This window comes from Ruegeria sp. THAF57 (genome assembly GCF_903914075.1).
In the GTDB taxonomy this organism is placed as follows: Bacteria; Pseudomonadota; Alphaproteobacteria; order Rhodobacterales; family Rhodobacteraceae; genus Ruegeria.
Window position 1 is genome coordinate 339,469 of the sequence record NZ_CAIWNQ010000001.1, and the last position, 56,599, is coordinate 396,067.

The 56,599-nt window shown below is 56.9% G+C and carries 54 protein-coding genes and 1 tRNA gene (1 of these 55 cut by a window edge); 24 read left to right on the plus strand and 31 right to left on the minus strand.

Annotated features, from left to right (window positions below):
- Nucleotides 1-673, plus strand: the 3' portion of a protein-coding gene (locus RUESEDTHA_RS01635; RefSeq protein ID WP_180883779.1) for a cytochrome P450. Its footprint begins 674 nt before the window's first position; 673 of the gene's 1,347 nt are visible here — the last part of the coding sequence; the start codon falls outside the window, past its left edge; its stop codon occupies nt 671-673.
- Between the two features lie 20 nt (nt 674-693).
- Here the strand turns inward: RUESEDTHA_RS01635 and RUESEDTHA_RS01640 are convergent, their stop codons facing one another.
- Nucleotides 694-1,827 carry a PleD family two-component system response regulator gene (locus RUESEDTHA_RS01640; protein ID WP_171120914.1) on the minus strand — a complete coding sequence of 378 codons (1,134 nt, stop codon included), beginning with the start codon at nt 1,825-1,827 and terminating at the stop codon, nt 694-696.
- A 316-nt stretch (nt 1,828-2,143) separates the two neighbouring features.
- Nucleotides 2,144-2,893 carry an acyl-homoserine-lactone synthase gene (locus RUESEDTHA_RS01645; RefSeq protein ID WP_255431586.1) on the minus strand — a complete coding sequence of 250 codons (750 nt, stop codon included), beginning with the start codon at nt 2,891-2,893 and terminating at the stop codon, nt 2,144-2,146.
- A 562-nt stretch (nt 2,894-3,455) separates the two neighbouring features.
- On the opposite strand from RUESEDTHA_RS01645, the gene RUESEDTHA_RS01650 reads away from it, so the two are divergent.
- The 5 genes from RUESEDTHA_RS01650 (at nt 3,456) to RUESEDTHA_RS01670 (ending at nt 11,216) form a co-directional block, all read left to right on the plus strand.
- Nucleotides 3,456-4,397: a PleD family two-component system response regulator gene (locus tag RUESEDTHA_RS01650; RefSeq protein ID WP_180883781.1), complete on the plus strand. Its 942-nt coding sequence runs from the start codon at nt 3,456-3,458 to the stop codon at nt 4,395-4,397.
- A 210-nt stretch (nt 4,398-4,607) separates the two neighbouring features.
- Nucleotides 4,608-6,530 carry a DUF3604 domain-containing protein gene (locus RUESEDTHA_RS01655; protein WP_180883782.1) on the plus strand — a complete coding sequence of 641 codons (1,923 nt, stop codon included), beginning with the start codon at nt 4,608-4,610 and terminating at the stop codon, nt 6,528-6,530.
- Between the two features lie 101 nt (nt 6,531-6,631).
- Entirely contained in the window at nt 6,632-7,462 is an 831-nt protein-coding gene (locus RUESEDTHA_RS01660) for a peptidylprolyl isomerase (RefSeq protein ID WP_180883783.1), read from the plus strand.
- A complete protein-coding gene (locus tag RUESEDTHA_RS01665) occupies nt 7,459-8,460 on the plus strand; it encodes a HupE/UreJ family protein (protein WP_180883784.1) in 1,002 nt (333 codons plus the stop codon). Before RUESEDTHA_RS01660 ends, RUESEDTHA_RS01665 begins: the two co-directional genes overlap by 4 nt.
- Nucleotides 8,461-8,684: 224 nt before the next feature.
- A complete protein-coding gene (locus RUESEDTHA_RS01670; RefSeq protein WP_370456759.1) occupies nt 8,685-11,216 on the plus strand; it encodes an AsmA family protein in 2,532 nt (843 codons plus the stop codon).
- Nucleotides 11,217-11,250: 34 nt separating this feature from the next.
- On the opposite strand, the gene RUESEDTHA_RS01675 is transcribed toward RUESEDTHA_RS01670, so the two are convergent.
- From RUESEDTHA_RS01675 to RUESEDTHA_RS01700, 6 genes are all read right to left on the minus strand, one after another.
- Complete coding sequence (locus RUESEDTHA_RS01675) at nt 11,251-12,171, minus strand: hypothetical protein (RefSeq protein WP_180883786.1); 921 nt, start codon at nt 12,169-12,171, stop codon at nt 11,251-11,253.
- A gap of 6 nt (nt 12,172-12,177) precedes the next feature.
- Nucleotides 12,178-13,491, minus strand: a complete 1,314-nt coding sequence (locus RUESEDTHA_RS01680; RefSeq protein ID WP_180883787.1) for a TRAP transporter large permease — start codon at nt 13,489-13,491, stop codon at nt 12,178-12,180.
- Nucleotides 13,492-13,495: 4 nt separating this feature from the next.
- On the minus strand, nt 13,496-14,029 hold the full coding sequence (locus RUESEDTHA_RS01685) for a TRAP transporter small permease (protein WP_180883788.1): 534 nt from the start codon (nt 14,027-14,029) through the stop codon (nt 13,496-13,498).
- A 69-nt stretch (nt 14,030-14,098) separates the two neighbouring features.
- A complete protein-coding gene (locus RUESEDTHA_RS01690) occupies nt 14,099-15,073 on the minus strand; it encodes a TRAP transporter substrate-binding protein (protein WP_180883791.1) in 975 nt (324 codons plus the stop codon).
- 47 nt (nt 15,074-15,120) lie between these two features.
- A complete protein-coding gene (locus RUESEDTHA_RS01695) occupies nt 15,121-16,374 on the minus strand; it encodes an FAD-binding oxidoreductase (RefSeq protein WP_180883792.1) in 1,254 nt (417 codons plus the stop codon).
- The gene (locus RUESEDTHA_RS01700; protein WP_180883794.1) at nt 16,371-17,504 is read right to left on the minus strand and encodes an enolase C-terminal domain-like protein; all 1,134 of its coding nucleotides are present in this window, start codon (nt 17,502-17,504) and stop codon (nt 16,371-16,373) included. Before RUESEDTHA_RS01700 ends, RUESEDTHA_RS01695 begins: the two co-directional genes overlap by 4 nt.
- 98 nt (nt 17,505-17,602) lie before the next feature.
- Here RUESEDTHA_RS01700 and RUESEDTHA_RS01705 point away from each other — a divergent pair, with 98 nt between their 5' ends.
- Complete coding sequence (locus RUESEDTHA_RS01705) at nt 17,603-18,523, plus strand: LysR family transcriptional regulator (protein WP_180883796.1); 921 nt, start codon at nt 17,603-17,605, stop codon at nt 18,521-18,523.
- Here the strand turns inward: RUESEDTHA_RS01705 and RUESEDTHA_RS01710 are convergent.
- Nucleotides 18,484-20,178, minus strand: a complete 1,695-nt coding sequence (locus RUESEDTHA_RS01710; protein WP_180883798.1) for a thiamine pyrophosphate-binding protein — start codon at nt 20,176-20,178, stop codon at nt 18,484-18,486. The two genes, RUESEDTHA_RS01705 and RUESEDTHA_RS01710, sit on opposite strands and share 40 nt — an antisense overlap.
- A 107-nt stretch (nt 20,179-20,285) precedes the next feature.
- Here RUESEDTHA_RS01710 and RUESEDTHA_RS01715 point away from each other — a divergent pair, with 107 nt between their 5' ends.
- The 6 genes from RUESEDTHA_RS01715 (at nt 20,286) to RUESEDTHA_RS01740 (ending at nt 27,457) form a co-directional block, all read left to right on the plus strand.
- Entirely contained in the window at nt 20,286-20,984 is a 699-nt protein-coding gene (locus RUESEDTHA_RS01715; protein WP_180883800.1) for a GntR family transcriptional regulator, read from the plus strand.
- A 3-nt stretch (nt 20,985-20,987) separates the two neighbouring features.
- On the plus strand, nt 20,988-21,698 hold the full coding sequence (locus RUESEDTHA_RS01720; protein ID WP_180883802.1) for an aspartate/glutamate racemase family protein: 711 nt from the start codon (nt 20,988-20,990) through the stop codon (nt 21,696-21,698).
- A gap of 224 nt (nt 21,699-21,922) precedes the next feature.
- On the plus strand, nt 21,923-24,013 hold the full coding sequence (locus RUESEDTHA_RS01725) for a hydantoinase/oxoprolinase family protein (protein ID WP_180883804.1): 2,091 nt from the start codon (nt 21,923-21,925) through the stop codon (nt 24,011-24,013).
- Nucleotides 24,010-25,659: a hydantoinase B/oxoprolinase family protein gene (locus tag RUESEDTHA_RS01730; protein ID WP_255431588.1), complete on the plus strand. Its 1,650-nt coding sequence runs from the start codon at nt 24,010-24,012 to the stop codon at nt 25,657-25,659. Before RUESEDTHA_RS01725 ends, RUESEDTHA_RS01730 begins: the two co-directional genes overlap by 4 nt.
- Nucleotides 25,656-26,723 carry a histidinol-phosphate transaminase gene (locus RUESEDTHA_RS01735; RefSeq protein WP_180883806.1) on the plus strand — a complete coding sequence of 356 codons (1,068 nt, stop codon included), beginning with the start codon at nt 25,656-25,658 and terminating at the stop codon, nt 26,721-26,723. Before RUESEDTHA_RS01730 ends, RUESEDTHA_RS01735 begins: the two co-directional genes overlap by 4 nt.
- Nucleotides 26,720-27,457, plus strand: coding sequence for an Asp/Glu racemase (locus tag RUESEDTHA_RS01740; protein WP_180883808.1), 738 nt, complete (start codon nt 26,720-26,722; stop codon nt 27,455-27,457). Before RUESEDTHA_RS01735 ends, RUESEDTHA_RS01740 begins: the two co-directional genes overlap by 4 nt.
- Nucleotides 27,458-27,486: 29 nt before the next feature.
- Here RUESEDTHA_RS01740 and RUESEDTHA_RS01745 read toward each other — a convergent pair whose 3' ends face one another.
- Entirely contained in the window at nt 27,487-28,206 is a 720-nt protein-coding gene (locus RUESEDTHA_RS01745) for a hypothetical protein (protein WP_180883810.1), read from the minus strand.
- A gap of 228 nt (nt 28,207-28,434) precedes the next feature.
- A tRNA-Ser gene (locus tag RUESEDTHA_RS01750) sits at nt 28,435-28,524 on the minus strand.
- Nucleotides 28,525-28,723: 199 nt separating this feature from the next.
- Here RUESEDTHA_RS01750 and RUESEDTHA_RS01755 point away from each other — a divergent pair.
- The 8 genes from RUESEDTHA_RS01755 to RUESEDTHA_RS01790 all read left to right on the plus strand — a co-directional run bounded on the left by RUESEDTHA_RS01755 (nt 28,724) and on the right by RUESEDTHA_RS01790 (nt 36,202).
- Complete coding sequence (locus RUESEDTHA_RS01755; RefSeq protein WP_180883812.1) at nt 28,724-29,896, plus strand: SPOR domain-containing protein; 1,173 nt, start codon at nt 28,724-28,726, stop codon at nt 29,894-29,896.
- A 16-nt stretch (nt 29,897-29,912) separates the two neighbouring features.
- Complete coding sequence (locus RUESEDTHA_RS01760; protein ID WP_180883814.1) at nt 29,913-31,088, plus strand: D-alanyl-D-alanine carboxypeptidase family protein; 1,176 nt, start codon at nt 29,913-29,915, stop codon at nt 31,086-31,088.
- Nucleotides 31,085-31,711, plus strand: a complete 627-nt coding sequence (gene tmk / locus RUESEDTHA_RS01765) for a dTMP kinase (RefSeq protein ID WP_171120843.1) — start codon at nt 31,085-31,087, stop codon at nt 31,709-31,711. The genes RUESEDTHA_RS01760 and tmk overlap by 4 nt, the downstream gene beginning before the upstream one ends.
- Nucleotides 31,712-31,718: 7 nt before the next feature.
- Nucleotides 31,719-32,840 (plus strand): DNA polymerase III subunit delta', encoded by a 1,122-nt coding sequence (locus tag RUESEDTHA_RS01770; RefSeq protein ID WP_180883816.1) that lies wholly within the window; start codon nt 31,719-31,721, stop codon nt 32,838-32,840.
- Complete coding sequence (locus RUESEDTHA_RS01775; protein WP_180883818.1) at nt 32,837-33,643, plus strand: TatD family hydrolase; 807 nt, start codon at nt 32,837-32,839, stop codon at nt 33,641-33,643. The genes RUESEDTHA_RS01770 and RUESEDTHA_RS01775 overlap by 4 nt, the downstream gene beginning before the upstream one ends.
- Nucleotides 33,640-34,437 carry an MBL fold metallo-hydrolase gene (locus RUESEDTHA_RS01780; protein WP_180883820.1) on the plus strand — a complete coding sequence of 266 codons (798 nt, stop codon included), beginning with the start codon at nt 33,640-33,642 and terminating at the stop codon, nt 34,435-34,437. The genes RUESEDTHA_RS01775 and RUESEDTHA_RS01780 overlap by 4 nt, the downstream gene beginning before the upstream one ends.
- A gap of 61 nt (nt 34,438-34,498) precedes the next feature.
- Nucleotides 34,499-35,431: an AEC family transporter gene (locus tag RUESEDTHA_RS01785; protein ID WP_180883822.1), complete on the plus strand. Its 933-nt coding sequence runs from the start codon at nt 34,499-34,501 to the stop codon at nt 35,429-35,431.
- A 72-nt stretch (nt 35,432-35,503) separates the two neighbouring features.
- Nucleotides 35,504-36,202, plus strand: a complete 699-nt coding sequence (locus tag RUESEDTHA_RS01790; protein WP_180883823.1) for a CbiX/SirB N-terminal domain-containing protein — start codon at nt 35,504-35,506, stop codon at nt 36,200-36,202.
- 2 nt (nt 36,203-36,204) lie between these two features.
- Here the strand turns inward: RUESEDTHA_RS01790 and RUESEDTHA_RS01795 are convergent, their stop codons facing one another.
- The 5 genes from RUESEDTHA_RS01795 to RUESEDTHA_RS01815 form a co-directional block, all read right to left on the minus strand.
- Nucleotides 36,205-37,251 (minus strand): GGDEF domain-containing protein, encoded by a 1,047-nt coding sequence (locus tag RUESEDTHA_RS01795; RefSeq protein ID WP_180883825.1) that lies wholly within the window; start codon nt 37,249-37,251, stop codon nt 36,205-36,207.
- On the minus strand, nt 37,251-37,835 hold the full coding sequence (locus RUESEDTHA_RS01800; RefSeq protein WP_180883827.1) for a heme NO-binding domain-containing protein: 585 nt from the start codon (nt 37,833-37,835) through the stop codon (nt 37,251-37,253). Before RUESEDTHA_RS01800 ends, RUESEDTHA_RS01795 begins: the two co-directional genes overlap by 1 nt.
- Nucleotides 37,836-37,955: 120 nt before the next feature.
- Complete coding sequence (locus RUESEDTHA_RS01805; protein WP_180883829.1) at nt 37,956-39,515, minus strand: trimethylamine methyltransferase family protein; 1,560 nt, start codon at nt 39,513-39,515, stop codon at nt 37,956-37,958.
- Nucleotides 39,516-39,636: 121 nt separating this feature from the next.
- Nucleotides 39,637-40,329 carry an HAD family hydrolase gene (locus RUESEDTHA_RS01810; RefSeq protein ID WP_180883831.1) on the minus strand — a complete coding sequence of 231 codons (693 nt, stop codon included), beginning with the start codon at nt 40,327-40,329 and terminating at the stop codon, nt 39,637-39,639.
- Nucleotides 40,330-40,354: 25 nt separating this feature from the next.
- Nucleotides 40,355-40,639: a DUF3572 domain-containing protein gene (locus RUESEDTHA_RS01815; RefSeq protein WP_180883833.1), complete on the minus strand. Its 285-nt coding sequence runs from the start codon at nt 40,637-40,639 to the stop codon at nt 40,355-40,357.
- Between the two features lie 87 nt (nt 40,640-40,726).
- On the opposite strand from RUESEDTHA_RS01815, the gene RUESEDTHA_RS01820 reads away from it, so the two are divergent.
- Entirely contained in the window at nt 40,727-42,109 is a 1,383-nt protein-coding gene (locus tag RUESEDTHA_RS01820) for a diguanylate cyclase (RefSeq protein ID WP_180883835.1), read from the plus strand.
- 5 nt (nt 42,110-42,114) lie between these two features.
- Here the strand turns inward: RUESEDTHA_RS01820 and RUESEDTHA_RS01825 are convergent, their stop codons facing one another.
- The 4 genes from RUESEDTHA_RS01825 to RUESEDTHA_RS01840 are packed head-to-tail and all read right to left on the minus strand — an operon-like array spanning nt 42,115 to nt 44,013.
- Nucleotides 42,115-42,588: a periplasmic heavy metal sensor gene (locus RUESEDTHA_RS01825; RefSeq protein ID WP_180883837.1), complete on the minus strand. Its 474-nt coding sequence runs from the start codon at nt 42,586-42,588 to the stop codon at nt 42,115-42,117.
- Nucleotides 42,585-42,932: a hypothetical protein gene (locus RUESEDTHA_RS01830; RefSeq protein WP_255431589.1), complete on the minus strand. Its 348-nt coding sequence runs from the start codon at nt 42,930-42,932 to the stop codon at nt 42,585-42,587. Before RUESEDTHA_RS01830 ends, RUESEDTHA_RS01825 begins: the two co-directional genes overlap by 4 nt.
- Nucleotides 42,925-43,539: an RNA polymerase sigma factor gene (locus tag RUESEDTHA_RS01835; protein ID WP_180883842.1), complete on the minus strand. Its 615-nt coding sequence runs from the start codon at nt 43,537-43,539 to the stop codon at nt 42,925-42,927. The genes RUESEDTHA_RS01830 and RUESEDTHA_RS01835 overlap by 8 nt, the downstream gene beginning before the upstream one ends.
- Nucleotides 43,540-43,545: 6 nt before the next feature.
- A complete protein-coding gene (locus RUESEDTHA_RS01840) occupies nt 43,546-44,013 on the minus strand; it encodes an EF-hand domain-containing protein (RefSeq protein WP_180883845.1) in 468 nt (155 codons plus the stop codon).
- A gap of 191 nt (nt 44,014-44,204) precedes the next feature.
- Between RUESEDTHA_RS01840 and RUESEDTHA_RS01845 the strand changes: the two genes are divergently transcribed.
- Together RUESEDTHA_RS01845 and RUESEDTHA_RS01850 are read left to right on the plus strand one after the other, a co-directional pair.
- Nucleotides 44,205-44,603: a DUF983 domain-containing protein gene (locus RUESEDTHA_RS01845; RefSeq protein WP_180883848.1), complete on the plus strand. Its 399-nt coding sequence runs from the start codon at nt 44,205-44,207 to the stop codon at nt 44,601-44,603.
- 25 nt (nt 44,604-44,628) lie between these two features.
- A complete protein-coding gene (locus RUESEDTHA_RS01850) occupies nt 44,629-45,330 on the plus strand; it encodes an NUDIX hydrolase (protein WP_180883850.1) in 702 nt (233 codons plus the stop codon).
- Between the two features lie 7 nt (nt 45,331-45,337).
- Here the strand turns inward: RUESEDTHA_RS01850 and RUESEDTHA_RS01855 are convergent, their stop codons facing one another.
- The 11 genes from RUESEDTHA_RS01855 to nuoH are packed head-to-tail and all read right to left on the minus strand — an operon-like array spanning nt 45,338 to nt 56,596.
- On the minus strand, nt 45,338-47,005 hold the full coding sequence (locus RUESEDTHA_RS01855) for a ribonuclease J (protein WP_180883852.1): 1,668 nt from the start codon (nt 47,003-47,005) through the stop codon (nt 45,338-45,340).
- The gene (locus RUESEDTHA_RS01860) at nt 47,002-47,781 is read right to left on the minus strand and encodes a type III pantothenate kinase (RefSeq protein WP_171120805.1); all 780 of its coding nucleotides are present in this window, start codon (nt 47,779-47,781) and stop codon (nt 47,002-47,004) included. The genes RUESEDTHA_RS01855 and RUESEDTHA_RS01860 overlap by 4 nt, the downstream gene beginning before the upstream one ends.
- Before the next feature lie 11 nt (nt 47,782-47,792).
- Nucleotides 47,793-48,542, minus strand: a complete 750-nt coding sequence (locus RUESEDTHA_RS01865; RefSeq protein ID WP_180883854.1) for a biotin--[acetyl-CoA-carboxylase] ligase — start codon at nt 48,540-48,542, stop codon at nt 47,793-47,795.
- A gap of 54 nt (nt 48,543-48,596) precedes the next feature.
- The gene (gene nuoN / locus RUESEDTHA_RS01870; protein WP_180883856.1) at nt 48,597-50,039 is read right to left on the minus strand and encodes an NADH-quinone oxidoreductase subunit NuoN; all 1,443 of its coding nucleotides are present in this window, start codon (nt 50,037-50,039) and stop codon (nt 48,597-48,599) included.
- Nucleotides 50,040-50,054: 15 nt separating this feature from the next.
- The gene (locus tag RUESEDTHA_RS01875) at nt 50,055-51,599 is read right to left on the minus strand and encodes an NADH-quinone oxidoreductase subunit M (protein ID WP_171122623.1); all 1,545 of its coding nucleotides are present in this window, start codon (nt 51,597-51,599) and stop codon (nt 50,055-50,057) included.
- Nucleotides 51,599-53,740 carry an NADH-quinone oxidoreductase subunit L gene (gene nuoL, locus RUESEDTHA_RS01880; RefSeq protein ID WP_180883858.1) on the minus strand — a complete coding sequence of 714 codons (2,142 nt, stop codon included), beginning with the start codon at nt 53,738-53,740 and terminating at the stop codon, nt 51,599-51,601. The genes RUESEDTHA_RS01875 and nuoL overlap by 1 nt, the downstream gene beginning before the upstream one ends.
- Nucleotides 53,741-53,746: 6 nt before the next feature.
- Nucleotides 53,747-54,052 carry an NADH-quinone oxidoreductase subunit NuoK gene (gene nuoK / locus RUESEDTHA_RS01885; protein WP_050602759.1) on the minus strand — a complete coding sequence of 102 codons (306 nt, stop codon included), beginning with the start codon at nt 54,050-54,052 and terminating at the stop codon, nt 53,747-53,749.
- A 4-nt stretch (nt 54,053-54,056) separates the two neighbouring features.
- A complete protein-coding gene (locus RUESEDTHA_RS01890) occupies nt 54,057-54,659 on the minus strand; it encodes an NADH-quinone oxidoreductase subunit J (protein WP_180883860.1) in 603 nt (200 codons plus the stop codon).
- Nucleotides 54,656-55,066 (minus strand): carboxymuconolactone decarboxylase family protein, encoded by a 411-nt coding sequence (locus RUESEDTHA_RS01895; protein WP_171120793.1) that lies wholly within the window; start codon nt 55,064-55,066, stop codon nt 54,656-54,658. Before RUESEDTHA_RS01895 ends, RUESEDTHA_RS01890 begins: the two co-directional genes overlap by 4 nt.
- Nucleotides 55,063-55,557, minus strand: a complete 495-nt coding sequence (gene nuoI, locus RUESEDTHA_RS01900; protein ID WP_170331439.1) for an NADH-quinone oxidoreductase subunit NuoI — start codon at nt 55,555-55,557, stop codon at nt 55,063-55,065. Before nuoI ends, RUESEDTHA_RS01895 begins: the two co-directional genes overlap by 4 nt.
- A gap of 1 nt (nt 55,558) precedes the next feature.
- Nucleotides 55,559-56,596, minus strand: coding sequence for an NADH-quinone oxidoreductase subunit NuoH (gene nuoH, locus RUESEDTHA_RS01905; protein ID WP_171120790.1), 1,038 nt, complete (start codon nt 56,594-56,596; stop codon nt 55,559-55,561).
- Nucleotides 56,597-56,599: the final 3 nt, after the last annotated feature.

The window sequence follows — 56,599 nt, forward strand, 5'->3', positions numbered from 1 at the left end:
CGAAGAACCAGAAGACTTCCTCGACCTGATGATTGATGCGCTGAAGGAAGACTTTGAGGATGCCGAGACAACCGTCGATAACCTGCTGACCTTTGTTGTCGCTGGCCATGAAACCTCGGCCAACGCCTTGGCGTGGGGATACTACCTACTGGCACTGAACCCAGAGATGCAAACCCGTATCCGGCGCGAAATTCGGACGGTATGTCCCGAAGGCAAGCTTGAGTTTTCTCATCTGGAACATTTGCCGCTGCTTCGGGCGCACATCAAGGAAACCCTGCGCCTTTACCCGTCTGCGGCCTTCTTTGCCCGTGATGCCTCCGAGGCCATTCAGGTTAAAGATGTCAAAATTGAAGAAGGGGATGCGCTGTTCTTCCCAGTTTATTCGCTGCATCGGAATGAAGTGTTGTGGGAAGATCCCGCGCAGTACCGCCCCGAGCGATTTATGGGAACTCCACCACCCCGCGGCCAGTATATTCCATTCGGAGCCGGGCCCAGAATTTGCATTGGCGCGCAGTACGCAGAAACCGAGATTATGATATTGATGGCTTCAGTCCTGAGGCGGATACATTTTTCGCTGTCAGATGTAGAAATGCCGGAACCTGTTCTCACATTTACAATGCGGACCAGCGGTCCAATGATCTTGAACGCGGAAGAAGTCCCCGCAGGATCCTGATGGAAACAAGGATAGCGAGTCTATTTACCCGCCAGATAGGTTTCGTTTCCGTACATCTCGCGCAAAACCGTGTCGAAAAGTCTTTTCTGAGATTTTTCTTTGCGCCCTACTCGGACTTCGCATCTTTGTTGGGGCTCGACTTCGGTCCCCTTTCGAAGAGCCTTTTCGCGACCGTCAACTTTTTCGATAGCATTATTCATTGCAGCAAACGCACCTGTCTTGGAAATTGAACGCATTGAAACCGGCGGGCTCATCACAGCCCTCATGTAGCCAGAGGCACCCCGCCGACCGAGTGTGTCACTGAAAACATGATTGAGTTGGTCTTCCTTGGGCAGCCCGGCCGCCCGATCCCGCCCATGAACAACCACAAGGAAGGCCCCGCCTCCCCTATAGGAAAAGACGGCCTCAGAGTTCCCGGTTGTCAGTTCGATGCTACGGCCCAGATCGGCCATCGTGCGCCGGAAGCCTCCGAAATCGTTCAGATCAAAGCGGAACTCTGCATCCTGAAGTTTGATGGCGGTCACCCAGGACTCAAAAAGACGACCTCTTGAAAGTTGTTCGATGTAGTTGTCGAACTCGACATATTTCAAGCAGCGTTCAAGACCATCTATGGTAAGCGGGTCCTCGAAGCTGAATTGCTGATTATGGTCCAGTTCTTCGCGCAGGTTTTTCACCGACGCAGATGTCCTGCGCGCCTTGATCCGTTCCTGCATCAGCAGGTGGGCTGCGTGCATACGGCTGCGCAGCTCAAAGAAATCAAAAGGCTTGCTGACATAGTCAAACGCGCCCTGCAAAAACGCGTCTTCCACGTATTTGCGGCCACTCATTGCAGTCAGCATAATGGCCGGGGTTTCCGCGTGTTCCGGGATTTGTCGAATGCGGCGCAACAATTCGATGCCGTTTGTTTCAGGCATCTGAATATCAAGCAAGAAACAATCAAACGGTGTCTCAGACGACTCTATGGCCTGCAACGCTTCGCTGGCTGAACCCGCTACCGAGATTTCATAGTTTTCGAATTCAGCCAGTGCCGCCTGCAGCAACTCCAAAATGCTCGGCTCGTCGTCGACGGCAAGCACTCTTAGTGTTCTTTTCTGCAGCGCGCGGGTTTCCAACTTACGCTGGAATTGTTCTTTCCCCGGGTTCGTATGTTTCATGACTGGTGAACCGCATTTGACCTCGTTAACGCCTCTAGCCTAGGCAGTGAGTGGGACGAAACAGCGGCAAAAAGCCCGGAAAAGCCCCTAAATGTTGTTCATTTCTTGACGTTATTTTGGCGGGCAACGGGCGGATTTTGAAAAGGCCGCGCCCCGGTTGTATTTTTTTAAAGTTAAATCAAATAGTTAATTCAGGTCGAAAGTGCACACCTGTGTACGTCGGACAAACGGCCTGACCATACCGCATATCCTTGCAGATCCGGGCGCCGTCGAAAAGCGCCAGAACTCACTCTTGTTATTGAGAAATCGCTGCGGGTCAGTCTGAATCGTTCTTAATATTGAACAGCACAGATTGGCTGTAACTTCCTTCGATCGCAAACTTGGCACCAACTGGTGCGGCCCCTACGCCCAAGCGCCGCGACCAACGCGCCCAGATAGATGGCACGATCCCCAGTATCCGTGACGCACCGGCTTCTTCGGCGTTCACCGTCATCTGATAGAACAGTTCGTGCTGTACGGCCATCCTACGCGCAGACGGAACGCTGTCTGTAATAAAAAAGCGCGACGCCTCCCACACTTTCGGATTCACCGGAGCCTCAAAAAACAATACGTCTGTCGGCATTCCCGGAAGGATGCCTTTCTGCGCGTCTCGCAGCATATACGTGTACATGCCACAGCGCGCCGAAGTCGGCAGCAACCGCACCCCGCCGATCACCTCGCCAAATTCGTGCAAGATCACCCAGCGGCAGGCTGGGGTATCGTATTGATCAAACTCCATCCCATCAACTTCGCCGATCTGCCATTTCAACCGATCGATGAAGATTGACTTTCTGGTCTCAAGGTACTTTGCAAGCAAAGTGCCATGCTCGTGCATATTGCGGAAATTCAATGTGGTCGTACGAATACTACCGAGCTTGCTTTGTCGCTCGGACAATCCACGCTTGAGCGCGAACATCTTCTGCCGCGCCGATACTTTCGGCCCAGCCGGAATATCATTGGCAGGTTCAAGGTCCGGCAGAAGTTGCGACGCCGGGTATGCCTGCTCGTACCTGAGTGGTCGGTCCATATTTTGCTCTTAATTTTGCCACACTTATGCCAAGAAGCTGAACGGCAAGTCTATGGTTTAGTGGCGCTCTCCTTATGATTGTATGGCATGTGTGACCAAATCTCCTCCCATACCTTGGGTTGAACAAACGCAAGATACCTATATGTATATTTGCCTGACCATTTTATGCTCTAGGCATGAGTTTTCCGGGCATGATCATTCTCGCAAGAGGTTGACTTACCTCCCCTTTTCTTTGCGGTCGCCAAACTCAGCCAGAATTTCAGGAAACGTTAAGGAACGCGTCACAGTCGAGGGCTACGACTGAGCATCATACACAACCTGGAATGCCTGGTTTTCGTGCGGTCAAATCTACCAATAGCGCCCCATGGCCTATTTCACCTGTGCCAAGATGTAACACGGAAAAAATGTAAGGTGGGACACATGCGCGCCCTTCAAGTGTCAATGTTTTGCCGCTTTTGTCCGACAGGCTGACCAAACCTAAATAATCCACTCGCCAACCGGTCTTTGCCATACGTCTGCAATGCCCAAAGGTCGGTTCGGTGGCAAAACCTGGTGAATAGTTATGCGGATACTTGCTGTAGACGACGACCCAAGCATTCTGGAGCTGCTAATCTGCGTTCTGGGTGCGTTCGGCTACGAAGATGTTGTGACGGCAAACAGCGGTCACGAAGCAATTGGAATTTTGTCAGAAACCGATCAGCCATTCGACTGCCTGCTGCTTGACGTGCAAATGCCCGAGATGAACGGCATTACATTGTGCGAAGAAGCGCGCAAGTTGCCCGATTACAAGTTTACGCCGATCATCATGGTAACTGCCATGGTGCAAAAGCAGTATATCGACGAGGCTTTCGAGGTTGGCGCAACAGACTATGTGACCAAACCCTTCGAGTTTGCCGATCTGAAGCAACGGCTTTCTGATGCATACAGGCTGGCGGCGGAACGACGTGCAGCGATCGAAGTGATGGAAGCGGATGTCTACGCGAATAACGACTCGGAAGTTAATCCTAATTTCAGCCTGACCGACCCGCTCTATTTTGGGGATCTGACAGGTTGCATTGGATTGGCCGAGTTCGAAAACTACGTTGTTCAGCTGGCGACAATGCACTCCAGAACCTCCAAGATCGTGGCCGTAAAAGTCGCAGATGTCGAAGAGATTTTTGCGTCATGCACGTCCAGCGAATTCCGGGAATTCCTGGCTTCGGCAGGATCGTCGCTTTTGTCCGTCACACAGGAAGGGCGCAACTTTGCGACCTATTGGGGCAACGGGGTATTCCTGCTTATCCATGACAAGAAAAAGGGTATGGGCGCGCAACAATTGACGCACCGACTGTCCCAGATTCCGGCAGGTGAACTTGCAGGTGTGCATTCGCCGACCAACTTCTCGTTCCATGTTGGGGATGACGTTTCTTTGCTGGCCCATTCCAAGATGGAGGCGCTGTTCCTGATCGACAAAGCCGTGGAACTGGCCGATATCCAGCAAGGTCCGATTGCACGGTTCGGCTAGAGAACAAAAACTATCCAAAGTCAGGTGCGTTCAGGAAAACTGAGCGCACTTTTTTTGTTCGTGCGCGGCTCCGATGTCGCGCAGTTTTGGTTCCGCCCCTTCCTCTTGGGCGCCTGTTCAAGAATTCATTCGGATATATAAGAAAAATAGAATATCCTTGGGTTAGGGCTGAATCGCCTGTCTTTTTTGAATTTTTTGGGGGAGATTTCGATGGTCAGACTACGTTCGTGTTTGGTGGCTTTTATGTCGCTGCCCACCATTACTTTTGCTGACGCTGTTCCGAGCAAGCAAGCCGCCGAAGGCACGTTTGCGGAACGCCCCTTTTCACCTTACGCCAATCGCACGTTCCCCGAGCGCCCCTTATGGGGGGATACGCACCTTCACACCGGGCTGTCGTTGGATGCTGGCGCATTCGGGAATACCTTGCTGCCCGACGAAGCCTGGCGGTTTGCAAAAGGTGAGCAAGTCATTTCATCCACCGGCCAACCCGTCCGGCTGGCACGGCCGTTGGACTGGATGGTTCTGACGGATCATACCGATCTGATGGGGTTTGCACCTGACCTGCAAGCCGGGAAACCCGGTGTTCTTTCCGATCCGAAAGGGCTGGAGTGGTACGAGGGGTACAAGGCAGGCGGCGAGGACGCGGCCAAGGCTGCTTTTGACATCATTACGAATTTTTCGCAGATGACCCTGCCGGAAATCCTGCTTGAATCCTACAGCCCTGGCGCGGATGCCTTTGCGTTTACCTGGGAACAGATCGTTTTGGCGGCAGAACGTCATAATGATCCGGGCAAGTTCACTGCATTCATAGGCTTTGAATGGACCTCGGTTCCGAAAGGGTTCAACCTGCACCGGAACGTCATGCTGCGCGATGGTCCAATTCGTGCGCTGCAAATGGTTCCACCTGTCACGCAACCGCCCTATGGGGATACGGACCCAAAGGCATTGTACGCCTGGCTGGAAGAGTATCAGGAAAAAACCGGTGGGCGGGCCGTTGCCTTTGCCCATAACGGAAACCTGTCCAACGGCTGGATGTTCCCGACCGAAGATACCTATCACGGCGGAAAAGTGGACGAAGAGTATGTTCAAAACCGCGCAAAGTGGGAACCACATTACGAAGTCACACAAATCAAGGGCGATGGTGAGGCTCACCCCTATCTCAGCCCAGATGATCCGTTTGCCGATTACGAAAACTGGGATGTCGGCAATCTGGATATCACCGAACTCAAGACCGAGGACATGCTGGCCGGTGAATACGCGCGCGAGGCGTTGAAACGCGGCTTGGCGCTTGAGGAAAAGTTCGGAGTGAACCCCTACAAATTCGGCATGGGTGGCGCCACGGACAGCCACACCTCACTGACGACCGCGGAAGAGGAAAACTATTTTGGCAAGTCGGTAAGTGCTGAACCTTCGGCAACGCGCGTCCTGCATCCCTTTGTGGAAAGTGAACTGGGCGCATTCGAAGGTCACACGCTTGTCGCGTCCGGGTACACTGCGGTTTGGGCGTCTGATAACACCCGTGCGGCGATCTTTGACGCCTTCAAACGCCGGGAGACCTATGCCACCACCGGGCCGCGCATCGGGCTGCGCTTTTTCGGCGGCTGGGATTTTCAGGACGACGACCTGCTCACGCGGCTGGTCGCGGATGTTGGTTATACCAAAGGCGTGCCCATGGGCAGCGACTTGCGCCCGCGTGAGGGTGACGGCGCGCCGTCTTTCCTGATTGGCGCTCTGCGCGACCCCATTGGTGCAAATCTGGACCGCGTACAGGTCGTAAAGGGCTGGCTGGATGCTGAAGGTGAACTTCAGGAGAAAGTGTTCAATGTCGCCTGGTCCGGCGATCGCGCGTTGGACGCGAATGGCCAGTTGCCTGAGGTTGGCAATACCGTCGATCTCGACACCGCAAGCTGGAGCAACACGATCGGGACATCTGAACTTCTGACCGTGTGGACCGACCCCGAGTTCGATCCGGGCCAAAGAGCATTCTACTATGTTCGAGTGTTGGAAATCCCGACACCGCGCTGGGTTCTGTATGACAAATTGCGCTTTGGAATTGATCTGCCAGAAGAAGCCCAGTTGGTTCATCAGGAACGCGCCTATTCCTCGCCAATATGGTACACCCCCAGCGAGTGATGCGCGGGCCTAAGTCATCAACCAGTCAACACTATTAAGTCACCGGAAACAGAGCCGCTGGTCAGAAATGACCACGGCCCTCCGCTTCCGAGAAAGAGCCCATGCGTGTATTGAAAGACCCCCTGTTCCACTTTCTCTTGATCGGGTGCGGAATATTTGGATGGTTCTTCCTCGTTGCCCCGGAAGGTGAAGTTGTCCCGCCAGCAGAAACGATAATTGTCGACCAGGATGATGTGGATTTGCTGGTTGCACGTTTTACCGACAGTTGGAAACGGCCACCGACGGACACCGAACGACAGGCGTTGATTGAAGCGCTGATCCGTGAAGAAATCCTTGTTCGCGAAGCGCGCAAACTTGGACTGGACCGTGGCGATCAGGTTATCCGGGCGCGGCTGGCGCAGAAGATGGATTTTCTGACAGATGCCATCGCGTCCTCGGTAGAGCCGGAAACAGACGTACTGCAAGCGTATCTGGAGCAGAACGCGGAACGCTTCACCACACCTCGGCTAATCGCATTTGATCAGGTGTTTCTGGGCGAAGCGCCGACGCCTGCTGACATAGAATCCGCGCTAGCAAAGCTAAGAGCCGGCGAAGACTGGACTGACGTTGGCGCGCGCACGTTGCTGCCGTTGTCCCTGCCCTTAGCTGCCGCGCGCTCAGTCGATGCGGCGTTCGGATACGGGTTCTCTGGTGCCGTAAACCAATTGAAGCTCGGTGAGTGGGAAGGCCCCATTCAGTCGGGTTATGGTCTTCATCTGGTTCGGGTCACCGACACGCAACCTGCCAAACTGCCCAAACTGGAGGATATCCATGACGCCGTTCTGCTGGAATGGCGGCGGGACACGGGTGAAGAATTGGCGCAGGCCCAGTTCGAAGACTTAGCCGCAACCTATCAGATCGTCACTCCGGAAACCGAAAAGGCGCAGGAATGAAGGCTGCGCTGTTTGTGTTGCTGTCCGTTTGGGTCGCACTTTCGGGGGCACCGGCGCAGGCACATGCGCTGGACCCGGGGTATCTGGAGCTTAGGCAATTGGCTCAGAACACATGGCAGGTGTCGTGGCGAAAACCTGATGTGACAGGCCGCCCCATGACGATTGATGCGGTTTTGCCAGAGTCTTGCACGCCCGCGCGTGGGCCTGAACCGACCTCAGACGGGGTTGCATGGGTATCGGTTTGGGTCGCTGAATGCGAAACCGGTCTTGGGGGAAATTCCGTTAAAATTGATGGGCTGGAAACACAAAGAAATGACGTACTTTTGCGGCTTCAACCCCTTGATGCACCGACAACAACTCTCAGGTTCACGCCTGACACTGTAGAACTGGAAATTCCCCAACAACCTACGACGTTCGCCGTCTTCACAAGCTATTTTCGCCTAGGGTTCGAACACATTCTAGAAGGTTGGGATCACCTGCTATTCGTTTCTGCCCTGTTCCTTCTGGTGCGTGACAAGTGGCGTCTGGTCGGCGCGGTGACAGCGTTTACAGTTGCCCATTCGATCACTCTGGCTTTTGCAACTCTGGGCGTGCTGAACGTCCCCGGCCCGCCTGTGGAAGCAGTAATCGCTCTGTCGATCGTTTTCCTCGCGCTGGAAATCCTGCGCCGAAAGGACGGGCAATTGCGCTTGTCGGAACAGTACCCGTGGATCGTGTGCTTTTGCTTCGGGCTGCTGCACGGCTTGGGGTTTGCCGGGGCATTGGCCGAAATCGGCATCCCCCCTCAGGACGTTTTCGCCGCCTTGCTTTCTTTCAATCTGGGTGTTGAAGCTGGTCAGCTTTTGTTTATCGCGGCCCTGTCAGCGGTTCTGATGGCATGGCGTTTCATGACACCCTCTGGATCGGGGCGACTTGCGACGTATTCCATCCCAGTCGCAGGCTACGCGATCGGTTGCGTGTCGATATATTGGTTGATTGAACGCGTTAGCGGATTTTGATGCTAAGGTGGACGCAATGAATCGGTTAACGAAAAGCCGATAATACTGGATCTGGAATACGCACTGCGAACCAAGCAACAGTGTCCGCAAGAATAAATTGAGAGGGGCATATAGTGCGAGTTTTACTAAGAGGCGCACTGATAATTGGCGCAATTATCCTTTTCGTCGTTGCCGCCGCATGGCTTTTTTTATCATCCCCGTTTCTGTCAACCCCGCGCACCGCCATGGCCCAACAGGTCCTGACCAACAAGCTGGGTCAGCAACTGGTTATCAACGAAAACATAAGTGTTGGGCTTGGCTCACAATTGTCGATCACAGCCACCGGCGTTGTGATGCCTTCCGCGTCGCTGGAGGGGACCGACCTTGCCAAGATAGATACGCTCAGCTTTTCGGTTGCCGCTGCGGATCTTGTGAAGGGAAAACTGTCGATCAGCAATTTAATGGTGGACGGAATTCACCTGAACCTGATTGCAACAGAAAACGGTAAGACAAGCTGGTCGACCGATCAAAAGACAGACGACGCAAGCGCCCCAAAACCTTCGACGAACGCAGTTTCAGAGATTTTTGCAGACCGTGAACTTAGCCTAACCAACATCACGGTTCTGTTTCAAAGTGCGAAGAATGGTCTCGATTTGGATTTACGTCTGCCGGAATTGACATTGACGTCTGGCGACGGGGTTGCGGTCGCCTCGGCCAACGGGCACGGCACATTGAATGGGCAGGCATTTGACCTAAGCGCCGAATTCCCTGACCAAGACCCTTTTCAGGTAACGGCCAAGTTCGATGAGGTTTCACTTACCGCGAACGAGGTTCAAGCCGAAGCTGGCTTGGCGATTGCTACCACCGCGACGATTGATGAACTTGGACAACTTCTCGATATTCTAAAGCTGAACCGCGTTCTTGAAGGCTCGGGGTTTGTAGAAGCGGTGCTGAAAGTCTCTGGCGGCGTGTCACGTCTGGACGATCTTAACATACAGGCACAATTGGAAGGCGGGCAAAGCCTGGGACTCACCGGTCAGATCGGTGAGCTTGGCAATCCAGAAGATGTGTCCCTGACGACCCGGATTCGGTTGTACCCCGAAGGGGCCGAGCCCGCCCCAGCTGCATCGCGTTATGACTTAAAACTGATTTCGGTGGACATGGTCATGGACAGCGTCCCCGGTGAAATACCGCAGCGTCAGATGGTCATTGAAACCAATGGTTTCACACTGGACACATCGGGCGAAGGCCCGCCCCCGGTTAAATTCTCGGAAGTGTCCAGAACGCCGGATGGAAAACTGCGAGTTGGCAATGTGAACCTGCGGATCGGTGACCCCGCGAACCCGTTTGTCATTCTCAACGGATCGGTGGGGGACGCGCTGCAATTACAGGAGGTCTTAGGCGAAGGAATACTTGAAATTCCGGCAAGCAGTTTGATTTCCCCCGAACTATTGGGCGAAGACGATCAACTTGGACAGTTCTCGGGCGCGTTTTCCCTGACTGGCAGTATCAAGCAGCTTAAGCTCTCGGACCTGAACGGAAGCACAAGTGACACGGATGTCTGGTCTCTGGACGTTCATGGCTCTGTCGAGAATGTTCTTAAGTTCGAAAATCTGGACCTTGGCATCGAAATCGACGTCCCATCCGGTGCCGACCTTTTGCAGGCATTGTCGCTAGAGCCGGTAGATACCGGACATACAGGATTTTCGATCGACCTTCATAGCGATGGTACGGATTGGAACGCACAGGCAGATGTCACCGTGGCCGATTCCGGCCTGACCTTTACAGCCACTCTGGACGACGCGACCTCGGACCCTGTCCTAAAGGGGTTAATTGAAAGCGACCTGATCCGTATTGACCAGATCCGCAGCATCGTTCTGGCGACCGCTCAGTTACGCAAACTGGGTGTGGCCGACGAGGATACCACAGCAGAAACAGACGCACAGGCGGAACCCGGTGCCCTAAGGGACGTAACGCTGAAACCGATTGGGCGCTCTATCCTTCTGTCTGGAATGAATATGGATGTTGATATCGACCTACGCCACATTGAAGGCTCGGACGGTATCAGCACTTTGCAAAGCGAACTGACCCTGAACGAAAGCGAACTGAAAGCGGGGCCGTTGAAATTTGAATATGGTGGCGCCAATTTCGACGTCAGTGGCCGTATGGACTTGTCGGGCGAAGATCACCGGCTGAACCTTAAAGGTCAGGCTGGGGGGTGGCGGCTGAACGACATTCTGCACAACCTGAATTTCAAGAAAGGCGCCAGCGGAACTATTTACGCGGATTTCGACGTCACCGGCGGGATCGACTCGGCCAAACACTTCGTCAAATCCATGAGCGGTAACGCCACCGTTTCCATGCGCGACGGTTCGATTGAAACCCAGCTATTGGATCTTGCGGGCCTTGGGTTGCTACCTTGGGTCTTTTCAAAGGAAAAGCAGAAGGTTGCGCCAATCGTGTGTTTACGCGCACCTCTGGCTATTGCAAACGGCAATATCTCGACCAAACAAACCACCTTGGAGACCGATCAGGTTCAAGTCGTCGTATTTGGTGCGGTGGATATGAACAACAAGGCACTGGACCTTAACCTGCAACCTCGCAAAATCGGTGATCCCCTGTCCCGCAGCCCGTGGCCAGTGACGGCGACCGGTCCGCTGGCAAAGCCAAACATTAAGGTCAAGGACGGGCCGAAGCGCCTGAAACGGTCGGACGGGGCCGATCAGATGCCCGCCAAGCGCAAACTGTGCGTGCCCGATATCTTGCAGTTGCAGTAATTTGGTGGACTGAGGTTCCTTAACCCCAGCAAGACTATCCTGCGCCGTATAGCCGTCGCATGACGGTCGGTGTCAGATACATCGGAATTTGATACGCGCCGATGAACACCATCAGTGGCGCGGTAACCTCCGGAGGCAGCGCCACAAAGAAGATGGCAATATTCCGGTTGCCTGCAATCAAGGCCATGGCCGTTCTTTTAGCCGCGGACAGCTTGTTGCGTGTCAGGACATATGTCACCGCCTGAGCACCAAAATTTGCGCAACACGCGAAAGCGATCCAAAACAAAGCAGTACCGGGCTGGCCCAACATTGTGCTGCTGACCGAAGGCATTAACCCCACGACAAAAACGGCCAAAGTGATCGTGCCCAACCCCTCAAGGTTCATCAGTGTTCCTTGCGACGGGGATTTTAGCACCGTTCGGCGCAGAGCTACCGCCGCAAATGTCGCAGCGAAAATCGTCACGAACAACTTTAGCACGGCGTGCAACACCGTATGAAAATCACCAATCTCGGGCATCAGCCAAAAGATGGGAAACACGGTCACCGGTAAAATGGCGGTCCCGGCCACAAGCAAACGCATCGCGAATTCCGCCGGGTACCCCATCATCAGGCACAGATTGGGGCTGCCTGCGATGGATGGCGCTGCGGTCATGATTAGCAAAGCCAAAAGCGCGGGCTCCGTGTTCCAACCAAACAGAAAGCCAACAGCAAGCACAGCCAATGGAATGGCGAACTGAAATCCCAACACAGTCCCGGATACAAGACGCCAATCGCCCATCGAGCCCAGAATGGACGACGGCTCCATCCTCAGGACGGTCACAAACAACAACAGAACCACCAGCGGGGGCAGCAAGGGGCGCATCGGCTCCGCCAGTCCCGGCAGCAGCAACCCGCCAACCAGTCCAGCCACAAGAACAAGCGGGCCGTTGCGCGCGGCCCAATGCAACGGGTTCAAAACCGGCTACCCACCGGGGCTCTGACGTAGGTTGTCCGGAAGCCATGTGGCCAGTTCCGGGAACCAAATCAGCACGAAGACCATCAAGACCATGATCAGGAACATCGGGATCGCGGCGCGCGCAATATACCCCATCTCGTGATTGGTCATGCCCTGCATGACGAACAGGTTGAAACCGATCGGAGGGGTGATCTGCGCCATCTCAACCACAACAACGATGAAAATTCCGAACCAGATCAGGTCGATACCGGCCTCTCGGATCATCGGTTCCACAACGGCCATGGTCAGAACGACCGATGAGATGCCGTCGAGGAAACAACCCAGAATGATGTAAAAGACCAAAAGCACCATGAGCAGCTCAAACCGCGTCAACTCCCACCCTGCGATCAGGTCGGCCAGACCGCGTGGCAATCCCGTAAAGCCCATCGACAGTGACAGAAAGGCCGCCCCCGCAAGGATTAACGCAATCATGGCACTTGTGCGGGTTGCCCCCATCAGGCTTTCCGTAAAGGTCTTCCAGTTCAATGACCCCTGCCCCGCCGCAAGCAGAAGCCCCCCGATTACCCCAAAAGCCGCGGCTTCGGTGGCAGTTGCATAGCCAAGATACATCGAGCCAATCACAACCATGATCAGCAGGATCACGGGCAACAAAAACCGAGAGTTCCTGATTTTCTCGGAAAAACTAAGCTTGCCCTCGTCGTTAGGATTCCAATCCTTACCCAGCTTGGAATAGACCGCGACATAGCCCATGAACATCGCGGCCAGAACCAGCCCCGGAAGGATGCCAGCGAAAAACAGCTTGGTAATGGATTCATTTATCGTCACGCCGTAGACGATCAGGGTCAGGGATGGCGGGATCATCAGGCCAAGCGTCGCCGCCCCCGTAAGGGTGCCGATGATCATGCGCTCGGGATAGTTGCGTTTGCGCAGCTCAGGAATGGACATCTTGCCCACCGTCGTCAGGGTCGCGGCGGACGATCCAGACACCGCAGCAAACACGGTGCAACCCACGATGTTCGTGTGAACCAACCCGCCGGGCAGCGGGGCCATCCAAGGCGAAAGTCCCTTGAACATGTCCTCTGACAATCGCGTTCGATAGAGGATTTCCCCCATCCAAATGAACATGGGCAACGCGGTCAAAGTCCACGAGGACGAGGCTGACCAGATGGTGGTGATCATCACATCGCCGACCGGCCGTGTGGTGAACAGTTCCATCCCCACCCAAGCCACGCCCATCAGGGCAAGGCCGACCCATACGCCCGTGCCCAGCAATGTGAACAGAACGAAAAGAAAAAGAATGATGACTGAGATATTTTCCATGCCGTCACTCCCCGTGGCTCTGATCTGCGAGATCACGGGTGATACGGTGATCACCTTTCACGACGACATGGATCAGGTGATCCGTGAGGGCGATTGCAAGGATTACTGCCCCGATCAGCATAGATGACTGGGGGATCCAAAGGGCGGTCTTGTCCTGCCCCTGACTGACGTCGTTGAATTTCCAACTCCAGTAGACAAAGCGATAGGCATACCAGCAAAAGTACCACATCACGGCAGCACCAACCGCAAAGCACCAGATCTCAAGTACCCTGCGCACACCACTGGGAACGGCGTTCAGCAGGATCGACACGCGAATATGGCTGCCCCGGTTCAATGCGTTTGCAAAGGCCAGAAAGGACGCCGCAGCCATGGCATATCCGGCATAATCAGGGGCGCCCGGGAAGACTTCGCCCGTCCAGCGGGCCAGCATCTGCACCACAATCAGCAACAAGATGGCGATCAGGCTTAGCGCGGCCAGTACGCCTGCGGCCTGATAAATGAAATCCAATACGGACCGAAGCCCTCGCAATGCTGCCATACCGTCCCCGCGATGTTATGATTGGTCAGACAAAGGGCGGCAGGATACACCGCCGCCCGTTTGAGGGATTTATTGCGACTGGAACGCGTCGACGATGGCCTTGCCTTCGTCCCCTGCCGCCTCAAGCCACTCGTTTGTCATGGTCACACCGATCTCTTTCAGCTCGTTGACCATCTGCTCAGAGGCCGGACCAACGGTCATACCACCATCACGCAAGCCTTGAAGGGTGAAACCGGTATATTCCTTGGCACGCCAGTTGCCGGCATATTCCGCCAGCTCCGCGCAGGCCTTGATGACATTCTTGTTGGCGTCAGACACACCACCCCAGACATCTGAGTTGACCATCACATAGTTGCGCGGCAACCAGGCATCCACCTCGTAGAAATAGTTCAGGCTTTCCCAAACCTTACGGTCATACCCGGTGGACCCCGACGACACCATCGAGTCGGCCACGCCGGTTGCAAAAGCCTGGCTGATTTCTGCCGCTTCGATCGTGACTGGCAGCATCCCGGTTAGCTCTGCAAGGCGCGAGGTCGCGTTGTTGTAGGAACGGAACTTGATGCCTTCCATGTCCGCGACCGAGTTCACCTCGTTCTTGAAATAGAGACCCTGCGGCGGCCAAGGCACCGCGTAAAGCAGCGTCAGATTCTGTTCGGCCAGCAGGCTCTCAATGGATGGTTTGGCCGCTTCCCACAGTTTTGCGCTGTCATCGAATGACGTCGCAAGGAAGGGGATCGAGTCAAAACCAAACAGCGCGTTTTCGTTCTGGTGCCCCGACAACAGGCGTTCCCCGATTGGCGCCTGTCCGGTCTGAATTGCGCGTTTGATATCCGCGCCCTTGAACAAGGACCCCGACGGATGGGTTACGATTTCAATCTCACCGCCGGTTCCGGTGGTAACGCACTTAGCAAACTCGGCCCCCGTAGCGGAATGGAAGTTGGAAGCAGAATATGCCATGGGCATATCCCATTTTTCCGCCACGGCCGGAGCGACCGAAGCGGCTGTCAAAGCGGTTGCCGCCAAAAGACTAGTCAGTTTCTTCATCGTATTCTCCCTATTGAATATCGAACCGCCGGTGTTTCTCACCGACATTATTGTGTTGCGTAGCGTGAGGGCGCGTAGACACTCACGTCTGTGTTCGGAGTTCTGTCCGCGATCATCTGAGCCAACAGGCGTCCGGTTTTCGGCCCACCCGTCAAACCGATATGATGGTGTCCAAAGCCAAGATACGCACCTTTGATATTAGGTACTTCGCCGATGATCGGGATCGAATCCGCCGGGGCGGGCCTGTGCCCCATCCATTCAACTTCCTCCTTCCATGTTACACCCGGAAAGGCAGCTCGGGCGTTTTTCTTCAGCAATTCGAACGGCGCGCGTGACGGCGCCGCATCCAGCCCTCCGAATTCGACGATACCCGCCAAACGAATTCGCCCATCCATCGGAGTGGCCACAAACTTGCCCGAAGCCACCATCACCGGGCTACGTGGCATCGCAGAAGGCTCTATCAATTCAAGATGATAGCCGCGTTCGCTTTCCAAAGGAACAGAAACCCCAAGACGCGCGGCCAAGGGGCCGGACCAAACACCCGCTGTGATCAGGGCTGTATCACAGGCGATGGTCTCCCCACCTGCCCGCACACCGACAACCTGATCGTTTTCATAGGCAATGTCTTGGACGGTGGCCTGGATAATTTGACCGCCCTGCGCTTCGACATGCGCCGCAAGGTCTTTCACATATCGCCCCGGATCAGTGATATGACCGTGATCTGACAGCTTTGCCGCAAATCCGATGTCCTGAGCAAAGACAGGGTCATAGGCGCGAAATGCATCGCCCTCCAATTCCTCCCATTGGAAACCGTGCTTTCGACGTATCTCCCACCCAAACGCGTCACCTTCGAACTGCGCCCGGTTTTCATAAAGAAACAGATAGTCGGACGGCACGATCCACTTTTCGGCTCCCGTCCCTTTGGCAAGGGCTTCGTGGTCATTCAAACTGTCCCCTACGATCGGGGTCAGTGCAGCCGCAATACGTTCCACATCATTTGCATTCGCGTGTTTGAGATACTGGGTCAGCCACGGCAGAAGCTTGGGCAAGTACCCCCATTTCATGAACAACGGCTGAGAGGGGCTAAACAGCATTTTCGGAGCTTTTCGTAGCAGCCCCGGAACGGTTACCGGCACGATTGAGCACGACGCCAACACCCCGCCATTGCCGTATGAGGTGCCTTCGCCCGGCCCCGCCTTGTCAATCAGGATCACCCGGTGCCCATCGCGCTGAAGCCAGATTGCAGCGGACACGCCGACAATACCGGCCCCAATGATCGCAATGGTCTTTGCGTCGCTCATGCTGCCACCGCCTTGGTTTTTGCATAGTGGTTCAGTTTCCCAAGATCGGGGCACGCGCCCAGCCCCGGGCCATCAGGAACGGTCACGCTGCCGTCGGCTGCGCGGAAAGGGTCTTGCAGAATGTCTTCCGCAAGGAAGTATGAGGACTGATAGAACTCACACCCCAGAGTTATCTCGGGCGTTGCCGCAATCATGTGGGTGCCCGCCAGATGGGCCAGCCCTGCTTCGAACATGTCACCGCCATACGCGCTCAGCCCATGGGCTGCGGCGATACGCGTAACCGTCTGCGCGCGGTGTAGCCCACCGGACTTCATGATCTTCACCGAAACACCGTCGCATATGTTTTCGCGCGCGGCGCGCTCCATATCTTCAGGACCAAAAACGCTTTCATCTGCAAGCAGGGGCACATCAATTATCTGCCTTAAACGGGCCATCATGCCATAATGATGTGCCCGTACAGGTTGCTCGATAAAGTCAGGTGAAAATTGCGCGACGTCCTGCACCCGTGCAGCGGCATCCGTAATTTCAAGCCCCTGATTATAGTCCACTCTGACAGACATATCCGGATAGTTCTGCGCCAGATATTCCAGCCGCATAATGTCAAAGGCATGATCCTTGAACCCCGTCTTCAGCTTGACGATCCGAACGCCGTCGTCCTGCAGCCGATCCAACAGTTCCTTGTCCCGCGCGAAATCAGGGTTGGCGATTGAACAGCTCAGTGGAATGGTATCCCGGCACTTTCCGCCCAACAAAGCCCACACGGGCACGCCGCTGATCCGACCAGCCAAGTCAAGCAGCGCACTGTCCAACGCGGCCTTTGCTTCGGTGCAATGTGCGACGACGCGGGACGCCTGTTCCATGATGGCGGCACGGTCAGCAATGCACGAGCCAATCACCAGCGGCCGGATATACCGGTCCAAAGCCGCATAGGTGGCCTCGGGCGTTCCTGTGAACACCGACCAGGGCGAGGCCTCGCCGAATCCATGACAGCCGCCCTCGGACGTCAGGCGCAAGACGACAACTTCGCAACTTCCTTCAACAGTTCCAATTCCATGATCACGGCGTGACGTGACCGGCAGTTCCAGATGCCACAGGTCATACCCAACAATTTTCTGAAACAGGTCGCCCATGCCGCATCCCCTTGATGAGCAGAAGCCTGCCTTGACCTGCATATCATTTCAAATACTATGTTTTCGCTATTCCATCAGAAAAAATGATAGGGTGAACCATGTCTCTGCGCTTTCGCCAATTGCAGGCTTTTCACGCCATCATGGAAACCGGAACCGTCACTGGCGCGGCGTCTGTGCTGGGCATTTCGCAGCCGGGCATCAGCAACCTTCTGGCCCAGCTTGAACGCGAGGCCCGACTGCCGCTGTTTGAACGCAGCAAAGGCCGATTGTTACCCACGCCAGAGGCCGAGCTGCTGTACCGAGAGGTCGATACCGTCGTGCGCGGTCTGGACCACGTCGCCCAAGCGGTCTCTGACCTGCAAAACAAGCATCCCGGCCAGCTTCAGATCGCGGCCCCTCATTTGTTGTCCTTCGGCTTTATCCCGCGCGAGGTCGCCCGCTTTGCCAAAACTCGGCCAAACCTGTCCGTCAGTTTTCAATCGCAATATTCGTCTAAAATACAGGAATGGGTAACCTCTGGCCTTTTCGAGATCGGAGTTGTCGAGATGCCAATTCTTCACGACACGCTGAACTATCAGGTGTTCCGCTTCGAAACTCTGGCCACGTTTCCCGAAGACAGCCCACTGGCCGTCCACGATGTCCTGACGCCTGCGTTGCTGGAGAACGAGCCTTTCATTGTCATGGGGCCGGAACATCAAACGCACCGGCGCACTAGGGATGCGTTTCAAACGCAGGGGCGCACGTGGCGAACACAAATCCACACGCACCTGTCCGAGAACTTACTGAGCTTCGTCAAACAAGGCATGGGCGTTGCCCTGATTGATCCCTTTACAGTGAATTTCGATGAAGAGACCGGCTATCAGACGCGCCCCTTCCGGCCGGCCGTGATGCTGGATTTAGCGATCATAACGGCCAAGGGTCGCCCCCTTTCGACTGTTGCGCAGGACTTTTTGGCCCAACTCACAGCGTCAATTGCGACTTACGCCACCCATTCGGACACCGGCGCGGCGGCCTCGTGAAGGGGTTGGGAATGGATATCCACCAAGGTTGGCCCGTCATGTTCCACAGCCATCGCCAACACCCTGCGCAGGTCGGCCGGGTCTTTCACAGTCCACGACTTGACCCCAAAGGCCGAAGCAACCGCGGCATGGTCGGTGCGATCAAAGTCGACGTTGTAGTACCGCTGCCCGAACCCGGCATCCTGACCCGCCTTGATCCACCCAAAGACCGAGTTTGAGAACACGATCGAAGTGATCGGCATTTTGTGCCGTACCATCGTTTCAAACTCACCACATGTGAACCCGAAAGAGCCATCTCCCATGACGGCCAGCGTTTTGACGGACGGCCTGCCGATATGCGCCCCCATCGCGGCCCCTAACGAATATCCCAAGGCACCATGCGCTCGGTTCGTGATGAAGTGGCGACCGGCGCTTTGCCACCGGTAGTGTGCACTGAAGTAGGGGCACGGGGTCCCGGGATCTGCGACAATCGTGGCATCGTCATCAAGAACATCCATGAGCGCAGCCATGACGGCCTCGGGGCGGATCGGGGCTTCGCGGCTTGCTGCTAGCGGGGCAAAGGCGGCGGTTTTGGCGGCCCAGGCGGCCTTGGCCTTGGCTGCACCGCCTTGGCCGGGCAGATCATCATATTCCTCCAGCACGTCCGCCAGCGCTTCCAGCGCCAGCCGCGCGTCGGCGCAGATCGCCACCTCGGTCTGATAGTTCGCGCCGATCACCATCGGGTCGCTGTCGATGTGGATGATCGTTGCGTTTCGGGCCGGGCTTCTCCAGCGTTCTGTCGTAACCGACCCTGCGCGGCAACCGATAAACAGAACCACGTCTGCCTGATCGACAACCGCCCGAGTCGCTGGCACGCCCCCGTTTGACCCCACGACGCCCAGCGCCAGAGGCTCGGTCTCGGCCAGCGCGCCCTGTCCTGAAACCGTTGTTGCCACAGGCATATCCAAAGCCTTTGCCACCCGGCGCAGCGCATCGCTGGCCCCCGACAGAACAGGCCCGCCCCCGCAAACGGCCACTGCCGATTTTGCCTTAGCCAAGACTTCCGCGGCCGCGTTTATCGCGTCAGGATCAGGCCCCGCCCGTTCAGCCGGATAACTGCGATGCCGCGCGTTCGCCCAGATTTCAGATTCGTCCACCGAGGCCTTTTGAATATCAAAGGGCAAAGCAAGATGTGCCGCACCGGGTGTTCCGGTCGTCATAACCCGGAACGCCGCCCGCATCATCGCAGGCAACCGCAAGGCATCGTCGATCGAGGCATTCCACTTGGACAGCGGTTTAAACAAAGCTGGCTGGTCCAATTCTGTCAGTGGGTATTTGCCCCGGCTGGTTGTCGCCACATCAGAAGTGATTGCCAGAATAGGCACCGAGCTTTCATTGGCCTCAACCACACCCGGCAGGATATAGGTCGCCCCACCGCCGGATGGCCCCTCGCAAACACCGGGTTTGCCTGTAACGCGGGCATAACCGTCGGCCATATAAGCCGCGTGTCGTTCGTCGCGGGTTAAGATGTGCTGAATGCCGTGATCCATCCGCGCCAAGGCATCATAGAACGGTAGGGTTGTATCCCCACACAATCCAAACATGTGGGTCACGCCATGGGCTTCAAGCATTCTTACCATCGCCTCGGCCCCTGTCAGGTAGTTCACGCCCGTCATATTTGCCCCTATCTCAAATTGAATACATAACTGTATACAGTATTGCATATTGAATTCAAGATCGACCTGTGGCACCTCTGAAAAGAAGCAGAGGAAGGCAAAATTTGATGGCGAGTCCGCGGGTCGATGACATTTACGATCAGGTAAAGGCGATGGCGGTGTCATTTCGCCTGCGTCCAGGTGATCGCCTGAACGAAGTTGCACTCTCCAAAGAACTCGGCGTAAGCCGAACTCCTCTGCGCGAGGCGCTGAACCGTCTAGTCGCCGAACGCCTATTCGACTTTCGCCCCGGTCAGGGGTTCTTTTGCAGGACCCTGGATGCCCCAAGCGTGTACGACCTGTTCGAACTGCGCCAGATCATCGAAGTGGCCGCAGTGCGCGCAGCGTGTACCAAAGCAACGGATCAAGAACTAAAGGCGCTTGAACAGGAACTGTACGACACAGGCATCGACATAACTGGCCTGACGGTCGAAGAAGCCGTGGCGCGCGATGAGGCATTTCATATCGGAATTGCGCGCCTGTCGGGCAATCGCGAATTGCTGCAGACCCTCAGCCGGATCAATGACCGTATCCGGTATATCCGGTGGGTTTCGATGACTGCGGACCGCATTCGTCGCTCGAAAGATCAGCACAAGGGTGTGATGAACGCCATGCTTGAGCGAAACGCGGACGAGGCCGCGCGGATAATGGGGGCCCATATCTCCAAGCGGATGGATCAGGTACAGGACGCTGTACGTCAGGGAATTTCCAGCATCTATATGGAAGGGCCCGACGAAATCGCGACCCGCATCATTGAGGAGGCATGAGGCATGATCGCGCAAGGTGGAAAATCCATTTACGGTGCCTCGGTGGGTATTCTTATGCTGGATGCGCAGTTTCCACGAATTCCCGGAGATATGGGAAACGCACTGACATGGCCCTTTCCCGTGCTCTACCGAATAGTGCGCGATGCGTCACCGGACCGAGTTGTTCGCCAAAAGGCCGAAGGCATGTTGGGCGCGTTTGTCGATGCGGCTCTGGATCTGGTCAAGGACGGGGCTGACGGCATCACCACAAATTGCGGTTTTCTTTCGGTCTTTCAAAAGGAACTGTCCGAAGCCATTCCCGTCCCCGTCGTGACATCATCTTTGATGCAAGTGGAAATGGTAAACCGCACCCTCCCAGCGGGCAAACGTGCGGGCATCCTGACGATTTCAGCGTCCACCCTGACCGATGAACATCTGTCTGGCGCTCATGTCCCACTCAGCACTCCAATCGGAACAACTGAGGGGGGCGACGAATTCACACGCGCCATTCTTGGCAATGAGCTGACGATGGATGTGGACAAGGCCCGTGCGGATAACATCGCCGCTGCGTTGTCCCTGAAGGCGGAGAACCCTGACCTGGGCGCGATCGTTCTGGAATGCACCAACATGTGTACCTATGCGGCTGACATCCAAACGGCAACGAACCTGCCGGTCTTTTCGATGGTCACCTTCGTCAATTGGTTTCAGGCCGGGCTCAACCCGCCACATTATTGATGCCTTCCGAAAACTGCGCGTTTTGATGTCGCTTACATGCAATCACGTCGCATTTCCGCTAGTAAGGCACCGCCTGCGCCTGCAACCTTCCGGTATGCGTATGGCTTGTATTTCTCATCCGATGAACCGTCGCACGACGGGTTGTGATCTGGTGGTTGCCGCCTGAGCCAGGGGCTTTGTGCCCTTTGCGACGGACTGCGATTACTCTGACTTCGGACGACAGAATGACCTCTGATGCGCTGCGCCTCGCCATTGATATTGGCGGCACATTTACCGACACGGTTCTATTCTCGGGTGAGGACACGATCCTTGCCTCGACCAAGACGCTGACCACTCATCAAAACCCCGCTGACGGCGCGATGGACGGCGCGAGGCGGGTTATCCAGCGATCTGGACGCGCATTATCCGACATCTCCAGCTTCATTCATGGAACAACTTTGGCCACCAATGCCCTGATCGAGCGGCGCGGGGCCAAGGTTGCAACGATTACGACAGAAGGCTTCCGCGATATCCTCGAAATCGCTTACGAGCGGAGATATGCGCAATACGATATCAACCTGGAAAAGCCCGACCTGCTGGTGCCCCGGGAACGGGCGTTTACTGTGCGTGAACGTATGTCGGTAGACGGTGATGTTCTGATCGCGCTGGAGCAGTCCGCAATCGACGCGGTGCTGGAAGAGATCGACGCAAGCGGTGTGGACGCCGTCGCCATCTGCCTTATGCACGCTTACGCCAACCCTGCGCACGAACGGCAGTTGCAATCAGCTCTGGCCCAAGAACGCCCCGAACTGGTCATCTCAATCTCGTCCGAGGTCAGCCCCGAGGCGCGTGAGTTTGATCGCCTCTGCACCACGGTTGCAAACGCCTATATCCAGCCCTTGATGCAGACATACCTGACGCGCTTCGCAGACCGTTTCCGTGACGAAGGTCTTGCCTGCCCGATCCTGATGATGACGGCTGGTGGCGGAATGTGCACCCTAAACACCGCGGCGCAATTCCCCATCCGTCTTGTTGAATCCGGCCCGGCTGGGGGTGCCATTTTGGCCGCCCGGATCGCCGCACGCGCGGGTCTGGATCAGGTTCTGTCCTTTGACATGGGCGGAACAACGGCCAAGCTCTGCCTGATCGACAACGCGCGCCCGCAAACCTCGCGCCAGTTCGAAATCGCGCGTGCGGCCCGGTTCATCAAAGGCTCGGGCATGCCTGTGCGAATTCCGGTGATCGAAATGATCGAAATCGGAGCGGGCGGCGGCTCGATCGCCGGGGTGGATCGGTTGGGGCGATTGACGGTTGGGCCGAAATCGGCTGGCTCGGAACCCGGTCCCGTCGCGTTCCTGCGCGGCGGCAAAGACCCGACCGTCACAGACAGCGATATCGCACTGGGCTACATCACCCCCGAGACCTTTGCCGAAGGGCACATCGCGATTGACCCCGAGGCTGCAAAACACGCATTGGAACAAGTGATCGGGTCCAAGCTTGATCTGAACGCGACCAATGCCGCAGATGGTGTCAGTCGCATCGTAGATGAAAGCATGGCCAGCGCCGGACGCATGCACGCCGTCGAAAGCGGCAAGGAACTGAGCACCCGCACGATGATCGCGTTTGGCGGCAATGGCCCCCTGCACGCAACACGGGTTGCCCGGTCTGCCGGGGTCAACCAGATCGTGATTCCACCAAATCCCGGCGTCGGTTCGGCTGTTGGCTTCCTGTATGCGCCGGTCAGTTTTGAGATCGTGCGATCACGATATTCCATGTTGGAAAGCATCGAAACTGACGCCATCAACACGCTGTTCGCCACAATGATTTCCGAAGCACAACAGGTGGTTTCCCAGGGCGCAGGCGATGCGCCAACACAAACGCGGCGTACCGCGTTCATGCGCTATAGCGGTCAGGGCCATGAGATTGAAATCCCCCTGCCCGACCGCATCCTTTCCGCCACAGACATTGCCCCCCTTACCCATTCGTTTGAAGAGGAGTATCGCAAGCAATTCTCGCGCCCAGTGCCGGGGATGCAGATAGAAATCCTGAACTGGTCGGTGCGCGTGGCAACTTTCGGAAGCGAAGCGCCCACCTTGGCGGATACGCCGATATCTCGTCCAGCAATGCCGTCACAGACGCGCCCCATCACCTGCGACCTGACCGGACAAACCGTACAGGCCGCTTTGATCGCCCGCCCCGACCTGCGCGCGGGCGACTATGTCCCCGGACCCGCGCTGATTACCGAGCCACAGACAACAACGTTGGTCTCCTCCGACTTCGAATCCCGTGTGGACGCGATCGGGAACCTTGTCCTTACCCGGAAAGGAACAGAATGATGACTCTCTCTCCGGCCCGACTTCAAGTTATGTGGAACCGTCTTCTGGCAGTTGTCGAAGAACAGGGGCAAACCCTGATCAGGGCGGCCTTTAGCCCGATCGTGCGCGAGTGCGGGGATATTTCAGCCGGTATCTTTGATGCGAATGGGCGCATGCTGGCGCAGGCCGTCACCGGCACGCCCGGACATATCAACACAATGGCCGAAGCGGTTCAGCACCTGCGCGCGGCCTTCCCCGTTCAAGACATGAAGCCGGGTGACATCTATATGACCAATGACCCCTGGCTGGCCTCGGGGCACTTGAACGACTTTCTTCTGATGATGCCCGCCTTCCGGAACGGACAGGTCGTTGGCTTTACCTCATGCACCTCTCATCTGGTCGATTTGGGCGGGCTTGGAATGGGGCCAGAGGGGTCCGATATCTATGACGAAGGTTTGTTGATCCCGCCCTGCAAACTGGTCGATCAAGGCGTGCCAAATGCCCTGCTTCTTGACATCATCCGCGCCAATTCCCGCGAACCCATCGCGAATGAGGGCGACATTTACGCGCTGATCGCCTGTTGCGAAGCCGGGGTCGACCGTCTGTTAACCATGATGGAGGAATTCAACCTCGACGATCTGGATACGCTGGGCGCCTATATCATCGGCACGTCGCGTCGAGGCACCCAAGCTGCAATCTCCGAAGTGCCTGATGGTGTCTATAAAAACGTCCTGAAAATGGATGGGTATGAGAATGAGCTGGAACTTCACGCCACGCTGACCGTCTATCAGGACAGGATGCATGTGGATTTCGCTGGCACCTCTGGATGTTCGCGCAAAGGGATCAACGTACCGCTGAATTATGCCACGGCCTATACCGTATTTGCGCTGCGCTGCATCGTTGGGTCCGACATACCGAACAACGCAGGATCGCTGGAACCCTTCACCGTTGATGGGCCGAAAGGGTGCATCCTGAACGCCCAAAGGCCCGTTCCCGTCGCCATGCGGCACACTCTTGGTCAGGTAACGCCTGACTTGGTATTGGGATGCTTGCATCAAGCCCTGCCTGATCAAGTCCCGGCAGAGGGCGCAAGCTGCATGTTTGACCTGCCCATGCGCCACGCGCCCGAAGTGGCCCGCGACGGTGGACGGGAGTTTGCGATCGAACCTGTACATAATGGCGGAACAGGTGCGCGGCCTCATTCGGATGGCTTATCAGCCACGGCCTACCCGTCCGGCGTTTTTGGCAGTCAGGTTGAAATCACCGAAAGTGTCGCGCCCGTTACGATTTGGCGGCGCGAGCTTAGGCCGGATTCCGGTGGCGCAGGGCAATATCGCGGCGGGCTGGGTCAGCGCATAGAAATGACATCGTCCAACGGCGCGCCTTTTGTGGTGTTCCTATCGGTTGAACGGCTGAAATTCCCCGCCCTTGGCAGGATGGGTGGTGGTGCCGGAAGCCCCGGCCGCATTCGCCTTCGGGACTCTACCGGGGATATTCCGGGCAAAGGTGAGCTGCGCGTTGAACCGGGTGACTACCTGATCTTTGAGACGCCCGGCGGCGGCGGGTTCGGAGATCCGAAGCTGCGCGATCCCCTGTCCCTCGACCTCGATCTGAAACGCGGTTTGGTGACCCCGGAAGGGGCAAAAGCCTATGGAGGTGACACATGATCCGCCCAAATGCATATGTCGCTAACATGGCGGCCTATGCCCTTGCCGATCTGGGCGGGGCGCACACAATTTCGATGGCACAGAATGAAAGCGCGTTTCCAGCCAGCCCCGCCGCGATGCGCGCAAGTCAAGCTGCGGCGTCTGACCTGACGCTTTACCCTGACCCCGAGTGGACAGAATTACGCACAACGATCTCGACCGTGCACCACCTGGACCCAGCGCGCATCCTATGCGGAGCCGGATCAATGGAGCTGATAGGTTGCCTGATCCGCGCATTCGCCGGACCCGGCGATCAGGTTCTGGGCACGCAGTACGGATATGCTTTTGTGGCATCGGCAACCGCACAAGCGCAGGCGGACTATCGGACGGCACCCGAGGCTGGCCTGACGGTCAGTGTTGACGAAATTCTTGCCGGGGTAACGCCTGCGACACGCATTGTTTTCATTTGCAATCCAGGCAACCCGACTGGAACGCTTATCCCGAACTCCGACATACTTAGACTGCGCACCGCCCTGCCGAACGATGTGCTGCTAGTTGTTGATCAAGCCTATGCCGAGTTTTCGGACATGGCCAACAACCCTGCGGACATCTTCGCGCTGGTGGACCGAGGTGACACCGTCATCACCCGAACTTTTTCCAAAGCCTATGGCTTAGCCAGCGCCCGCGTCGGATGGGGATATTTCCCTCCGCGCATCGCCGCTGAGTTGCGGAAACTCCTCAACCCAAACAACATATCATCAGCATCTCAAGCTGCAGCCGCCGCTGCTATGCGCGACCAATCCCACATGCGCGATGTGGTCAGCCAAACGGCACGCCTTCGCGACCAATTTGCGCGGGATTGCCGTGCCCTTGGGCTGATCGTGCCGGACAGCCACACGAATTTTGTCTTGCTCCGCTTTGGCTCCACACACGACGCTCAAAAAGCCGACGCCGCATTGCGGACCGAAAACCTACTGATGCGCGGAATGGCAGGCTATGGCTTGCCGGACTGTCTGCGCGCAACGATTTGCGCTCCTGCGATTATGGACAAGGCCCTGAACGTGTTGAAAGGAGTGTTGGCATGACCGAGACGCGAACTGCAGCCAAGATCGGTGTGCTCGTCCCCTACACAAACACCAATCTTGAACCTGATATGCAGATGTTGCGCCCGCCCAATACCACCGTTCATTTCCAACGCATGGGTGGCTATGACGTGGATGAGATTCCTGGGGCTGAACAAATGGCGGGTTTGGGGGCCTCGGATATCAGCCATGATCTACGGATGATCGCGGGCGTTCGGCCAGACATTGTGCTATACGGCTGCACGTCGGCCACCCTGACACATGGTCCTGCATTCGACACAGACCTCGCAGGTCAGATAAAGACACAATCAGGTGCAGACTCGCTGACAGCCGCGGGGTCATTGATCGCTGGTATCAAAGCTCTGGGCGCAACAAAGGTTGGGTTTTCCTCGCCTTATCTTGGCGAGATCAACACTCAGGCCGTAGATTTTCTGTCGCAAAACGGGATTGAGACCGTGTGTTGCGCGGATATAGGCCGCGAATTGGGAAATTACGGACAAGGCGAACTGACCCCAGATGAGGTGTTCGATCTGGCCTGCCAAGCGGACCATCCAGAGGCGCAGGCTATCGTCCTGAGTTGCACCGACATGCGCGCGGTCGAGGTTATCGAACGGATTGAAGCGCATCTGGGAAAGCCTTTGGTCACCTCCAACCAAGCAATGATCTTTTGCATGATCCAAAGGTTGAAGCTTGGCCGTCACCCCGCATTACCCGGCCGCTTGTTCGACCACATTTGAGCCTTTCTACCCAGCGGGCGAGAGGCGCCCTAGGCCGAGGAGGGGTCGTCGTCGTATTGTAAAAGAGAAATCTGCCGCAACAGGGCATATCCGAAGATTACCATTCCAAGCATCTCAAAGGATTCTTCGATCGTCGCCAGCAAAAAAAACCTCCAGCCGCGGTCGTCATTGTAGAAATCCACCCAACCGCCCATTGTTTCGATCATCAACGCACCAAACAAATAAGTGGCACCCGCGAGAACCATCAGACTGGCGACTGCTTTTGGCAGGCGCATGAGAAAGGGCAAATAGAACCCAGCCACAACAAGTGCGACAAAAGCCCCGATCGGCGTCCAGGAAAAATGCCAAAGCGGGCTTTCGGGCAGGATGGAGCGCATGGGCTGCGTAAATTTCTCATGAACCTGGGCCGCTTCATCGTACCCCATCAAAAACATGACCACGGCGAGGATCAACCAATAGATCGAGTCGCGATCCGTTTGGGTTCGTTTAATCAAAAAAACATACGTTAACAGGCCAAAGTTCGAGACGAGCAGAAAGTAATTGTAAATCGTTGGGACGCTGTGCTCGACATCGTGATTAAAGCGCCAGGCGAAGAACTTGAGAACCCGGTTATCCGTGCTTTCAAGGATTAGAATCGAGATCATTGAGAGGAAAAATAAACTAATTATAATCAACGAATTGATACGAAAGTACTTAGAACGAACCGACGCGCTCTGGCCAAGAGGAACGACAAATTCTTCTCCCGGCATTTTGGGCCTCCTGCACTCATTAACACAATAGCTGACCACGCCTCGGCGCTGTCACAAAAATCAAAATAATACATCGTTTTAACCCGACGTTTACTTCAAGTAAACAAGGCCACGGTCCGCAAACCCGCAGAACGGCGATATGCGGCAAAGGGCCGAGACTCTGAATACCCAAACAAAATGTTGGCCGCATCGGGACTAAAGGAAAAAGCTGGGGCTTGGGTGGATGAGTGGCGGGGAGACAGGGATTCGAACCCTGGGAACGCTCTCACGTTCAACGGTTTTCAAGACCGCCGCATTCGACCACTCTGCCACCTCCCCGCGTGACGCTGGGTCTAAGGCGAACCGAAACCGGTGGCAAGACCAAATAGGGAAATCTTGCCGAAGCGGTTGCAGCGGCCTTTCCATGACACCTTGTGCAGGTTATGATCTAATCGAAAGACCGTAACAGGCCGGCAATTCAGAACCGGCAATCGGCGGGGCTCGGGAAACGAGGCCCCTTCAGGCAAGGGATGACAAAATGAATCGAGCGACCCAGACACGCGCAAAACCGCGAGCGTTGGCGGTTCTGGCCGTGTTTTCCGCAACCCTCGCAGGTTGTGATGAGACACTTTCCCCTGACAACGCGTCATCCGAAGCGGCCGCAGAAAGCCTTCAGGATGACAGCAAGGTCGAACTGTTCCCGGATGCGACAGGAAATCCCCGCGACGATGTCGAAGCGCCCGAGGTCTTCGAGGTCACCGAGGCTGGGTTGTGGGATGGACGCCCATCGTTGGGTGGCGTTTGGGTGGCTCACCCGGACGTCACACAGCCCGAACGGGTGCGGATCAAGAACGCCAGCAATAACAAGACCGTAACCGGTGCGCTCTTCCGTCGGGAAAGAAACCTGCCGGGGCCGGCCTTGCAGCTTTCTTCGGCCGCTGCCGCGGAATTGGGCATTCTGGCCGGGTCTCCGACCAAGGTTCAGGTCGTTGCGCTGCGCCGCAAACCTGCGGAACCCCCGAAACCCGAGCCTGAAGATACTCCGGCGGAAGCGAGTGAAGACGCCCCTGCACCACAGGATGAGGAAACACAGTCCGCATCCGTTGACGCGGCAGAGGATGGCGCAGAAAAGCCCGCCAAGCGGAAATGGTGGCAAAAGAAAGAAACCGCCGCAGTCGCGGCCGGTGCAGCAGGCGCTGCTGCGGTCGCGGCAGACGCGGCCACAGACACAGCCACCGAAGCCGCAGAGGAAACCATTGAAGCTGCCGCCGAAGCCGCACCAACCGCAACCCTGAGCGATCCAGAGGTGACCCCGCCCAGCGATCAACCTGCAAAGCGAAAATGGTGGCAGAAGAAACCTGCAGACGAAATCACGGAAACACCGCTTGATCCGATCGCAGGTGCCGCGGCCGCGATCGACGCCTCGGAACCTACACCAGCAAGTACGGCAAGCCAGCCGGAACAGTCTTCTGGCCCTTTGTCCAAACCTTATGTTCAGGTCGGGACATTCGGGGTTGAAGCCAACGCCAAAAGCGCGGCTGACAAAATCCGCCGCAACGGACTGCCTGCCGAAGTACGCGAACTAGCAACCGACGATGATTCCGTCTGGAGGGTTCTTGTAGGCCCCGCCTCAACCCGTGGAGAGCGCACCGCACTTCAAAGCGACGTAAAGGACCTAGGCTTCTCGGATGCCTTCCTGGTCAAGAACTGAAACAAGGGAGGCCCTGATGCTGACCTCATTGCGATCTTCTGTTTTGTCCTTGGGGCTGGCGCTGTTTGCCCTGCCTGCCCAGGCTTTCGATACAACGGCCCGCGCAGCATATGTGATGGACCAGACAACAGGCACGGTGCTGCTGTCCAAAGACGCAGACCAGCCGCTGCCACCGGCGTCGATGTCGAAACTGATGACCTTGTATGTTGCGTTCGAAGCGCTGCGTGATGGCCGCCTGACGTTGGACGAAGAACTGCCCGTTTCGGAACACGCGATGAGTTATGGCGGCTCGACCATGTTCCTGAATACGCAGGACCGGGTCCGAGTCGAGGATTTGTTGCGGGGCATAATCGTGTTGTCCGGCAATGACGCCTGCGTGGTGATTGCCGAGGCACTCAGCCCGGATGGAACCGAAGCCGGGTTCGCACGCTATATGACGCAGCGCGCCGAGCAGATGGGGATGAACAGCTCGAACTTTGCCAACTCAAACGGCTGGCCTGCGGCTGGACACATGATGTCCGTGCATGATCTGGCGGTTCTTGCGGACCGACTGATCACCGATTTCCCCGAATACTATCCCCTGTTCGCCGAGGAAGAGTTTGAATTTGACGGTCGCGCGCCGTCAAACTCGCGCAACCGCAACCCCCTGCTCAAACTGGGCATTGGGGCAGACGGGTTAAAGACTGGCCACACGCAAGAAGCTGGATACGGTCTGGTCGGTTCAGCCAAACAGGGTGATCGCAGGGTGATCTTTGTCTTGTCCGGTCTCGACAGCACCGCCCGCCGCGCAGAGGAGGCTGAGGCCGTGGTTAACTGGTCGTTTCGCAATTTTGTCGAGAGGACAATTGCCAACGCCGAAGCGCCGATAGCCGAAGCCAAAGTCTGGATGGGTGCGGAAAAGACGGTTGGACTGGTTCCCGATGGTGATCTGACAATTCTTCTTCCTGTTTTGGGCGACAAGGATGTAAAGGCCGAAGTGGTCTATGATGGGCCTGTCGATGCATCGAAAGAACCGATCAAAAAGGGTCAGAAACTGGCCGAGTTGGTTATCAAGCCAGAGGGTCTTCCGGAAATTCGCCGCCCTCTGGTGGCCGCGAATGATGTTGCGACCGGCGGGTTTGTTGTTCGGATGATGACCGTAGGCAGCATCGTATTGACTGACGTTATCGGCAATCCGTTGGACGCCCTGTGACAAGCACCGGGTTATTCCTGACCTTCGAAGGTATTGACGGATCGGGCAAGTCATCGCAAGCGCGCTTGCTGGCCGATCACCTGCGCGGCATGGGTCACGACGTTGTCCTGACCCGCGAACCCGGCGGGTCTGCTGGGGCTGAGGAAATTCGCAGGCTTGTGCTTGAGGGCGACCCCGATCGGTGGTCCGCTGAAACGGAAATTTTGCTGTTCACTGCTGCGCGCCGCGACCACTTGGAACGCACAATCGAACCCGCTTTGGCCGCTGGCAAAGTGGTGATATGTGATCGCTTTGCCGATAGCACCCGCATGTATCAGGGCCTTTCTCGCGGTGACCTACGCGGATTGGTGGATCAGTTGCACAATCTGATGATTGGTCGTGAGCCTGATCTGACCCTTCTGATCGACATGGACCCCCAGACCGGTTTGAATCGGGCAAAAGGGCGTCAGGGAACAGAGGAAAGGTTCGAAGATTTCGGCCTTGACCTGCAACTCAAGATGAGAGCCGGATTTCTTGCCCTTGCCGATGAGTTTTCTGAACGATTTCGCGTTATCGACGGCAATCGGGACATGGACAGTGTCGCCAGCGATGTGACAGATATCGTTAAGCAGGCTTTGCGGTAAACTATTGATGAGCGACGAAACCCCGCCCCCGGATCAGGCACCCGGTGCCCCACACCCGCGCGAAACCCGGCAGCTTTTCGGGCAGGCCGAGGCCGAAAGCGCCTTTCTGACGGCCTACAATTCGGAACGGCTACACCATGGTTGGTTGTTGACCGGCCCTCGTGGCGTTGGGAAGTCGACCTTGGCGTGGCGCATCGCACGGTTCTTGCTCGCGACACCTCCAGCCGAAGAGGATGGCCTTTTCGGAGCGCCCCCACCCCCTGAAACGCTGGATATTGACGAGGATCACCCGGTCTCTCATCGCATTCTGGCCGGGGCTGAGCCCGGACTTGCCTCGGTCACCCGGTCCGAGAATGACCGCGGCAGGATGCGAAACGAAATCGTGGTCGAAGATATCCGTAAGCTGGGCAAGTTCTTCGGACTTTCTTCAGCCGACGGTGGGCGGCGCGTTGTCATCGTGGACTCTGCGGATGAGATGAATGTCAGCGCAGCCAATGCCCTTCTGAAAATGCTCGAAGAGCCCCCTGCCCGCACCACACTTTTGTTGGTCTCGCACCAACCATCGCGGCTGTTGCCTACAATCCGGTCGCGGTGCCGAACGCTCAGGCTGTCACCGCTGGGCACCGAAGATATGATGACGGCTTTGGCACAAACCGGGGCCGAGCCGCCAAGCAACCCGGATCATCTGGCCGCTCTCGCCGCTGGTTCTGTGGGCAGTGCCGTTCGCCTGATCAACCTGGGTGGTCTGGACATTTACGCAGAACTCATCGCCATTTTGGGCACGATTCCAAGAATGGACCGTCAGCGTGCCTTGGCCTTGGCCGAGGCCGCAGCCCAACGCGGCGCGGCCGAGCGTTTCGAGTTGTTGCTGACTTTGATAGACATTGCTTTGTCTCGGCTTGCCCTGACCGGTGCAACAGGTGCCCCCCCTATGCCAGAGGCCGCGCCGGGCGAGGCGGAAGTCCTGTCACGCCTGTCCGCGTCCCCACATATGGCGCGTCAATGGGCGGATACCGCAGCCCTGATCACGGCCCGTACGCGACATGGTCAGGCGGTGAACCTTGACCCTGCCGCGCTGGTCCTAGATACGGTGTTCAAGATACAGGAAACCGCCGGTCAGAGCAGATGAGCGATACGCCCCAAATCACAGATAGCCATTGTCATCTGGACTTCCCTGATTTCGATGGCCAGTTGGACGAAATCGTGACCCGCGCAGCCGAAGCGGGCGTGACGCGGATGGTCACAATCTGCACCCGTTTGCGCAATGAACCCACCATCCGCGCGATCGCAGAGGCGCATGCTCCGGTGTTCTATGCAGCTGGCACGCACCCCATGAGCGCCGCGGATGAGCCGATGGCAACCGTTGATGAACTGGTGCAACTGTCCCAGCAACCTAAATTCGTGGGTATTGGGGAAACCGGGCTGGATTATCACTACACCGCCGACAGTGCAGAGGTGCAAAAGCAATCCCTGCGTATCCACATCGAAGCCGCGCAGCGAACAGACTTGCCGCTGATCATCCACGCCCGCGCGGCTGACGATGATATGGCGAGAATTCTAAGCGAAGAATATCGCAACGCGCCCTATTCCTGTGTGATGCACTGCTTCTCATCTTCAGCGGAACTGGCCAAGGCCGCATTGGACCTGGGATTTTACCTTTCCATGTCCGGCATCGCTGCATTCCCCAAAAGCCAGGACCTTCGGGACATTTTCGCCAGTGCCCCGGTCGATCGCATCCTTGTCGAGACCGACGCGCCATATCTGGCGCCACCGCCATTCCGCGGCAAGCGTAACGAACCCGCTTTTACGGCCCATACCGCCCGAAAAGGGGCTGAGGTTTTCGGGATGGGGTACCCGGAATTCGCGGCACAGACGCAAGCAAATTTTGACCGGCTGTTCACAAAGGCCGCAACTTACAAGGCGGCTGCATGACAGAACTGCGCTGTACGATCCTTGGCTGCGGGTCTTCTGGCGGCGTCCCACGACTGGGCGGTCACTGGGGCGCATGTGACCCCGACAATCCGCGCAACATCCGTCGCCGCTGCTCGATGCTGGTGGAACGCGACGGGCCCGAAGGGACGACTTCGGTTCTGATCGACACGACCCCCGATATGCGCGGTCAGTTGCTGGATACAGGCACGGGCCGTCTGGACGGGGTGGTCTACACCCATTCCCACGCCGACCACGTGCACGGCATCGACGACCTGCGCATGATCGTTTTCAACATGCGCGAGCGTGTTCCCGTCTGGGCTGACGGAGATACTCAGAACGATCTGCTGGGTCGCTTCGGATATGCCTTTATTCAGCCCGAAAATTCGCCCTACCCGCCCATTCTCGACCTGAAAACTATTGATGGCCCGTTCGAGGTTACAGGCCCAGGCGGTCCGATCCCCTTCCATCCGTTAAAAGTGAACCATGGGTCGATTGATGCTTTGGGATTCCGACTGGGCAATCTTGTCTACCTGCCCGACGTAGCTGAGATTTACGACGATGCATGGGCGATGCTGGAGGGGCTGGATTGTCTGGTTATCGACGCATTGCGCCGGTCTCCGCATCCTACTCACGCACATCTGGAAAAAACGCTGGGCTGGATTGAAAAGCTGCAACCCAAGAAGGCCGTCCTAACCAACATGCATATCGACCTGGACTATGCCACGGTCGACGCGGAAACCGCGGATCACATCACGCCAGCTTACGACGGCATGGTGATCCATCAGGCGCTTTAAAGCCCTGACGACCCGCTCTGCCATATCCTCGCCCCGGTTGGCGACCCCGGTGGAGCCTTAGATGCTGCAATCCCTTATCAACGTCATCCTTCCGGTTTTTCTGGTTATCGGGGCTGGCTATGCGTCGACCCGGCTTGGGTATTTCAAAGAGGTCCATGTCGACGGGCTGATGAAGTTCACCCAAGGGTTTGCAATCCCTTGCCTGCTGTTTCTGGCCATTTCCAATCTTGACCTTAGCGCCAGTTTCGATCCGCGTCTGCTGGCCAGTTTCTATACGGCGGCCGCGCTGTGTTTCTGCGCCGGATTGTTCGGCGCACGGCTGATATTTAACAGGGATTGGGAAGACTGCGTCGCAATCGGGTTTTGCTGTCTCTTCTCGAATTCAGTTCTGTTGGGCCTGCCAATTACCGAGCGCGCCTATGGCCCCGAAAACCTAACCGGAAACTACGCGATTATCGCGTTTCACTCTCCCTTCTGCTATTGCGTGGGCATCACGGTGATGGAGTTCATCCGCAATCGTGGGCACGGTGGCACGCGTATGGTGCGCTCGGTCCTGTCGGCGATGTTCCGAAACGCTCTGATCTTAGGGATCGCGCTGGGCTTTGCCGTCAACCTGTCCGGGATCCAGGTTCCTGCCGTTGTGGATGAGGCCCTTGGCCTAGTGACCCGTGCCGCTCTTCCGGGGGCGCTGTTCGCGTTGGGCGGAGTTCTGGTCAAGTACAAACCCGAAGGCGATCTGCGCACGATTGCCTTTGTGTGTGGCGTGTCGCTGATGCTGCACCCCAGTCTTGTCTGGCTTTTCGGCTCTACCGTCGGTTTACCGCAGGACTTATTTCGATCGGGCGTTCTGAACGCGGCAATGGCGCCCGGGTTCAATGCCTATATCTTTGCCAACATGTATGGGCGGGCCAAAAGAGTCGCCGCGTCCTCGGTTTTGGTTGGAACCGGGGCGTCTATTCTTACGGTCTGGTTCTGGCTCATGTTGTTAGGCTAACTCTATCCAAATGCATGTTGACTTTGCCCCGGTACAACACACCTTTCGATAATTCAAAACGGGAAGGCCCTCATGCCCTACGCCCTTATCGTCGCTCATGGTCAGCCCTCTGATCCAAATCCCGCTGAAGCCGCGCTTGCCCGATACGCGGCTGAGGTGGCTGGCATGTGCGACGACGTCACGGTGACATCAGCGACTTTGGCAGCACCCGGCGCGCTTGAGGCGAAACTACAGGACTTGCCCGATGACACAGTGGTTTTTCCGCTGTTCATGGCGAAAGGATGGTTTGTCACAAGTGCCCTGCCCAAACGCCTTGGGGCAAAGCCGCTGCGCGTTCTTGACCCATTGGGTACCGAAGCCATCCTGCCTTCGCTGATTGCAGCCGCACTAGGCGACGCGGTTACGGATTTAAAATGGGTGTCCTCAACCACCGATATCGTATTGGCCGCGCATGGCTCTGGGCGCAGCCGCAACCCGTCCAAAGTTGCCCGAGATTTCGCTAAGAAGCTGGAGGAATTGACAGATTTTCACTCGATCCGGGTCGGGTTTGTGGAAGAACCACCCTCCATCGCCGAGGCCGCGCAGGGCACAGGGGCAAAGGCTCTCTGCCTGCCATTTTTTGCCTGTACCGGGGGCCACGTTCTTGAAGACATCCCGCAAGAGTTGGATCGCGCCGCTTTCAAAGGCCGGGTTTTGCCCGTTGTCGGCGAACTTCCCCGCGTGAAGCGTCAGATTGCCAACGTACTTTCGCAAGCCTTCGAGGGCACCTAGCACTATTGCCCAGAGATACCGGGCCGCGGCTGTGGGGAACCCTGCAAACTTGGGGGATCGGTTATCGAACCTGCTGTTGGTGAGAAAAAGCTATAGCGGGATCTGCCAGATCGTTTAGCGTCATACAGAGCTTGGTCAGCAGCCTTAAGGATTTCTGCAGCCTTCAAGGTACTGAATTGGGTCGACAAGGCTATTCCAACGCTTGCAGATACCTTACAGGTTTCGCTTTCAAATATCGTCGGCTCCCTCAGCCTGTCTATCAAGCGGCCCGCAATTGAGCACAACACCTTCTGATCAATCAAGCCCTTGATAATTATAACAAACTCATCCCCGCCCACGCGCGCGACCATATCGTCGCTGCGGGTTTCTTCCTCCATGATGCGCGCTGCCTGCTGCAGAACAAAATCACCCGCCGCGTGCCCAAGTCGGTCGTTCACGGACTTGAAGAAATCCAAATCCAGATGCATCAACGCAAATGGTGCGTTGCCCGACGCCATGTGGCCCAGAAGTACATCCATAGCCCTTCGGTTCTTCAAACCGGTAAGCATATCCGTAAAGGCCTGTTCCTCGGCCGCAAGCATGGCACCTTGCAAGCGCAGGTTCAGGGAACGTGATGCCTCCATCGCGGCTGACTTGGCTTCGACCAGGTACAGCAGTTCAATTGCAAGATCGGTGCCCGAGAAATCGGCACTTGTCAGGGCATAGTCACGCACGGCATCCAAAATCGAGATGCCGAATGACAGATTGATGATCGCGCCCTTGTTCCCCGGCAGCGGTGCAACCAGCCCCTTTAACGCGGTGCGCGGTTCGTCCCTTAGTTTTAGGTGCAGTTTGGCACCCGCCAGTGACAACAATGCAGCAGTCGTTGTGATTGAGCGTGGACGAACCAATTCGAACAGGTCCAAAAAGCCTTGGCCTTGCATGGGCTGCTCTGGGCGGAGCTTTTGCAAAGTGGGTCCAACGCTTGTGATTTGGCCCTGTTCGTCAACAAGCACAAACATGGGGCACAACAATCCAAGCAATGAAGAAAGATCCGATGTTTCCATCATCAACCGCGCGCCCCCAGATCGAATTGCCGCCCCTCGGTAAACGCGCTTTCGATCAGAACAATTGAAATAATCTCAACCTCTCCCTCAGTGCCTGCATGGGACAGCATCGCCAAGGCGCCATAGTCATCGGCGATGGCGCGCAAGACCCCGACCATGACGCTCGAATACCCTTTCAAGCCGGGATAGCAGTAGAGTTGGAACTCCGCATGCGACACCTCTCTCAACTCGAGCACAGGCAAGGTCAGATCGCTGACCGCCAAACGAGCGCGGTCAGACAAGTCATCGAGCGAGTGCAGGAATTCGACATAAGTTTCGCCCCCAAACCGCAGAAGACGGCGCAACCCTTCCATTTTGGGATGCGAGACCAGATAGGTGCCAAGGTCTTCAAGCAGTTCCCCGCGCGGCCGCTTTAGCTTCGCGCATAAAATGTCCAGAACACGCAGGGTCATTTCGTCATCGTAGACCAGCATGGCCTCAAACTCGGAAAACCCCAATTCAGCCGCCTCGGTCACGTTTATCCAGCACGATTGTCCGTAGGTCCCGCAAACAAATGACTGTACCGCCCGATTAATCAGACCATGCATGAGATGCCCCAAAGTGGTTACATGCGTAGTCTGGTCCGAGAAACCTTAACAAAAAGCCAAGATGGCCAGCCCGATAGGTAGAATTCAGCCTAGTCTCAATGTGAAAAGGCCCGCCTCTGCCTAGAAATCTGTTGGCGCGCCGCCTTCAGCCTTACGACGCGTAACGAAGTCGGCAAGTTCTTCCCGAATCCCGTCGTCAATCGCCGGTGGCTCAAAACTGGTGATAATCTCTTTGAACATGTGATGGGCGCGCTCGGCCGTCCAGACACCACCAGCGACGTTCCATCCTTCATAGTTCTTCCAGTCACTCAGGAAGGGTTGATAAAATGCTGTGGTGTAGCGGTCCTGCGTATGCTGAATGCCAAAGAAATGGCCGTCGTTTCCGACTGCCTTTATTGCGTCTAACGCAATTTCATCAGGTCCGGTCGCCGTGATCTCGGGCTGCATATACCTTTGAATTTGCTGCAAGACCTCGCAATCCATAATGAACTTTTCGGGGCTGGCGATCAGCCCGCCCTCCAGCCAGCCAGCGGCGTGGTAAACCATGTTCGTCCCCGATTGCACGGCAGCCCACAAAGAGTTCGACGTCTCCCAAACAGACTGACCGTCAGGCACATTTGCGGCGCACACGCCCGAAGACCGCATGGGCAGGCCATAGTACCGGGCCATCTGCCCTGTCATTTGGGTGGAGCGCATGTATTCCGGGGTTCCAAACGCAGGCGCCCCGGATTTCATGTCGACATTCGAGGTAAATGTTCCGATGACGCAAGGAATGCCCGGCCGCACGTACTGAAACAAAGCAATCGCGCACAGCGCCTCGGCCAAAGATTGCGCCACGGCCCCAGCCATTGTTACGGGCGCCATGGCACCCGCCAATGTAAACGGAGTAACAACAATCGCCTGACCGCGCCGGGCCAGCCGCAGGCATCCGTCAATCATCGGATGATCATGCTTCAGTGGTGAGGTCGAGTTGATGTTGGTGTACATCCGAGGCTCGGCCTCGAATTCCTCATGGGTCAGGCCACCTGCGATGCGGACCATCTCCATGACATCCTCAACCCGCTCCTTGCCCAGCGAATAAGCGTGCATGGCTTTGTCTGTCAGGGTCAGCTTGTCATAAAGTACATCCAGATGCCGAACGCTGGCATGGATATCGACCGGTTCCACCGGGTATCCCCCGGCAAAGTGAATGCAGTTGAAATACTGCGTCAGCTTCAGCAAATTCCGACACATTTCGCGGTTGCCCGGAACCTTGGTCCCAATCTCCATATCCCAGTAATTTGGCGGAGAGGATACGTTCCCGAACAGCATATTCCTGCCCCCGATTTCGATCTTACGATCGGGGTTGCGCGGCGTGATCGAGAAGGATGACGGCGCTTTTGCGACCATCTCCATCACAAAATCCCGCCCCATTCGGACGTTATCGCCGTCAATCGTACAGCCAGCTTCACGCAGAATGCCGATAGCTTCTTCGTTGTAGAATTCGACCCCGATCTCTTCGAGGATACGCATTGCGCCTTCGTGGATCGCTTCGATCCCGGCGGCATCCAGCGGTTCGGTGGGATTGTCGATATTGACCGGCGGATTCCATGGCATCTGATCAATCACGGCGGTGCCTCTGCGCTCGGCTGCACCAGCACGTCCACCGCTGCGGCGTCTGCGCGTTTTTGTGTCGGCCATTGGACCCTCCCGAAACTGGCGTTGCTTTAAGCAAGCCCCGAAGTCAGAAGGCAGGCCGCTCTGTCTGCGACAAGCTATGTCGGTTTCAACACTCAGATCGGCGATTTTGACCCGGCTTCGTTCAGTCCTTGGCCAGCCAGCCCGGTATATGCCCGATATTGGGCAATACAACATCCGCAAATGGTGCCAGCGTCTCGGCCGGGGCCAATCCGGTCAGAACTCCGATCGTGGTCATACCCGCAGCGCGCCCGGCCTGTAGATCGTGCAGACTGTCGCCAACCATCGCGACCCGCTCGGGGGCGACATCGACGTGTGCAGCGAAAGCCAAAAGCTGCCCCGGCCCGGGCTTGAACCCGTGTCCACTGTCATAACCCGCGACAAAATCGAAATGATCTCTTATCCCGGCTGAAGCCAAATGCTCGAGCGCGGGCATCTCACCGTCGTTCGTGGCCACACCCAATTTTAACCCCACATCACGCAATCCTTTCAGGAAAGGCGCCAAGGGGACAGCGGGGACCTGCGGTGCCGAGGCGGATTCGACGTTCAGCAAGTCAATCAGCTCCTCGTGCTCCATGTCGGGTAGATGCGGAACCAAGACCTCAGCCACCTCTTCCACGGTTCCGGCGATCACAATGCTGTCTTCGGAATAGGTCACGGTTTCCAGATCGAACCCGATGATGCGGCCCAATTCCGCCGCGCGCTGATTGTCTCCATCCGCCAAACGCAGCAACACGTTGCGCCCAAAAGCGCCCCACGTATTCGCAAAATCAAACAGAGTGCCGTCCTTGTCGAACAGAATCGCGTCAATGGGCATTACGTGCTCCCGCAGGGAAAAAGCTTCAGGTCCAGTGCATGTCCGAGCCGCCAGACAAAACCGCGCGGGCTTGACCGGGCAGTTCATAAGGCACGGAATTGGCGTCACAAAAGGACATCACCCACGAATCGTCAAGCACAAGAAAATCAAGTACCGACCCAAGGAAATCCGGATCCTCTGCCCTGTCTTTTAGATCCTGAACGGACGCCCCGGTTGACCCAAGAAAAACCGGTAGCAATTCCTCGTTCCCAACGAGCCAACCCAGCACGTTCAAGGCCAAAGTTTCAGCGGATTGGGCAGATATTACCATTAAATTGCCCCGGATCAGACATTGGAAAGGGTTTGTTAACCAGACTCATAAACACTTTGGCAACGCATGCAATCAACGGTGACACAAATGTCGGTTCAGGGAACCATCCTTGTCCTAGACGGGACCTCGACCAATCGCATCATGCTGAAGGTTCAGCTGACGGCGGCCTGGTATCACATTGTGCAGGCTGAAAAGCTGGACGGTCTGGCCGTGCTGTTACGGCGCACACGCCCGGACCTTGTGCTGACCGCGCAATCCCTGCCGGATGGAACAGCGGCAGAGGTCAAGAAACTAGTGGCAGCCGATCCTGACCTTGCCGATGTGCCTGTGGCCGCAATTGCTGCTCAGAACGACAAGGCGGCCAGACTGAAGGCGCTTGCGGATGGGCTGGATGATGTCATTGCCCCACCTTTCAAAGATACGCTCTTGCTTGCCCGGGTCCGTAGCCTTTTGCGTGCACGTGCCGAGACTCAGGAGCTCAGAATAGGAAGTGGGTCGCAACCGATAGGGTTTGCCGAACCCGCAACGGGTTTCACGCCAGCACAAAAGCCTGCCCGGGTTGCGGTTCTAACACAATCCACCAAGACAAGCGCGCTGTGGCACAAGGCGTTGTCCGGGAAAACGCGGCACGCGCTGGCCGCGCATACCTGTTCGAATTTGCAGGGGCTTTTGTCAGGCCCTCTGCCCGCTTCAATTGTCATTGAAATCAACCAAAAGGCCCTAAGCACCCTCGCCGATTTGCGATCAAGGGTCGGTACAAGGCGAACGGTGCTGATTGGCGTTCTACCTCAGGACAACGCGCAGCTTGCCGCCGACGCGCTTGATCGCGGGGTGGATGCGATTTGCCAGGGCGGATTTTGCGCCGACGAAGTTGCGTTGCGGCTTGAAAATCAAATCGTCCGGAAATCCCGATTAGATCAGATGCGTGCATCACTGTATCGCGGGGTTGCCGAATCCTGGATCGACCCCCTGACCGGACTTCACAATCGCCGGTATGCCATGCATGCCATGGATCAAATTGCGCGCAGGTCATCACAGGTTAACAAGGGGTTTGCGGTGATGCTGGCGGATTTGGATCATTTCAAATCAATCAATGACCGTTACGGTCACGTCGCTGGTGACTTTGTGCTGACCGAAGCGGGCAAACGTTTGGAACGCGCGATTGGATCAGCTGGTTTCGTCGCGCGCATCGGCGGAGAGGAATTTCTGATTGGCCTGCCGGAAACAACGCAATCTGGCGCCCTTTCCATCGCCCGAACCTTGTGTGACTGCATCCGTCAGTCCCCGTTTTCACCCCCGGACAATCGGAAATTGGTACAGGTCACAATCAGTATCGGACTTATCGCGACAAAACCTCAAAAGTCCCCTGTTGCGCCGCTGGATGGCTTGATCCGGTCTGCGGATTCCGCCCTGTACGCTGCAAAGAAAGCAGGCAGAAATCAGGTGCGGGTCAGACAATGTGCTGCCTGAAACCCTTAGTCCTTTTTCTTGCGGCCATGTGGTCCGCGACGAACAACCTCTTCCAGACGATCGGCATAAATCAGACGCTCGTCGCTGGTCATCGACGTGACGCGGTCAAGCCACTGCTCTTGTAGGGCCACTTGCAGATCGGCCATGGACTGCGCCTGTCGGGACAACAACGTCTGAACGGCGACGGGATCAAAGGGATCGGCGCGCAATGCCTCACTCAGCGTTGCGAAATCCCTGGAGCGGCTGCTTGACCCTTTTCTGTGCCGATCCGACAGATCACCACGTAAAGCCTTCCGATCATCCTTCGGCAACGCGCGATAAAGAGCAGAACCAAACCCGGGCGGTGCCTTGGCGTGATCATTGCCTTTGACCCGTAGAACGGTTCCAACAGCCATCCCAACAATCAAAAGATTGAGCGCAAGGGACACGGCCAATAGGATCGGCATCCACCGACGCTTGGGTTGCGGGCTATCGCTCATTCGGTGTCCTCCAGAAATGATGTGTCGAGGTCGGCGAGTACAAAGCTCGTTTCCTGCCCATAAATGTAGGTGGCGGGGTCAGGCAAAAAGCCCGGAGCGGCAAAGCCGATCCACACACCCGCTGCACTGGCCGCGACCAGCCCACCCATGCCCCGCCAGCCTCCAACACCATCAACAATCCGCGTCCAAAGCGAGCGAGCGGGTTTGCCTGCTAGTGTCTTCTGACCCAAACGCACTTCTTCGGCGTCTGTCAGGATGCGTACTGCAAGTGTATCCGGCAGCTCCGGTCGGCTCTGACGAGCTTGCGTAAGTAACTGATCCAGTTGCTTTTCGTCTTCAGTCATCGTCATACCCCAATTCACCACGCCTATCTGACAGAATGGCCACCAAGCTCCGTTTTCCACGCGCGGTCAGGCTCTCGACCGCTTCTACAGAAATACCCATGATCCCGGCGATCTCGGGGTTGGGCAATTCTTCTATGTGCCGCAAAACTACGGCTTGCCGCTGTCGCTCGGGCAGTTGCGACAAGGCCACCTGCAACGCATCCTTGCGGGCTTTGTCCTGCATACGCTCAGCGACACTGGCCTGACCATCTTCTGGCTCTGGTACATCGGCCAGACGGTCGGGTTTTTGCTTGCGCAGGTAATCCACGCACAGGTTCATCGTGACGCGATACAGCCATGTTGAAACCTTTGCCTGCCCCGAAACCCAATCCGGGGCCATCTTCCAAAGGCGCATCATTGCCTCTTGCGTGATATCTTCGGCCTCCGCCCGTGATCCCAGCATCCGAAGGGCAACCGAAAAACTTCGCGGCCCAAGCCGGTCGGTCAGAACGCGCGCGGCCGCTGCGTCGCCACGGGCAAACTGAGCCAACAGGACATCATCGCTGGGCGTGTTCGCGGTGCAGGTCGCACCACGAACATCCTTCAGTGAAGAGGTCAGATCCTGCATTCCGCATCAGCTATCGTCAGAACCACCCTTGTCGCGTTTCTTGTGGTGCCGACCCATCTTCTTTTTTGCATCCGCAAATTCCTGTTCCGAAATCGCACCGCTATTGTCCGCGTCTATACGGTCAAACATCTTGTCAGCACGGCGCGGTTTGGGCAACTCATCCTCGCTCAGAAAGCCATCCTGATTGGAATCGTGCCGCTCAAACATCTTCGAGACACGTTCGTTCACCTTCTTCTGGCTGGCCGCCTGCATCTCTTCGACGCTGAGTTGACCATCTCCGTTGGCATCCGCATCCAGGAACCGCTGGCTTCGATGGGCCTGCATTTCCTCCGGCGTAACCTGCCCATCATTGTTCGCGTCCAATTCCTCAAACGTCACAGGTTCGTGACCGCGCTGACCTGCCGCCAGAACCGAGGTGCTTGTAATCGCGACAGCCGAGAGAACAATCGCCGGGATAAACTTCGCGCTTTTCATATCGGTTTTCCTTTGTTTGTGCGGCGTCGTTGCCGCTGCTCACATAGGTTCAAACGCCGCTGCGCTTGGGTTCCGTCGCAGAATCTCAAAAAAATCATCACTCCCTTTAAGGACACAAAGCGACGCACCCCCCTTTTCTACACGTCAAAACATGCGCAATATCCCAAAAATCGGAACGCACGAGTATCATGATGACAGATCAAACGATCGACACCACGGCTCAGGAAGACCGGCCCACATGGCCGGCTTTGGCCAAGGGTTTTCGTTGCCGTTGCCCAAAATGCGGTGAAGGAAAGCTGTTGCACAACTATCTGAAGGTGAACCACACTTGCTCGTCCTGCGGGCAAGAACTGTTTCACCACAGGGCGGATGACGGCCCGGCGTACCTGACGATTCTGCTGGTCGGGCATCTGCTGGCACCGGCGCTGCATGTCTCATACGTGCATTGGCGGCCCGAACCTTTGACGATGTTCCTGATATTCGCGATTGGATGCACGGCGTTGTCCCTTTTCCTGTTGCCGCCTTTAAAAGGTGCTGTTGTCGCCTATCAATGGGCGCGCCGTATGCATGGGTTTGAAAAATCGCAATGACCCCGATGATCCAGGTGTTCAAAGTATGACGGTTGACAAAACGGCGATCCGCGACGCGGCGACGGTCATCGTTCTGCGCGACCGTATGACAAATCCGTCCATCCTGATGGGACAACGCGGCGCCAAAGCTGCGTTCATGCCCAACAAATTCGTATTCCCCGGTGGCGCGGTCGACAAAGAAGATGCCGAGATCCCTCTGGCCTCTGACATGCCAACCCTGTGTCAGGACCGTCTGGCAGAAAGGTCCGAGTCGAACCTGCAAAACGCGCTCGCCGCCGCTGCAATTCGTGAATTGTGGGAGGAAACCGGGCTGGTTCTGGGCCACCCCGAAGCGTGGCCTACGCCCGCCCCTTTGGATTGGGCCGGTTTCGCTGACCTGGGCTATCGCCCGGCCGCCGAGGCGTTGCAGTTCGTGTTCCGCGCTGTGACCCCTCCTGGGCGTCCCCGCCGGTTTGATGCGCGGTTTTTCCTTGTCGATGCTTCAGCAATTCAAGGAGATTTGGATGACTTCAGCCGCGCGTCCGACGAGCTGTCCCATCTGCAATGGGTTCCCTTGCAACGCGCGCGCGAGTTCGACCTTCCCTTCATCACCGAAGTTGTCCTGGCCGAAATAACAGCGCGGGTGACAGACACCTCGCCGCCAACATCGGTCCCTTTCCTGCTGAATCGGGAAGAGGAAAGCCTGTTCCTAAAGCTCAAAGGTTATCCGATGCCCGAAAGCGACTGACCGTCGCTTACTTCATCCTGCTGATAACAGTGGTGACTTCGGGCTTTTTGCCGATCTCTGCTTTGGCCGTCTGACGTACGATTCGACGCATTGCCTCTTCCAGCTTGTCGTCGTCACGCAGCGTCTTGGCATCGGCGCGCATCAGGAACTGGTTCAGGTCTTCTTCAAGAACCTCAACCAAGGCAGCACGAGAGGTTCCCAAGTCAGGCAATCCCATCGTATCGCACCACGGCTCGCCCAGCGGTTCATCCTCTTCGTCCAGAATAACTGTCACGGTCACATGACCGTTCAGCGCCATTCGAATTCGGTCACGCACAACGCCATCCAAAGCGCCGACTTTGACTGTGCCGTCCAGATAGGTCCGGCCCGTTTCGACATAATCCACCACTTTTGGCGCATTGCCGGTCAGATCCAGCATGGTACCGTTCACGGCCAAAACACCAGTCCGACCACCCGCTTCCGCAAGTTTCACGTGCTCTCGCAGGTGCCGATGCTCACCATGCATCGGGATCACGATCTGCGGGTCAATCAGCGCATGCACTTTCTCAAGATCCGGCCGGTTGGCGTGGCCTGACACGTGATAAAGGCCCGAACTGTCATCCACGACATCCACGCCTTTTTCGCTGAGCTGGTTAATGATGAAGATCACACCGCGCTCGTTCCCCGGAATTGTCTTGGACGAGAACAGGAACAAGTCGCCCTCTTTCAACTCAAGCCCACGGTATTTTCCACGCGCCAGTTGCGCGCTTGCGGCGCGGCGTTCACCCTGACTGCCCGTAACAATCAGCATCAGGTTTTGGCGCGGCACATCCACCGCCTCCTCCGCGCTGATCACTTTCGGAAAGTCCGACAGAATTCCGGTTTCGGTTGCCGCTTCGATCATGCGACGCATCGCGCGGCCCAGCAATACGACCGAGCGCCCAGCCTTTTGCCCCGCTTCTGCCAGCGTCTTCACCCGCGCGACATTCGACGCGAAGGTCGTAGCCACGACCATGCTACTGGCATTTTCGACCAGTTTTGTAATTTCAGGTCCGACCTCGGATTCTGATCGACCGCCATGAGGGGAAAACACGTTGGTACTGTCACACACCAGCGCCTTCACGCCAGGCTTTGCAACTTCGGCCCAGAGGTCTGGGTCGAAAGGTTCACCCACAACCGGATTGGCGTCCAGCTTGAAGTCACCGGAATGTACGATCCGCCCCTCGGGTGTATCAATAACCAACGCCGCGCTTTCAGGGATCGAGTGTGAGACCGGCAGGAATGCAACCGTGAAAGGGCCAACCGATACCTGCTCGGGCCAGGCGGAAACCGTCCGCACGGCGTCTTCTGGGTGGCCATGCTCTTCCATCTTGCGGCGCGCAATATTCGCGGTAAAGGCGCGAGCATAGACCGGAGCCCCAAGCGCCTCATAACAATGCGCAACCGCGCCAACGTGGTCTTCGTGGGCGTGGGTAACAAACACCGCGTCCAAACGATCCGCTCGTTCCTGCAGCCACGAGATATCGGCATGAATCAGATCGACGCCCGGCGTTGTGTCCATATCGGGGAACGTCACCCCGAGGTCGACGAGGATCAGACGCTCCTGCCCCGGCCTCCCATAGCCGTAGACATAGGCATTCATGCCGATTTCGCCTGCACCGCCCAGCGGCAGATAGATCAGTCGTTCACTGCTCATGTTGAGCCATTTTCCTTGTTATAGCGATGGATCACAGTCAGGCCGTGCATCGTCAGGTCATCCTCGATCGCGTCAAACCCAACGTCGGCCTGATCGAACAGCGGAGCAAGTCCACCGGTTCCAACGACCTTCATCGGCATTCCGTATTCCGCTTTGATGCGGGCAATCAACCCTTCGATCAATCCCGAATAGCCCCAATACACGCCGGATTGAATACAGCCAACCGTATTCGTACCAATCACCTTATCAGGGCGGGTAATATCGATATGCGGTAGCGCGGCCGCGCCCTGATGCAACGCCTCAAGGCTCAGGTTGACGCCCGGCGCAATGATCCCACCGACATAGGCCCCATCCGAGGCGACTACATCAAAATTCGTGGCCGTTCCGAAATCAACCACGACGACATCGCCACCGTGACGGTCAAACGCGCCGACCGCATTGGCCAGCCGGTCCGGTCCGGGAATGGTGCCTTCGTCGATACGTGGCGCGACGGGCAGCAAGCATTCGGGCTTGCCAACCACCAGCGGCCTGCAGCCAAAGAACCTGTCTGCGAATATACGCAGGTTGAACACCACACGCGGCACGGTAGAGGCGATAACCACGTCTGTAATGTCCGCCTCAATCCCATAGTGCTTCACCAGCGTGGAATACCATGTGAAATATGCATCCGCCGTCCGAGAGTGGTGCGTTGACGTACGTAAAGTGCACAGAAAGGTTTCCCCGTCCCAGATCGAAAACACCGTATTCGTATTGCCGCAGTCAATTGCCAGAAGCATTTGAGCCTCCTTCAGAAAAACACATCCGCCGCCGGAATGCTGACGCGGCCTTTGGCGGTGTTTAGGACAAGGTTGCCACCCGCGTCCACTGTTTCAAAGGTTCCAACCGACTCGGACGTTGCGGTACGGGCGGTGATCACCTCACCCAATCGGGCCGCACGGTCCAACCAGGCTGTCCTGATCGGCTCGAACCCATAAGTCACAAACTGCGTCTCGTATTTCGAATACGCGGCGGCCAGTTCCGTCAAAAAATCCTCTGGCGTGACGTCAACACCCATTTCTGACAGCAAGGAAACCGGACGCACCGCACCTGGTTCAACCGCTTGCGGGAGGGGCGCTTCGGACAGGTTCACGCCGATCCCAATAGCCAGATGCGAGACACCGTGACCGTGGCCGGTGCTTTCCAGCAAAATCCCCGCCAATTTCCCGCCGTTCAGCAAAACGTCATTCGGCCACTTCAGGGAAAAACCACTCGCGCGCCCTGTGACTGCAACACAGGCATCAAACAGTGCAAGCGCCGCCACGAAGCTGCGTAGCGCCGCCCGCTCGGGGTTCCCTTCGGGGCGCAAAAGCAGGGTCGCCGCAAGATTTCCCTTTGGGTTGGCCCAAGCCCTGCCCCGTCGCCCGCGAGCCGCTGTTTGGTGATGCGCCAGAATCCAGACGGGCCCCTGCGCGGTTGGAGCGATCCTAGCCGCCTCATTCAGCGTGCTGTCGACCTCCTGCAGAATATGCAGGCCATATCCTTGCGGCCATTGGGTCATTGTAAAAAGGCCCGGTCTGCTGACCGAGCCCTCCAAAAGTGTGTGATGCGCATCTTAGTTGACAAGCGTTGCCGCCGCAGCCGCAGCTGCGCCTTCGATGCCAAACTGATATACGACCCCGACCAGCATCAGCGCCGCCGACCCCATCAGAGCAGTCCACAAAACGGGCGAAGAATGGGTTTCGACCGGTTCATCATTCTCGTCCCCGAAATACATGTAGAAAACGATCCGCAGGTAGTAGAACGCCCCAATAACCGAAGCGATGGCAGAAACGATCACCAAACCGGTCAGCCCCGCGCTGACGCCAGCCTGCCAGACGCCGAACTTGGCGAAGAAACCCAGCATCGGGGGCACGCCTGCAAGGCTGAACATCAGGATCAAAACAGCCAGCGCCTTACCCGGATCACGCTTTGCAAACTGACGTAAAGCGTCGATATCGGTGACGGGTTTACCGTCACGCTCCATCATAAGGATGAAGGCAAAGGTGCCGATATTCATGGTCACATAGATCGCCAAATACATCAGCATCGCCTTGATACCCAATTCCGTACCCGCCGCAAGACCAATCAGCGCATAGCCCATATGGGCGATCGACGAAAACGCCATCAGTCGCTTGATGTCGCGCTGTCCAATCGCGGCAACCGCGCCCAAAAGCATCGACAGAACCGAGAGCAGAACGATCACCTGCTGCCAATCCTTAACCACTCCGCCAAAGGCATCATGCAGCAGACGCGCAAACAGCGCCATCGCTGCAACTTTCGGTGCGGTGGCAAAGAATGCGGTGATCGGCGTGGGTGAGCCCTCGTAGACGTCCGGCGTCCACATGTGGAACGGAACAGCCGAGACTTTGAACGCCAGACCCGAGATCAGGAAGATCAGACCGAACAGCAGCCCGACCGAAACATCTCCGTGGTGGACCGTCTGAATAATGCCCGAGAACAGCGTGGTCCCGGTAAAGCCATAAACCAGCGACGCACCGTACAGCAGCAGGCCCGAGCTGAGCGCGCCCAGCACGAAATACTTCAGACCGGCCTCGGTGGATTTCGCACTGTCTCGGCGCAGGGCGGCCACGACATAAAGTGACAGGGATTGCAGCTCTAGCCCCATGTAAAGCGACATCAAGTCGCCTGCGCTGACCATCATCATCATGCCCACTGCGGCCAGAGCGACCAGCAACGGGTATTCGAATCTGAGCAAGCCGCGCCGCGCCATATAATCCTGGCTCATCACTAGAACGGCAGCGGCAGAGAGAAGGATCGCAACCTTTGCAAAGCGCGCGAAACCGTCATCCACGAACATGCCGTTGAAGGCGACATTGGTGCCATCACCGTTCGTCGCGATCCAAATCGCGAGCAAGGCCATCAAACCAGCGGTAGACCACACCAAAACAGGCGCTAGCCCATCCTTTGATGTATACACTGCCCCGATCAGCGCCAGCATCGCATATACGGCCAGAATTATTTCCGGCAGGATTATCGTCAGATCAGCCTGGATCATGTCTCCAAAGCCCCCTTAATGCGAAGCGGCTGTCTGGGTCACGGCCTCTGCCGCGGCCAGAGCCGTGTCATAGTTCGAAATCAATGCCGCAGTCGAGTTGCCGATCACATCGGTCACGAGCGACGGGTAAACGCCCAATAGGATCGTCATCACGATCAGCGGCGCAAAGATCAGCCGCTCGCGCGAGCTCATGTCTGTCATCGCCTTCAGGCTTTCCTTGATCAGATCGCCAAAGACCACCCGGCGGTACAGCCACAGCGCATACCCGGCCGAGAAGATCACGCCGGTTGCAGCCACAGCCGTCACCCATGTGTTCACTTGGAACGCGCCCATCAGGGTCAGGAATTCGCCGATAAAGCCCGAGGTGCCGGGCAAGCCGACATTAGCCATGGTGAACAGCATGAAGACCAGCGCGTAGGCAGGCATCCGAATGACCAAACCGCCATAAGCGTCGATATCGCGCGTATGCATCCGGTCATAGATCACGCCGACACACAAGAACAGCGCCGCCGAGATGAAGCCGTGGCTGATCATCTGGAAGATCGCGCCATCTATGCCCTGCTGGTTCGCCGCAAAGATGCCCATGGTCACAAAGCCCATATGCGCAACCGAAGAATAAGCAATCAGCTTTTTCATATCCTCCTGCACCAGCGCCACCAGCGAGGTGTAGACAACGGCAATCGCCGACATCCACAGCACCAGATCGGTCATCACCGCCGAGCCCACAGGGAACATCGGCAAGCTAAACCGCAGGAAGCCATAGCCACCCATTTTCAGCAGGATCGCCGCCAGCACCACCGAGCCCGCCGTCGGGGCCTGAACGTGTGCGTCTGGCAACCACGTATGAACCGGCCACATCGGCATCTTCACCGCAAAGGATGCGAAGAATGCCAGGAACATCAGCGTCTGCATTCCGCCAACGATGTAGACGCCCAGCACGCTGAACCCCTCGGACGAGAACTGATGGCTCATCAGCGCCTCGATATCCGTAGTGCCCGCATCCGCATACATCGCAACCATCGCCACCAGCATCAGAACCGAGCCGAGGAAGGTATAGAGGAAGAACTTGAAGCTTGCATAAATCCGGTTCGCACCGCCCCAGATACCGATGATCAGGAACATTGGGATCAGACCGGCCTCGAAGAACAAGTAAAACAGCACCAGATCCAGCGCCATGAACACGCCCAGCATCAGCGTTTCCAGCAGCAGGAAGGCGATCATATATTCCTTGACCCGGTCGGTCACATTCCAACTGGCCAGAATAGTCAACGGCATGATGAAGGTGGTCAGCAGCACGAACAGAACGCTGATCCCATCCACGCCCATCTTGTATTTCAGGCCAAGCAGCCACTCACCCTCTTCCACCATCTGAAAGCCGGTGTTGGATGGGTCAAAGCCCGTATAGATGCCGATGGAGACAAGGAACGTCACCGTGGTCGCCACCAACGCAACCCATTTCGCGTTGCGCTGCGCCGCATCGTCATCGCCATGCAGGAACAGGGCAAGAATACCTGCCGCCACAGCGGGGATGAAGGTAACGATCGAGAGGATATTATCCATTAGTGTGCGCCTCCGCCGATCGACATCCAGGTGACAAGGGCTGCTATCCCCAAGACCATCCAGAAGGCGTAAGTAAAGATGTAGCCCGTCTGCGCCTTGCCTGCGAGGCGGGTGAAGAAGGGAACAACGCCCATGGCAATCCCGTTCAAGAAACCGTCGATGGTGTTGCCATCGCCGCGTTTCCACAGGAACCGGCCGATCGCCAAGGTGGGTTTGACGAAGATCGCATCGTAGATCTCATCAAAGTACCATTTGTTCAGCAGGAACAGGTACAGCGGGCGCTGGTTCTGCGCCAGACGTCCCGGCAGGGATGGGTTCACGATGTAGAACCAATAAGCCACAACAAAGCCCAGCAGCATGGCCACAAAAGGCGATACCTTGACCCATTTGGGAGCGGCATGCGCATCGTCCAGCACATGATTGTCCGGTGCCATATACAGCGCGCCCTCGCCCGGCTCTCCTGCGAAGACATAGTGGTGATCGCCGTGGGCGTCCTTTTCACCATGACCGTCATCTGCATGCGCATCGCCGTGACCATCGTCGGCGTGGCTGTCGTCGCCATGCGTATCAGCTTTGCCGTGATCGTCAGCCCCGGCATGTTCCGACGCCTCAGCCACCGGGATGCCATAGAACTTGCCGACCTTGTCCGCGTGACCGAAGAAATTGCCGTACCAGATCATGCCCGCAAAGACCGCGCCCAGAGACAGAACGCCCAGCGGCACCAGCATGACCATCGGGCTTTCATGCGCGTGATCATGTGTATGCTGATCGCCGCGTGGTTTGCCGTAGAAGGTCAGGAAAATCAGACGCCAGCTATAGAAGGACGTGAACGCAGCGGCGACCACCAGCAGCCAGAACCCATAGGCCGAACCGCCTGCATAGGCGCTCTCGATTATGGCATCCTTGGACAGGAAGCCTGCAAATCCGAAGGTCGTCAGCGGAATGCCGACACCGGTGATGGCCAGCGTCCCGATCATCATCGCCCAGAATGTATAGGGGATCTTTTTGCGCAGCCCGCCATACTCGGTCATCTCTTGTTCGTGGTGCATGGCGTGGATCACTGAGCCTGCACCAAGGAACAACAGCGCCTTGAAGAACGCGTGCGTGAACAGGTGGAACATCGCCGCCGAATACATGCCCACGCCTGCGGCCACGAACATGTACCCAAGCTGAGAACAAGTCGAGTAGGCAATCACGCGCTTGATATCGGTCTGCACCAGACCCACGGTCGCGGCAAAGAACGCTGTCGTCGCGCCCAGCACTGTGATGAACCCGGTCGCACCCGGCGCGAACTCCATCAGCGGCGACATGCGGCAAACCAGGAACACACCCGCCGTCACCATTGTCGCTGCGTGGATCAGGGCCGACACTGGCGTCGGGCCTTCCATCGCGTCCGGCAACCACGTGTGCAGGATCAACTGTGCCGATTTCCCCATCGCACCGATGAAGAGCAGCACGCAGATCACCTCAACCGCGGTCCATTCGCCCCACAAAAAGTGCAGCTTTTCTTCGGCCAAGGCGGGGGCCGAGGCGAAGATGTCCGAGAAGTTGATGCTGTCGGTCAGCAGGAACAGCGCGAAAATACCCAGCGCAAAGCCAAAGTCACCGACACGGTTGACAATAAACGCCTTCATCGCTGCCGCGTTGGCCGAAGGTTTGCGGTAATAGAACCCGATCAGCAGGTAGGATGCGACGCCCACGCCTTCCCAACCAAAGAACATCTGAACCAGATTGTCAGCCGTCACCAGCATCAGCATGGCGAAGGTAAAGAAGGACAGATAGGCGAAGAAACGCGGCTTATAGCTCTCGCCCTCGCGCCATTGCGGGTCGTGATCCATGTAGCCGAAGGAGTAGAGGTGAACCAGCGCCGAGACGGTCGTCACCACGATCAGCATGATCGCGGTCAGCCGGTCCAGACGGATGGCCCAACTTGTCGACAGCGAACCGCTCTCGATCCAGCGCATGATCTCGATCTGTTGAGTGACGCCATCAAACGAGAAGAACACGATCCACGACAGCAGACAGGCCAGAAAAAGCAGGCCCGTTGCGGTCCACATCGCGGCTTTCTCACCGATGAACTTCCAGCCGAACCCGCAGATCAGTGCGCCCACCAGCGGGGCAAAAAGGATGGTGGTTTCCATGTTCCCTTACCCCTTCATCATATTGACGTCTTCAACCGCGATCGAGCCACGGTTGCGGAAGAAACAGACCAGAATGGCCAGACCAATCGCCGCCTCGGCTGCCGCAACGGTCAGGACAAACAGCGTAAACACCTGCCCGACCAGATCACCGAGGAAGCTGGAGAACGCCACGAGGTTGATATTCACCGCCAGAAGCATCAGTTCGATGCTCATCAGCAGGATGATGACGTTCTTGCGGTTCAGGAAGAGACCGAAGATGCCGATGACGAACAGCGTCGCCGCGACCGTAAGGTAGTGTTCGAGTCCGATCATCGTCTTAAAGCCCCTGCCCCGGTTTCACGTCCTTCAACTCCATCGCCTTGGCCGGATCGCGCATCATCTGGCTGATAATGTCCTGACGCTTGATGTCCTGACGGTGGCGCAGGGTCAGCACGATCGCACCGATCATGGCGACCAGTAGGATCAGGCCCGCAAGTTGGAACAGAAGGAAGTATTGATCGTAAAGAATGACGCCCAGCGCCTCGGTATTGTGGCGGTCGGTTGGAACCGGCTGCGCCAAATTGGCCTCCGCCCCTTGCGCGCTGTCCCACGCGCCAAAGGCCATAACGAACTGCATCAGGATGACCAAACCGATCAGCAGGGCCAGCGGCATATAGCGCGCCATCTCGGCCTTAAGCTCGGCAAAGTCCACGTCCAGCATCATCACCACGAACAGGAACAGCACAGCAACCGCGCCGACATAGACGATGATCAGCAACATCGCCACGAACTCGGCCCCCAGCAGAACGAATAGCCCAGCCGCAGACAGGAAGGACAGGATCAGCCAAAGCACCGAATGTACCGGCTGACGGCTGATCACCGTGAACAGCCCGCCGGTGACAGCACTGATGGCAAACAGGTAAAAGGCAAAGACGGTCATTGATCCTCATCCTTGTTATCGCCCATGGCCTCTTGCGCCAGATCCAGCGCACGGGTCATGGCCGGGATGCCGGCAAAGACCGACATCTGACCGATCGTTTCCACGATCTCTTGTTTCTTCGCACCCGCCTCGAGCGCATGGCGCACAGTCTGGCGCACCGCCGAGTCCGCCTGAGCGCCCTGGCAGGTCAGCCCGGCCAGCGTCAGCAACAGGCGGGTCTTGGCGTCCAGCCCGTCGGTGTTGACGGTGTTGCCGAACATCATCTCCATGACCTCTTTGGGCATGGTGGGCCACAGCGCCTCGAACCCTTTGGGCGAGAAATTCTCCATCGCCGGGTTCATCGCCTTGGCCATGTCCTGAGCCTGCTTCATCATAAGCTCAAAGGGATTTGTCGGACTGTCTGTCATCGATACGGCGCGTCCATTTCCAGATTGCGAGCGATCTCGGCTTCCCAGCGTTCACCGTTGTCGAGCAGTTTTTCCTTGTCATAGAACAGCTCTTCGCGGGTTTCAGTCGCGAATTCAAAGTTCGGACCTTCGACAATGGCATCGACCGGACAGGCCTCTTGGCAGAAGCCGCAATAGATGCACTTGGTCATGTCGATGTCATACCGCGTGGTGCGGCGGCTGCCGTCCTCGCGCGGTTCGGCGTCGATGGTGATGGCTTGCGCCGGGCAGACCGCCTCACAAAGCTTGCAGGCGATGCAACGTTCCTCGCCATTGGGATATCGACGCAGGGCATGTTCACCGCGAAAGCGCGGGGACAGCGGGCCCTTTTCATGCGGGTAGTTCACGGTTGCCTTGGGGGCGAAGAAATACTTCAGCCCCAGCTTCATGCCGACCCAAAAGTCTTGCAGCAGAAAGTACTTAGCAGCGCGGGTATAGTCGATTTGCGTCATATCAGCCTCCTACGCTCCAACGGGCGAACGCACCCCAGAACCAGTCGAACTTTGCAGCGAAGGCCACGAACACCACCCAGACCAGCGAGAAGGGCAGAAACACTTTCCAACCCAACCGCATCAACTGGTCATAGCGGTAGCGGGGCGTGATTGCCTTGACCATCGCAAACAGGAAGAAGAAGAACGCCATCTTGGCGACCATCCACAGCACGCCATCGGGCAAGCCCGGGATCGGCGACAGCCAGCCACCGAAAAACAGCAACGAGATCAGCGCGCACATCAGGAAGATGGCGATGTATTCCCCAGCCATGAACAGCAGGAAAGGCGTGGCCGAGTATTCGACCTGATAGCCTGCCACCAGTTCCGATTCCGCCTCGGGCAGGTCAAACGGCGGTCGGTTGGTTTCAGCCAGCGCCGAGATGAAGAACAGGAAGACCATCGGGAAATGCGGCAGCCAGTACCAGCTGAAGAAGCCAAACCGACCGTCTTGTGCCTCTACGATGTGTCCAAAATTCATCGACCCGGTCGAGATGATCACACCGATGATGATCAAGCCCAGCGAAACCTCATACGAGATCATCTGCGCCGCAGACCGCAGCGACCCAAGGAACGGATACTTTGAGTTCGACGCCCAACCGCCCATAATCACGCCATAAACCTCCAACGAGGATACGGCAAAGACATAGAGGATCGCGACGTTCAGATCAGACAGGACCCAGCCATCGTTGAACGGGATCACCGCCCAGGCAATCATCGCCAGCACGAAGGATGTCAGCGGCGCAAGCATGAAGACCGTGCGGTCTGCACCCGCCGGGATCACGACCTCTTTCACCACGTATTTCAGTGCGTCCGCCACGGATTGCAGCAGGCCGTAGACGCCAACGACGTTGGGGCCCCTACGCATCTGGACGGCGGCCCAGATCTTGCGGTCGCCATAAACAAGGAACAACAGCGAGATCATCACAAAGGCAACAACAGCGAGAACCTGTGCCAGAATGATCAGGGCGATGCCGCCCGGGGTGTTAAAGAAATCAGCCATTGG

Coding starts and splice junctions, on each gene's coding strand:
- RUESEDTHA_RS01810 (WP_180883831.1), bottom strand. CDS start 40,329: ATGCCCATTGACGCGATTCTGTTCGACAAGGACGGCACTCTGTTTGAT.
- RUESEDTHA_RS01830 (WP_255431589.1), bottom strand. CDS start 42,932: ATGACTGAAGACGAAAAGCAACTGGATCAGTTACTTACGCAAGCTCGT.
- RUESEDTHA_RS01825 (WP_180883837.1), bottom strand. CDS start 42,588: ATGAGCGATAGCCCGCAACCCAAGCGTCGGTGGATGCCGATCCTATTG.
- RUESEDTHA_RS01760 (WP_180883814.1), top strand. CDS start 29,913: ATGCTGACCTCATTGCGATCTTCTGTTTTGTCCTTGGGGCTGGCGCTG.
- RUESEDTHA_RS01755 (WP_180883812.1), top strand. CDS start 28,724: ATGAATCGAGCGACCCAGACACGCGCAAAACCGCGAGCGTTGGCGGTT.
- RUESEDTHA_RS01700 (WP_180883794.1), bottom strand. CDS start 17,504: ATGGGCGACCTGTTTCAGAAAATTGTTGGGTATGACCTGTGGCATCTG.
- nuoN (WP_180883856.1), bottom strand. CDS start 50,039: ATGATCCAGGCTGATCTGACGATAATCCTGCCGGAAATAATTCTGGCC.
- RUESEDTHA_RS01775 (WP_180883818.1), top strand. CDS start 32,837: ATGAGCGATACGCCCCAAATCACAGATAGCCATTGTCATCTGGACTTC.
- RUESEDTHA_RS01685 (WP_180883788.1), bottom strand. CDS start 14,029: ATGGCAGCATTGCGAGGGCTTCGGTCCGTATTGGATTTCATTTATCAG.
- RUESEDTHA_RS01690 (WP_180883791.1), bottom strand. CDS start 15,073: ATGAAGAAACTGACTAGTCTTTTGGCGGCAACCGCTTTGACAGCCGCT.
- RUESEDTHA_RS01780 (WP_180883820.1), top strand. CDS start 33,640: ATGACAGAACTGCGCTGTACGATCCTTGGCTGCGGGTCTTCTGGCGGC.
- RUESEDTHA_RS01655 (WP_180883782.1), top strand. CDS start 4,608: ATGGTCAGACTACGTTCGTGTTTGGTGGCTTTTATGTCGCTGCCCACC.
- RUESEDTHA_RS01790 (WP_180883823.1), top strand. CDS start 35,504: ATGCCCTACGCCCTTATCGTCGCTCATGGTCAGCCCTCTGATCCAAAT.
- RUESEDTHA_RS01815 (WP_180883833.1), bottom strand. CDS start 40,639: ATGGTAATATCTGCCCAATCCGCTGAAACTTTGGCCTTGAACGTGCTG.
- RUESEDTHA_RS01720 (WP_180883802.1), top strand. CDS start 20,988: ATGATCGCGCAAGGTGGAAAATCCATTTACGGTGCCTCGGTGGGTATT.
- RUESEDTHA_RS01795 (WP_180883825.1), bottom strand. CDS start 37,251: ATGATGGAAACATCGGATCTTTCTTCATTGCTTGGATTGTTGTGCCCC.
- RUESEDTHA_RS01845 (WP_180883848.1), top strand. CDS start 44,205: ATGACAGATCAAACGATCGACACCACGGCTCAGGAAGACCGGCCCACA.
- RUESEDTHA_RS01680 (WP_180883787.1), bottom strand. CDS start 13,491: ATGGAAAATATCTCAGTCATCATTCTTTTTCTTTTCGTTCTGTTCACA.
- RUESEDTHA_RS01745 (WP_180883810.1), bottom strand. CDS start 28,206: ATGCCGGGAGAAGAATTTGTCGTTCCTCTTGGCCAGAGCGCGTCGGTT.
- RUESEDTHA_RS01800 (WP_180883827.1), bottom strand. CDS start 37,835: ATGCATGGTCTGATTAATCGGGCGGTACAGTCATTTGTTTGCGGGACC.
- nuoH (WP_171120790.1), bottom strand. CDS start 56,596: ATGGCTGATTTCTTTAACACCCCGGGCGGCATCGCCCTGATCATTCTG.
- RUESEDTHA_RS01785 (WP_180883822.1), top strand. CDS start 34,499: ATGCTGCAATCCCTTATCAACGTCATCCTTCCGGTTTTTCTGGTTATC.
- RUESEDTHA_RS01875 (WP_171122623.1), bottom strand. CDS start 51,599: ATGGATAATATCCTCTCGATCGTTACCTTCATCCCCGCTGTGGCGGCA.
- RUESEDTHA_RS01840 (WP_180883845.1), bottom strand. CDS start 44,013: ATGAAAAGCGCGAAGTTTATCCCGGCGATTGTTCTCTCGGCTGTCGCG.
- RUESEDTHA_RS01670 (WP_370456759.1), top strand. CDS start 8,685: ATGGCCCAACAGGTCCTGACCAACAAGCTGGGTCAGCAACTGGTTATC.
- RUESEDTHA_RS01640 (WP_171120914.1), bottom strand. CDS start 1,827: ATGAAACATACGAACCCGGGGAAAGAACAATTCCAGCGTAAGTTGGAA.
- nuoK (WP_050602759.1), bottom strand. CDS start 54,052: ATGATCGGACTCGAACACTACCTTACGGTCGCGGCGACGCTGTTCGTC.
- RUESEDTHA_RS01890 (WP_180883860.1), bottom strand. CDS start 54,659: ATGACCGTCTTTGCCTTTTACCTGTTTGCCATCAGTGCTGTCACCGGC.
- RUESEDTHA_RS01650 (WP_180883781.1), top strand. CDS start 3,456: ATGCGGATACTTGCTGTAGACGACGACCCAAGCATTCTGGAGCTGCTA.
- RUESEDTHA_RS01850 (WP_180883850.1), top strand. CDS start 44,629: ATGACGGTTGACAAAACGGCGATCCGCGACGCGGCGACGGTCATCGTT.
- RUESEDTHA_RS01805 (WP_180883829.1), bottom strand. CDS start 39,515: ATGGCCGACACAAAAACGCGCAGACGCCGCAGCGGTGGACGTGCTGGT.
- RUESEDTHA_RS01820 (WP_180883835.1), top strand. CDS start 40,727: ATGTCGGTTCAGGGAACCATCCTTGTCCTAGACGGGACCTCGACCAAT.
- RUESEDTHA_RS01730 (WP_255431588.1), top strand. CDS start 24,010: ATGATGACTCTCTCTCCGGCCCGACTTCAAGTTATGTGGAACCGTCTT.
- RUESEDTHA_RS01895 (WP_171120793.1), bottom strand. CDS start 55,066: ATGACAGACAGTCCGACAAATCCCTTTGAGCTTATGATGAAGCAGGCT.
- RUESEDTHA_RS01835 (WP_180883842.1), bottom strand. CDS start 43,539: ATGCAGGATCTGACCTCTTCACTGAAGGATGTTCGTGGTGCGACCTGC.
- RUESEDTHA_RS01860 (WP_171120805.1), bottom strand. CDS start 47,781: ATGCTTCTGGCAATTGACTGCGGCAATACGAATACGGTGTTTTCGATC.
- RUESEDTHA_RS01735 (WP_180883806.1), top strand. CDS start 25,656: ATGATCCGCCCAAATGCATATGTCGCTAACATGGCGGCCTATGCCCTT.
- RUESEDTHA_RS01865 (WP_180883854.1), bottom strand. CDS start 48,542: ATGACCCAATGGCCGCAAGGATATGGCCTGCATATTCTGCAGGAGGTC.
- RUESEDTHA_RS01695 (WP_180883792.1), bottom strand. CDS start 16,374: ATGAGCGACGCAAAGACCATTGCGATCATTGGGGCCGGTATTGTCGGC.
- RUESEDTHA_RS01645 (WP_255431586.1), bottom strand. CDS start 2,893: ATGGACCGACCACTCAGGTACGAGCAGGCATACCCGGCGTCGCAACTT.
- RUESEDTHA_RS01660 (WP_180883783.1), top strand. CDS start 6,632: ATGCGTGTATTGAAAGACCCCCTGTTCCACTTTCTCTTGATCGGGTGC.
- RUESEDTHA_RS01725 (WP_180883804.1), top strand. CDS start 21,923: ATGACCTCTGATGCGCTGCGCCTCGCCATTGATATTGGCGGCACATTT.
- nuoI (WP_170331439.1), bottom strand. CDS start 55,557: ATGACGCAAATCGACTATACCCGCGCTGCTAAGTACTTTCTGCTGCAA.
- nuoL (WP_180883858.1), bottom strand. CDS start 53,740: ATGGAAACCACCATCCTTTTTGCCCCGCTGGTGGGCGCACTGATCTGC.
- RUESEDTHA_RS01855 (WP_180883852.1), bottom strand. CDS start 47,005: ATGAGCAGTGAACGACTGATCTATCTGCCGCTGGGCGGTGCAGGCGAA.
- RUESEDTHA_RS01715 (WP_180883800.1), top strand. CDS start 20,286: ATGGCGAGTCCGCGGGTCGATGACATTTACGATCAGGTAAAGGCGATG.
- RUESEDTHA_RS01710 (WP_180883798.1), bottom strand. CDS start 20,178: ATGACGGGCGTGAACTACCTGACAGGGGCCGAGGCGATGGTAAGAATG.
- RUESEDTHA_RS01705 (WP_180883796.1), top strand. CDS start 17,603: ATGTCTCTGCGCTTTCGCCAATTGCAGGCTTTTCACGCCATCATGGAA.
- RUESEDTHA_RS01770 (WP_180883816.1), top strand. CDS start 31,719: ATGAGCGACGAAACCCCGCCCCCGGATCAGGCACCCGGTGCCCCACAC.
- RUESEDTHA_RS01665 (WP_180883784.1), top strand. CDS start 7,459: ATGAAGGCTGCGCTGTTTGTGTTGCTGTCCGTTTGGGTCGCACTTTCG.
- RUESEDTHA_RS01740 (WP_180883808.1), top strand. CDS start 26,720: ATGACCGAGACGCGAACTGCAGCCAAGATCGGTGTGCTCGTCCCCTAC.